Source organism: Limnobacter sp. G6BE5S, assembly GCF_058448965.1.
The window spans coordinates 56,293-113,963 of record NZ_JBZFLM010000003.1 but is presented as its reverse complement, the minus strand read 5'-3'; the positions used below and the strand labels follow the sequence as shown (position 1 = coordinate 113,963).

The following is a 57,671-nucleotide window of genomic DNA, read 5'->3' as shown; positions in this document are numbered from 1 at the left end:
CCGTACCCCTTTGGGGCGGAGACGTGGCCAGCAAAGTGAACTACCTTGAACAAGGTGGTTCCGTGTGGGTATTCAAACTGTTCGACAGCAAGTAATCAGTTTGTGAAGAACATCAAACTGCCCCGTGTGGGGTAGTTTGGTGAGTAGTGAAGTAGTAGAGCGTTTTAGAAGTGTTGTCATTTTCACCCCCAAGTTTTCTGCCTGCTCCGCAGGGAACTTATTGACGCAAACGGTTGAATCGAATTGCTCCTTGGGACCTTCTTCTGGCAATGATTGGGAGTCGGAAGAAGTTGTGGCGGTTTGATAGTCTCCTAAAACGAATGCGTCTTTTCCGCCCGGCCTTGAGCCGGGCATTTTTTCGTCCATCCTCACAGTGAGTGATCCAAAAAACCTGTTTTTTGGTTTTCTCGGTGGCAGATTGATAATCGTGGGTTTTCATCCCTGATGCTCAATTATGTCTGAAGTCATTTCACCCGCAATTCGCCAGAAAGTTCTTCAATCTTCCAATTCCGTCATCGAGCTTCGACCACTGGGTGTGGTGCTGGCCGTTGATGGCAGTGCAGCTGTACTTCGTGAACCTCACGCTGCACCAGTTCAAAACCAATACATCGTGATCGACTTGAAAACCGGTAAGCCTGAAATTTCCGGCAGGGAAGTGTTAGCTGAAGGTGCAATGACGGCGATTAACTGTACAGCGGCGGTGGTTGCAGGCATTGTGACGTTGGGGGGTGGGGCTGTTGCACCTTTTACCGGCGGAAGCAGTGTGGCTGTGTCAGTGGTTGGTGGAGCAGCAACTCTAGCGACAGGCGCAAGCTGCGCAAATTCATTCATGAGAACTCTCAATTCAGTGATTTCTCCAGGGGTAAATCAACGCTTAGACCAAATGCCGGCATACAAAACCACGTTACAAGTTTTAGACGGTGTGTCGCTTTTGGGTGTGGGTGCATCTGCTATCGCCGCTCGGCGAGCAGTCAAGGTTTTGAGTAATGCCGGTGTGAATATTCCTGCTGCTTTAACAGGTAATATCAATAGGCAACAATCAACCCTATTGACCAAGGAGATGATTAAACTTCGCAGGCCAGATGTATCCAATGGCGAACTTAAAAAGCTAATCCGCAGTGGCAAAGAACCTAAGCGTTATTCGAAGCAAGAGATCTCTGCGGGTGCGCTCAGAAGTTTGAAAGATTCGATTGCTGCAGGTTTGTCATTTTTGTCGAGTAGTTTGGACGGGAATGTTAAAGAAATTACCATTTACCTGGTTGATTTGACATCATGAAGCCCGACACGAAAACTTTGTATCAGCTTTCGCTTTATTTCATTAGCAGCGTAATCACCTTAACTTTTTTCTTGGCGGTAGTTGACAATCTCTGGCTTAGTCTTGAATGGTGGGGGATGCAGATTGGTATTTTTGCCCTATCACTTTATTCCTTCCTTACATTGCGACAGCTTTACACGCATGGTCGAACGTGGCCTAGAAGAGCGCTACTGTTCGCCTTCCCATTGTCGTTCTCGCACGTGTTGTTAGACGTGCCCATACCTTATGCAGTGGGGCTCTGTGCCTTTAACCTTCTCTTCTGGTATGTGGCGTTTCGGCTGAGTAATCGCTTGGTCAAGCTGAGTCCTTACGGCGGGCCGTCGGGGTACTTATAAAAAAAAGCCCGGTTTGAATCCGGGCTTTTTGACACATCGAGCTGTTTTTAGAACTTGTATGACACTTGACCGGAAATAATGAATGCATCGCCTTCTGCGGTGCCCAATACACGCGTTTGTTGACCAGCAGCCGGGTTGCCTTCAGTGCTGTCGATTTTTGCCTTGTTGGGCATTACATACTGAAAGGCCACATCGAATGTGGTGGCTTTGTCGAACTTGTACTGCGAACCTACCGCGAAAGTGATGCGATCTTCATCCGGTAGGCGAACTTTGCGGCGCTCATCCGGCACCGGTGTAATGTCGTAAGCCATGCCGGCTTTCAAATTAATGGTGTCGCTGTATTTGTAAATACCACCCACCGCAAAGCGCCAGCTGTTTTTCCATTCATAGTCTTGCACAGTCAATGGCGCAGCACCCGCTGGTGCGTTTTGGCGCTGAAAGTCCAGCTTCTGAATGGTGCTCCATTCAGTCCAGGTGGCGTCGGTCAACAGTTGCCATTTGGGTGTTAATTCAGTTACCGATGAAATAGCCAGCGAGGCAGGCAGGCGGATTTTGGAAGTGAGTTCACTGTTTGCAAAAAGGCCAGCAACGGCCGGTGCAACGTTCTCGAAAGTGACGTTGCCTTCCAGGTCTTGCTCAATCGATGAGCGATAAGCCACGCCCACGCGTGTTGCAGGCGTTACCTGTCCCATCACGCCCAGGTTAAAGCCGTAGCCCCAACCATCACCCGCAATGGTCGTCAAACCTTCGGTGCCGCCAAAAGGCGCGTAGTTGATTTGTGAGCTTAGTTTGGCATCAAGCTTTTGCGCAGAAACACCTGCACCGACGGACCATTGCTCATTCACTTTGTACGAGGCAGACGGGTTGATGTTCACTGATTTGATGTCAGAAGTAACTCCTTGAAAGCGACCATACCAGTTGGGTTGAAAATCTGTTTTCAGGCCAAAGGGTGTGGCCACGGACAAGCCGAAGTTGATTCGATCGTTAAACGGGATGACAAGGTGAAAGTTGGGGATATAGCCTTCATCGCCGAACTCGCCTGTGCTGCTGCCCAGGGGGCGGCCAGGGGCGGCAGTGCTGCCCTCATTGTTGACTTCACCATTCAGGTCAATGTAATGCCCACCCAACACCACTTGGCGTTCTTTCAGGCGGCTCATGCTGGCGGGGTTAAACCAGGCCGCGCTGGCATCTTCACCAATCGCTGCTTTGCCTGCATAGGCCGCACCAGCACCACTGGCATTTTGCTCATTGAGCGCAAAACCGCCAGCTTGCACTGAACCTGTCATGCACAGAGTGGCAATGGCGGTGGAGATGATTTTGAATTGAAACGGGAATTGCTTCATGTCGTCCTCTTGGGTCCGTTTTAAGAATGGAAATTTGCGAGGACATTGTAGGTAAAAATACGAACGATCGTGCTTAATTTTTATAGAGTTATTCTCTATAAAATCTACTTTAAAATAGTATTTTACTGATTTAACGGTACGGCAGCACCGCTTTGCGAGAACTTCCAGGTGGCCACTGTCAACATGGCCACAGTCGCTCCCAGAAGTACCAAGGTGGCGAACATCAATCCAAATTCAGCATGGCTGCTGAAAGCGTGGCGAAGCAGGTCGACACAATAAGAAAAAGGATTGAGCAAGGCCACCCAGCGTGCCAGCGCAGGCATGGGTTCGATGGGGTACAAGGCGCCACTGAAAAAGAACACCGGGAAAATCACGAAGTTCATCATGACTGCAAAGCCATCAATGCTTTTTGCAAAAGTACCGCACAACACACCCAAGGCGGCACAGGTCAATGCAGCCAATGCAGCACCGGGCAGCAGCACATGAAGTTGTGGCCAAAGTGTTCGACCCACCCAGGGCAATACATTCTGCAAATCAAACCCGAGCGGAAACAGCAAGGTATAAAGGCCTTCAAGTGCCAGCAGTAACGTGATCAGCAGGCCCATTTGCACCAGCGCGCCAATGGCTGCGCCCAGGGTTTTCGCGATCAGTATGTGATAGGTTTTTACAGGGGCTGTTACCAACAGGCGCATGGTGCCTGCGTCTTTGTCCAAAGCAATGCTCAAGCCCCCGACCATGCCGCCAAACAGCAGGGTCATGCCCACAATGCCGGGCAACAAACGCGCTGTGTAGTCGCCGCCAGCCAAGGCTTGCATGCCACCACCGATAATCCACAACCAAAGTACAGGGCGCACCATGGCAGCGGCCAGCCGGTCGCGTTGTTTCAATAATTTCTGACTTTCGCGGCGTATGACAGCCCAATAAAAATGCATCAACATGCTCAGTGTGCTCCACCATTCATTTTCCAGACAAACCAGTCGGCCAGTGTGGCGGTGCGCACGCTGGTCACGCTTTGGTCTGGCAGTTCATCCAGCGCTTGTGCGGGGGTGCCCAGCCAGCTCAGTTCGCCCTGGTTCAGAAACCCCACGCGGTCGCAGGTGCTGGCTTCATCCATCAAATGCGTGGCCACGAATATGGTCAGCCCATCGATGGCCTGCAAGGTTTTCAGGGTTTGCCACACCGTATTTTTTGAAGGCACATCGAGTGCGGTGGTGGGTTCATCGAGTATGAGCACGCCGGGTTTGTGAACCATGGCGCGCGCGATGTCTACTAATCTTTTTTGTCCACCTGAAAGGCTTCCCACAGTGCGATTAAGCCAACCTTGAATTGGGAAAACAGTAAATAGATGTGTCAGGTTTGTAACTGCTTGTGCTTTGTTTAAACCTTGCAGGCCTGCGGCAAACAGCAGGTTTTCCTCCACGGTCATGAAGCGGTCCAGTGACACCGATTGAAACACAAAGCCCAGGTTTTTACGTGCCAGGTGGGCGGCCCTGCGGGTGCTGTAGCCCAGCACCGAGAGTTCGCCCTGGTCAGGTGCAATCAAGCCTGCAATCAAACTGATCAGGGTGGTTTTGCCAGCCCCATTGGGGCCCAGCAGGCCAAACATTTCACCCGCGTTTAAATCAAGGCTGACATTGCTTAACGCCTGCCGAGTTCCCCAAGAGAAGGACAAGCCTTGTGCGTGTAGTCGAATGGTGGTGTTGGTTGCGGTGTTGTTGTAGTTCAAGAGCTGTTTTTGCTGAGGTGCAAGCTGTTGTGATCGCTGCGATACCATACCACGGGCACCTCGGCTGTATTGGCCAGATTTTGCTGTTCAGGCTTTTGAACTTTCAGGTAGTCATCGGGATCATCACGCCGCTGTGCGGCGTTCACAAAGGCGACCACCTTTTCATGTTCGGGTGATTTGTGGCACACAGGGTCGGCGTTGGTGGCGTCGCCGGTGATCAAATACGCCTGACACCTGCAGCCGCCGTAGTCTTTGGCTTTGTCGGGGCAGGTGCGGCAGGGGTCTTTCATCCAGGCATCGCCACGGTAGCGCGTGAAGCCATCACTTTTGTACCAAATGTGTTCAACCGTGCTGGTTTTAACGTTCGGGAATTCAAAGCCGGGCAGCATGCGGGCGGCCTGGCAGGGCAGGGCTGTGCCGTCGGGGCTGATGCTGAGAAACACATTGCCCCAGCCGCTCATGCAAGGCTTGGGTGTTTTTTCGAAATAATCGGGCACCACAAACAACAGCTTCATGGTGTTGCCCAGTTTTTCGCGCCATGCTGCAACGCGTTCTTCGGCGTGCTTAAGCTGTTCATGAGTGGGAATGAGCGCTGCCTTGTTCTGGAAGGCCCAGCCGTAGTATTGCGTGTTGGCCAATTCCAGGTATTCCACGCCAAGCTTCACGGCCAGTTCAATGATTGAATCGATGTGATCCAGATTCAAACGGTGCAGCACCACGTTCAACACCATGGGCCAGCCAGCGGCTTTCACGGCGGTGGCAATTTCCAGTTTTTTGGCAAATGTTTTGGTGTCGCTGAGCGCATCATTCGCGGCCTGGGTTGCGTCCTGAAAGCTGACCTGAATGTGGTCAAGGCCTGCCGATTTCAGGGCATCCAGCCGAGCAGGCTTCAAGCCGATTCCGGAGGTGATCAGGTTGGTGTAGTAGCCCAGTTCATGACCGTACGCCACCAGTTCTTCAAGGTCCTCGCGCAGCAAAGGCTCGCCACCCGAAAAGCCCAGTTGCACCGCGCCCAAGGCACGGGCCTGCTTCATGGTTTCTTTCCACTCGCCGGTGGTCAGTTCATTGGTGTTGGTTTTGTAATCAACCGGGTTGTAGCAAAACACACAGTGCAGCGGGCAGCGGTAGGTGAGTTCAGCCAACAGCCACAAAGGGCCGGCCGGGCGCTGGCTTTGTTCGCTTGCGCTGGTCATGCGTCCAACCAGTTTCTGCGTGTTGCTTCTTCCAGCATGCTGCGTACATCGGCTTCCAGTCCGCTCGCGCTGAATTTGCTTTCCAGCGCGTCAACAATTTCACCCACTGTTCGGGAGCCGTCGCACAACAACAAGATTTCGCTGGCGGATTGGTTCAATTTCACCATGCCCTCGGGGTAGAGCAGCACATGTGTTTTTTGCGCCTCCTCGTATTGAAGGCGAAACAGACGATTCAGTTTTGGGTGAAGCGGCAGGGTTGGTGTTGTCTCGGAGCTCATTGTTTCTTCTGTTTTGTTTTGACCGGTTTGTCGGGGTAAGCCAGCGCGACTGCGTCTGACATGCTCCATAACACATCCAGTTTAAATTGAAGAATTTCCAGTGCACGCTCTTGTTGCGCACGGGTCTTGAAATAATTCAGTGTCACTTCCAAACCATGTTCTACATCGCGCTGTGCAAGGCTGATCCGAGACCGGAAATAATTCAAACCTTCCGGCGCAACCCATTTGTAGTCTTTGGGCCAATTGCTTAAGCGTTGTTTGTGAATTTCAGGCGCAAACATTTCAGTCAGCGACGAACACACGGCCTCTTGCCAAGGCGCACGGCGTGCGAAATTGACGTAAGCGTCTACGGCAAAGCGTACACCAGGCAGCACCAGTTGCTGGCTCCACAAGGTGTCTTTTTCTATGCCCACGGCCTCACCCAAACGGCTCCAGGCTTCAATTCCACCCGCATTGCCTTCCCAGCCATCGTGGTCGAGAATACGCTGCACCCAGCGCCGGCGTGTTTCGCGGTCGTCGCAATTGGCCATCACGGCGGCGTCTTTTTGTGGAATGCAAATTTGGTAATAAAAGCGGTTGGCCACCCAGCCGCGTAGTTGCTCGCGGCTTAGTTTGCCCTCACGCATGGCAATGTTGAAAGGGTGGTGAATGTGGTACTTGTCACCTTTGGCACGCAAGCGTTCTTCGAACTCTTTTTTGCTCCAGGCTTTGTTGTTGCTCATGCAAGAATCTCCATGCCGTCATAAGACACTTCAATTCCATTGTCGGCCAGAATGGCGCGCTCGTCGCCATGCTCGTTCAAAATCGGGTTGGTGTTGTTGATGTGGATCAGAATTTTGCGTTGGGTTTCAAACTGCCGAAGCTGGCTGATCATGCCCGAGCCGCGTTGGCCGGGTTTGTCGGTTTGAGGCAGGTGGCCCATGTCGGCCGCCATTTTTTGCGAAAACCCTTGCGTGACCATTTCGTCTTCGGTCCAGAAAGTGCCGTCCACCATCAGTACATCGGCCTCTTGCATGAAGGGCATGATGTTGGGCGTAATTTCACCCAAGCCTGGTGCATAAAACACTTTTTTGCCGGTGTTGGTGTCTTCAATCAACAGACCAATGTTGTCGCCACGGCGCTGTGCATAGCGGCTTGGGGAATAGGGGGGTGCCTTGCTGATCAGCGGGATTGATTTGATCTTGATGTTGTCCAGCGGGCTGATGGAGAAAGGCTCATCGCACTCGGTGCACAGGGGGGTCCATTTCACGCCGCAGTAAAACCCCAGCGTGGGCACCAAAGGCAGGCCGTTGGTGAGGTCTTCCCACACCGCTGGGGTGGTGAACAGGCGCATGGGGGTTTTGCCCTCGCGCATCATCAACAGGCCTGTGGTGTGGTCAATTTGTGCGTCCATCAGGATCACGGCGGAAATGCCTGTGTCGCGTGGGCCGCGGTTGGGCTGTAGTTCCGGGGTGTTTTTGATCTGGGTCAGAATGTCGGGCGAGGCATTGACCAAAATCCAGTTGGCAGACCCATCGGATATGGCGATCGACGACTGGGTGCGCGCGGTGTAGCCGGGCGCTTTGGCCCTCACGGCTTGGCAGTTGTTGCAGTTGCAGTTCCACTGCGGGAACCCTCCGCCTGCTGCGGATCCCAGAACTTTGATTTTCATAATTGCTTTTTTCAGGGGTAAAAAAAACCCCGCCAGCCTGAAAGGCTATCCGGGGCTGTGCGAACCGTCAAATTAACGGTTGGCAATGTACATGGTGATTTCGAAACCGAAACGCATGTCAACGAATGATGGTGTAGTCCACTGCATGAAATATCCTCCTTTTGCTTTATTAAAATGCACCTTGGCACATGGCTTGGGTGAAGAACTTGGCTTGCGCCGTTTTGTTCGTCCTCGAGTTATAAATAGCAATTCCCGTGCCGTACATGCAAGCCGGTCGGTATTTTTACAATGTGGAAAATGAGGCTGCTTTGGTGTTCAACCTGTTGCAGTTTGAAACACAATGCAAAAAGGCGCGAACCTTGTGAGCTCGCGCCTTAGGATAACCGTTAACGGAGGGTGGTTAACGATTAGAAGAACAGGATTGCACCTACAGCGATTGTGTTGGATTCGCCTTTGGCTGAGGGTGCACCCAACTGGTAGGTTTGTTCGTTGCTGATGTATTCACCTGCAATGGTCAGGCTTGGTGTCAAGTTGTGGTAAACGCCAAGAACCATCTGGTTGGTTTCGTCCAGCATAATGCCATTGGCTGCGCGGTCAGCAGCTGTGGCGTCCAGTGTGGACGAGCCGTAATTGATACCAAACTTGGTGTTGCCAACTTTGTATGTAGCTTGTAGCAGGTAACCGTCTGAATCACGCTCGGCGTTGTTTACGTCGCGACCACCGAAGCCGATCAGTGTGGTGCCCAGTCCTTCACCGGTAAAGTAGTTGCCGGTCAGTGACAACGCGCCGAAGTTCAGCGTACCACCGGCTTCGAAGCCGGTCAGGTCTGCGTCAGGAGCTCCTGCAGCGCCAGATTGGGACTGGTTGATCAAAGCAGCCCACAGTTTGCCACTGTCGCCCAAGCTATAACTGGCCATTGCCTGCATGCCTGGGGAATCGCTTTCCGCGCCACCAATTTCTTTGGGCTGGAATACGCCGCCCGACAAGCTTAGGTTGCCGATTGCTGGTGCCGTGTATGTGATTTGGGGCTGAAATTCAGTGTAGATATAACCAGATCCGATTCCACCCAGTGTTGTGTTGAGTGCGCCGTTGTAGCCAGAACCACCACCTACTGCCAACAAAGACATGTCGTTCAGAATGGCGTTTTGGCCAAACAGACCAATGTCACGGCCTGCCTTGATCGTACCCATTGTTTCGTTGCCGAATTGCAGGAATACGCGGCGCTGATCCCCAACCGTTTGGCCCACGCCACCAGAGAATGCAGAGCTGCCTGTGTTGGTTGTACCTGGGTCAATGGAGATCACGGCCTTCAGGTCGTAACCGGCTTGCTTGGTTGATGCTGAGAAAATGATGAAACCAGGTAAAAGACCGTTTTGAATGGTTGTGCGATCTTGGCCAGTTCCTGTGAAACCGCAAAGTGGCAAAGCACCATCGGCCGCTGCGCCGGCATTGTCACAGCTTGTTGTGTTGTAGTAGGCGTTTACAGAGCCAGAAATGTCCATTTCCCAATCACCGGCTTTGAAACCGATTGCGTGTGCCGAAGTCCCCATTGCTGCCAAGATGGAAGCTGCTACTAATTTTTTGCTGATCATGAGATCAACCCTCCAGTTTTAGTTTTTAAAGGTTGTTGCTTGTTTGTTTTCTAAAGCTCGCCAGCACACCGCAGAGTAGAACTGGCTTGAGGGGACTAGGGCAAAAGACATGCCAGTGCATAAGCTATTGATTTTAATAACATAAATTAAAATGTAGGGCTTTTGATGACAAGATGGGGCAGTGCAGTTGGTTTGAGCCAAACGGTGCGCTTTGAAACAGAATTGTGTGCGGCTGGAGCAGGTGAATGACAGTTTTGTTACAACTGTTCAAATGATTTGCGCCAAAAAAAACCACCCTGTATTTGGGTGGTTTTTTCCAGAGATGAAAGATAAGTTGGGTGAAAACAGCTTATTTGGCGTTCAAGCGTCGGTAAATGGTATTTCTGGAAATTCCCAACATTCTTGCAGCAGCGCTCACATTGCCACGACAGGTCTCAAGTGCGTCCTGGATCGCTCGTGATTCAAGGTCATCCAGGTTGATCGGATTCTCTACCTGAGCCCGGGCGGTGGCTTGCCGTGAACCCAAATAACCTTGCGCACGTGCATCATAGGCCTGAGAGTCGTAGCTCTCTTCCTTGAAGCGTGGCGTCTGCTGCAGTGAGCTGATGTGCTCTTCCCTGCTGGCGGGTTTTGAACTGTGTGTCCAGCTGTCAAATCGACCTTCCCTGAACTTGCTGAAGGTGTGATCAAGACCGTTGCTCTTGGCTGAGGGTCCTGACCGATGATGAACCTGCACTTCAAAAGTGCTGGGTTTGCTTTTTGCCGCAAACACGGGTGAGTTGCTTTGAGCGTGAGGCGTTATTTTGGATTGCACTGAGAAATTACTGCGCACACTGAACTGTGGGCGTGTAACTGCTGCTGACGTTGAGGCGCGAGGCACTTGCTGGCGCTCTTCGGTTTCAACAGGCACTTGCTCGGCTTGATTGGCTTTGGCGTCCAGTCGAAGGGCACGCCACTCATCAAGAAAATCATCTGGCAGGTGGTCCCACTCAATGGTTTCGGCTTCGTCAGTCATTACGCTGGCGGTGCGCAAAATATTCGTGAGCTGCCGAATATTGCCCGGCCATGCGTGCGTGGTAAACGCTTTCATTACTTCCGGAGACACGCGAATGCGCGGGTTGTGCGATTCATTTTCCAGAATGCGTTGAATGATTTTCTGTAAGTCGGTGCGCTCGCGCAGTGCGGGAAGACGAACCACCAAACCATGCAGGCGATAGTACAAGTCTTCACGGAAATGGCCCGTTGCAATTTGATCGCGCAGGTTGCGGTGCGTGGCGCAAATAACCTGCAAATTCACCGGAATGCTTTTCTGGCTGCCAAGCGGTGTAACCACGCGTTCCTGCAATACACGCAACAAGCGTGCTTGCAGAGAAATGGGCATGTCACCGATTTCATCAAGGAACAAAGTGCCACCGTTGGCTTGCAAAATACGGCCTTGTGAACCTTTCTTTTTTGCACCGGTGAATGCGCCGTCTTCGTAGCCAAACAACTCGGATTCAATCAGCGTTTCAGGAATCGATGCGCAATTGACTGCGACAAATGGTTTGTCTACCCGGGGCGAATCGTTGTGGATGGCTTGCGCAAGAATTTCTTTGCCTGTGCCCGTTTCACCCAGAATCAAAATGGGGATGTCTTTGTCGATGACCTTGCCCACTTTTTCGATGATTTTTGCCACCTGTGGATCGCCTGTGTTCAGGTACTTCAGGCTGGAAAGGTGATGGCTTTTCTGGCAGGTTGTGTTGGCTTTCTGCGCGGTCGGCGTTGGGTTTTGCAGCACAGCCGCATCACAATTGTTTTTGACCAAACCCACCGAGTCGAAAATACGGCCTCGGCCCACACTGCCCAAACTGGCTCGCGCTGTGACCTGGTTGCCATTGTGCAAACACAGAATCAAGGGGATTGGGTTGCAGGTGCGGTAATGGTCAATCAAGGCTGACAAAGGCATGCCGAAAAGTGAACTGAAGGTGTGGCTTTTCAGGGCATTGGCTGACATGCCGAATTGCACCATGGCTGCCCGGTTGGCGGCAAGAAATTTGCCGGCTGGCGAGAAGGCCGCCGCACCTTCAACCACGGAACCCAGAAACTCGCCGCGCTGGTGAAATTGCACAATGATCGCGTCTTGAAACGAACTGTTGAACAAATGGTTTTCGATCATTTGCGCCGACATGCGTACCAGGCCCATGGTGTGGCGGTGGTAACTGCGGTAATCGCCAGTCACATCGAGCACCCCGATGGCCACGCCATTGGGGTCGAAAATCGGAGCAGCCGAGCAGGTCAAAAAACGGTTAACGTCCAGGAAGTGATCCTGGCCGTGAACCACAGTGGGCAATTCCTCGATCAGAGCCGTACCAATGGCATTGGTGCCCTTGTGTTCTTCGCTCCAGGTTACGCCAGGTGCCAGGGCGACTTTCTGCGCCTTGACCAGAAAATCATCATCGCCCAGTGATTCAATGATCGTACCGCTGGCGTCTGTCAGCAACACCATGCTGTGCGTGTTCACAACCTGTTCGTACAAGGTTTCCATGAATGGCAGGGCGCACGACTTCAGCCGGTTGTTCTTTTCAATCAGCTCTTTTAGTGCGCTGCCGGGTGGCGGGGCAATGTCCACTTTGGACGTGGTGTCCAGCCCTGCGGCCGTGGAACGCTGGTGCGCACGCCGAATGAATTCGAGGTGCCCCTCCGTGCCCGGGTCGATCAGCTCTATCACTTGGGCGTTGGATGCGAGGCTGCCGCCATCCCGCTCGGATAAGAAAGTCATCCATGTCTCCTGCTTCTTGTGGTGCTGCGTTTTATAAGTATGTTTTTGGGTGCAACTTGAAGCGCTGAATGTTTTTGGTTGTATTGATGTTTCAGCTGCTATGTTGCCCAATGCAAGCACTGTGCCAACTCAATCCAATGTGTTTCAGAATGAAACACCTTCTGACAAAAAGTAGCACAGATAAAACGGTGAGGCCATAGGGTTGGCGATTTGTAACAATTGGTAAAACTAATTCACAAATTCAAATGAATAGGGTGGCATGGGGATTGCAGTACCTACCCCGTGTTGAATCATTCTTAGAAATACAGGAGTTGTGATGTTAGTTCGTAAAGCCCTTGTGGCAACAATTTTTTCGATTGCCGCTTCCGTGGCAATGGCCCATGGTGATGTAACACCTCAGGTTGTGGATGTATCTACCTTGAAGCCTTTGGGCGAAGAGATGCTGGACACGAACCCTTACGTCGGTGACAAAGAAGCGATTCGCGTGGGCAGCTCAGCTTACAACCAGAATTGCGCCCGCTGTCACGGTCTGGAGGCCATTAGTGGAGGTATTTCTCCTGATCTGCGCAAAATGAACACCGAGTGTGATTCTTTTGCGGGCAAGAAAGCAAAGCAAGAATGCAAGGCTGAGATGGATGTTTATTTCCGCAATTCAGTGCTGGGTGGCAAGGTACGAGGTGACCGGGTGTATATGCCTGCGTTTGCAGGCATCCTGAGCCAAGAGGCGATTTGGGCCATCAAGGCTTATGTTGAAACTCGTAAATACGAATAACTGGATTTTCAAGGTCGCGTGGAGCGGGTCGCTTGCTTGAATAAGGCGATCCCTCCAATCTGTTCAGTATCCATTCAAAAAAACAAGTGCATCCAAGGCACGGCATCAGGAGACCCTATGAATGCGTTTAAATCAACGTGTGAATTCCCTTTGATCAAATGGTTCGGTGCTGTCGCGCTGGGCTTTTCCATTCAGCTTGGCGTGGCTGCGCAAGAGTTAAGCGACTGGGCCAAAGTGCAGGCTTCGGGCGTGTTGACAGTGGCTGTCTACAATTACTTGGCCCCTTATTCGCATGAAGGGAAAGGCATTGATGTTGATATCGCCAAAGCCCTGGCGGCCAAGCTGGGCCTGGGTTTGCGGGTGCGTGCCTTTACCGAGGATGAAGAGTTTTCGGACGACATTCGAAATATGGTGACGCGTGGGCACTACCTGGCCGGCGCGCCTGCCGATATTTTGATGCATGCGCCGGTGGATGCATACATCATGCAAAAAGAAGATCAGGCCTTGTTTTTCTCACCTTACACACGCGACGACATTTTCGTAGCGCGTAACGTGAAGAAGTTACCAACGCTGGATAGCCTGAAGCCTTTCTCGGAAGCGGGCAATAAAATTGGTGCTGAAGCGGCTGCTTTGCCAAGCATTATGTTGGCGGGCGCCGATGGCGCTGCGTATGCCGACAATTTGGTGAACTTCAAAACCCCTAAAGAAGCAGTGGATGCCATGGTGAACGGTGAGTTGGTGGCCGTGATGGCCACCCGGGCCGAGCTTGAATGGGCTTTGCACCAGCACCCGGACAAGAAGGCTGATTATTACGTGTCCAAGGTGCCGCATAATTCACTGCCACCCAAAGGCTGGGCCGTGGGCATGGCCACTAAAAAAACCAACAAAGAGTTGGCTGAAAAACTGACTGTGGCCATGAATGAGTTAAAGGAGAGTGGCGAGCTTCAGAAAATCTTTGAAAAATACGGCGTGAAGTACATGAGGCCCTGATCAGGCTGAACTCATTTCAGGTCATTCGTTCAAAAAAAGCCTCGCTACGATGCGGGGCTTTTTTATTGCAACAGTTGTACCAATTTGAAACAACTGTGTTGCACCGGGAAAACCCCATGTGCAAAAACTCGGAAAAGTGTTGCCGAGAGCCGTTGAAATTTTGTTTTCAAGTTGGCAGGCTTATTGCATAAGAAGGCATGTACGTAGTGCCCAAAACAAATAACCAAAGAAGCGAGGAACAACGGGATGCAAAAATCTCTTCACATCACGCCTGACAAATGCACGGGCTGCCTTCAGTGTGAAATGGCGTGTAGCTATGAAAACTACCAGGTGTTCAACACCTCACTGTCGCGAATCAAAGTATTCGACTTTCATCACACCGGCAAAAAAGTGCCCTACACCTGTACTCAGTGCGATGAGGCCTGGTGTTTGCACGCCTGCCCGGTTGAGGCCATTACCATGGACAAAACCAATGGGGTGAAAGTGGTGTCGGAAGACACCTGCGTGGGTTGCAAGGTGTGCACGATTGCCTGCCCGTTCGGCACAGTGAATTATGTTCAGGAGACCGGCAAGGTGCAAAAGTGCGACTTGTGCGGCGGCGACCCAGCATGTGCAACTGCCTGCCCAACCGGTGCAATCACGTTTGTGGATTCGAACTGGACTGGTTTGGACAAGATGAAGCAGTGGGCCGAGAAGTTGAGCAACCAGGCTCACGCGTAATTCAGAAGAACAGAGAGAAGGGAGTAATACAAATGGCATGGACCGGTAAAGTACTGCGCGTGAACCTGACAGAAGGCACCTGTACCACTGAAGACTTGAGAATGGATTGGGCGAAAAGCTACCTTGGCCAACGTGGTTTGGCCACCAAGTACTTCGTTGAAGAAGTCAGCGCGAAAGTGGATCCACTTTCGCCCGAGAACAAGATTATTTATGCAACGGGTCCGCTGACCGGGACGATGGCGTCCACCGGTGGTCGTTATTCGGTGATTACCAAAGGCCCGTTGACAGGCGCAATTGCCTGTTCCAATTCGGGCGGCTACTTCGGCAATGAATTGAAGAGTGCAGGTTGGGACATGGTGATCATGGAAGGCAAGTCACCCAAGCCTGTGTACCTGCTGATTGAAAATGAAAAAGCCAAATTGATGGATGCGTCTGACCTGTGGGGCAAGAGCGTGTGGGATACAGAACCCGCCATCAAGACCAAGCACCAGGACCCGCTGATGCGCGTGTGCTCCATCGGCAAGGCCGGTGAAAACCACGTGTTGTACGCAGCCATTGTGAATGACCTGCACCGTGCAGCTGGCCGTTCAGGCGTGGGCGCTGTGATGGGCTCCAAAAATGTGAAAGCGATTGCTGTTCGCGGCACCAAGGGTGTGGGCAATATTTCCAACCCCAAGGAATTCATGAAGGTGACCTACGAGAAGAAAAAAATTCTCGCAGAGAACGCGGTAACCGGCACTGGCCTGCCCACCTATGGCACGCAGGTGTTGATGAACGTGATCAATGAAATGGGTGCCATGCCCACCAACAATCACCGTGATGTGATCTTCGACGGCGCCAAAGACATTTCTGGCGAAAAAATGCACGAGCCACGCAAAACGGACGGCAAGGCCAACCTGGTCACCAACCAGGCTTGTTTTGGTTGCACCATTGCCTGCGGCCGCATTTCAAAAATTGATGAAACCCACTTCACCGTGGAAAACAAACCCCAGTACCACGGTGCTTCCGGTGGTCTGGAATACGAAGCCGCTTGGGCCTTGGGTTCATCGAACGGCGTAAACGATCTGGAAGCGCTGACCTATGTGAACTTCCTGTGCAACGAACACGGCATTGACCCGATTTCATTGGGTGCCACCGTTTCTGCAGTGATGGAACTGTATGAAATGGGCGTGCTGACCGAAGAGCAACTGGGCTGCAAGGCGCCGTTTGGTTCAGCCCAAGCCTTGGTGAAATTAAGTGAAGACACCTGCAATGGTGTAGGCTTCGGTATTGAAATTGGGCAAGGGTCGAAGCGCCTGACTGCCAAGTACGGCCACCCTGAACTGTCGATGAGTGTGAAAGGTCAGGAATTCCCAGCCTACGATTCTCGCGGTATTCAGGGCATGGGCCTGGCCTATGCCACGTCCAACCGTGGTGCCTGCCACTTGCGTGGTTACACCGTGGCGTCTGAAGTACTGGGTATTCCCGTGAAAACAGATCCCTTGGTGACCGATGGCAAGCCAGCGCTTGTGAAGGCTTTCCAGGATGCAACCGCTGTGTTTGATTCAGCCGGCATTTGCGTGTTCACCAGCTTTGCCTGGACACTGGCCGATGTGCAGCCCCAAGTGGCTGCAGCGTGTGGTGATGAATTCGACATGGCCAATCTGGAAACCATGGGTGAACGCATCTGGAACATGGAACGCCAGTTCAACCTGGAAGCCGGTTTCACGAAGGCTGATGATGACCTGCCAGCACGCCTGAAGAAAGACGCTGCCAAGGTGGGCCCAGCGAAAGGCTTGGTCAACGGCATCGACAAAATGCTGCCCGAGTACTTCGAGCTGCGTGGCTGGGACACCGAAGGACGCCCAACTTCCGCAACACTGGAGCGCCTGGGACTATGACAGGAAGCACTCCAACACGGCACGTTATTTTGGGTAACGGGCCTGCGGGGGTGGTCGCTGCTGAGCAAATTCGCAAGCAGCGGCCTCGCGATTCAATCGTGATGGTGGGTGCCGAACCGGAACCACCATACTCCCGCATGGCGATTCCTTATTTGCTGATTGGCAAGGTGGGCGAGAAGGGCACTTACCTTCGCAAAGACCCCGACCATTTCAAGAAGCAAAATATTCAGGAAATTCGTGCACGCGCCACCAAGCTGGACACCGCCGGTAAAAAAGTGGTGCTCGACAATGGCGATGTACTGGAATACGACAAGTTGCTGATTGCAACGGGTGCTCGCCCAATTTCACCACCCATTCCCGGTGTGAATTTGCCCGGCGTACACCCTTGCTGGACTTTGGAAAACGCGCGGCAAATTATCGAGCTGGCCAAGCCCGGTTCACGCGTGTTGCAAATGGGTGCAGGCTTTATTGGTTGCATTATTATGGAAGCACTGGCCTTGCGCGGCGTGAAGCTGACCGTGGTCGAAATGGGCAACCGCATGGTGCCCCGCATGATGACCGAAGGCGCGGGTACGATGATTCGCGACTGGTGTATCAAGGAAGGCGTGGATGTGCATTGCTCCACGAAAGTGGAAGCCATTGAAGTGGGCAGCCAGGCCGAGCAGCAGGGTTTAATCAGCAAGATTGGTTCTGCAATTGGTTTTGGCACCGCTGTGGCGGCAAAAGACGGCGCACCCTTGCGCGCAAAATTGTCCAACGGCAAGGTACTGGAAATTGACTTGGTGATTTCTGCCACGGGTGTAAAGCCCAACCTGGATTTTCTGGAAGGCAGCGGCCTTGAAGTTGATCAGGGCTTGTTGGTAGACGATCACATGCAAACCAATGTTAAAGACGTGTATGCCGCAGGCGACGTGGCCCAGGTTAGGGATTTCTCCACGGGTGAAAAAACCGTGAACATGATCCAACCGGCTGCTGCAGACGATGCACGCATTGCTGCCCAGAACATGATGGGGCAGGGCACGCAAACGCAGGGCAGTTTGGCCATGAACGTATTGGACACCCTTGGCTTGATCGCTGCCTCGTTTGGCCAGTGGTGGGGCGCAGAGGGTGGACAAAGCGTTGAGTTGCAGAACAAGGAAGAATTTTCTTACATGCGTTTGGAGTTTTTAGACGATGTGCTGATTGGTGCAACCAGTTTGGGGCTAACGAACCATGTTGGCGTCATGCGGGGTCTGATTCAGGGCAAAATCCACTTGGGTGAATGGAAAGATCATTTGCTCGAAGATCCAACCCGATTAATGGAGGCCTATTTGGCTTGCGCTCAGTCACAAAGTACATGGAAATTACCTTCAAACTCTTTGCAACACTGACCGACTATTTGCCAGCGAACCGCAGCGACAACGCGGTTCGTTTGCAAGTCAATGTTGGCAGCACCGTGCAGCAAATCATCGATCAATTTCACTTGCCCGAAAAACTGACACACCTGGTGTTGGTCAACGGTGTGTATGTGGACCCGGGTGATCGAGCCACCAAAGTATTGAGTCCTGACGATGTGTTGGCCATTTGGCCACCCATTGCTGGAGGCTAAGCTGTAATGGCAATTTTTAACACTGACAAAGCACTTGATATGTCTTGCACCGAGCGAGAACTGCGCCGGTGGTTGCAGATGATTGCTGCAATTTTTCCGATGACCTCGGAAGAAGATGCACATGCGGATTACACCGTGGAAGGTGGTACCGCGCGTATTGCCTGGAAGGAATTGCCCGACCGTGTGATTGCCTTGGTGCGTTTGAAACGCATGGAAGTCACACTGGCGTTTTCTGAAGGTGTGCCTGCGGATGCAAGGGCACATTTTTCGAAGCAGTTTCAGATGCATACTTTGCGGGGCGGGGGCTGAGGCTGGTGCTCGGCGTTTGGCGTTTGGCGTTTGGCGTTTGGCGTTTGGCGTTTGGCGAGGTTTGGGTGCGGCACCGGCTGGCCTAAGCAATGCTTCTGATCCGGCTTGATGCCTCTGGCTTGGGGCATGCGAAACGCTTAAGCGTCTTCGCATCGACCTTGCAGGTCGCCCCGCGCTGCGAAGCCGCCGGGAAGCCTTGCAAAGCCGGCCATCCGGTGCCGCACCCAAGCCTCACCTTGCGCACCACAACGCCCGCGTGTTGCCAGTGCAGTTGCCAGCGCGCTCAGGCCGCAATGCCCTCGCAGCGCCGATCAAGAAAACCTGCCCGTTTGAATTCACCCGCCACGGCCGGCCAAAGGCCGACACCGAGACTCGGCCATATTTTTTGCCGAGCTCGGTGAGTCAGGGTGAATCTCAAAAAGGGAAATTCAGGTTTTCTGGCGAGAGAGGGTATGCGCCTGAGCAACCCAGGCAACGGGTATGCGTCTGAGCAACCCAGGCAACGGGTATGCGCCTGAGCAAGCCAGGCAACGGGTACGCACCTGAGCAACCCAGGCAACGGGTATGCGCCTGAGCAAGCCAGACAGTAGGCTATCTGCTCACCTTGATGGTAAACGACTCGACGCCTCGATCTTCAAACTTCGCAAAGTCAATGCATTCACCAGCCCGCCGCGTCACCGCATCAAGCGCACAAAGCGTCCAATTGTCGGGAGTCAATTCAGAATTGGCCAAAGAAATTGACGGCACAACCACAGCGGTTTGCGGTTTCCATCGATACCAGCCATCGTCAAGCACAGCATTCGGTGCCGGGTCTATTCCGGCGCCGCTGCCTTTCACAAATGTTTCTTGCAGAACCAGCAATTCATTTTGAGTTTGCCAGTGCTCTACCCATTCGGTTTTTTCGACAGAGTGTGTCCAGCTCAGGGAAAACAGCAGACCTGCCAGGCATGCCACTGATTTCCCTGCGATGAATACACACACACTCATGCAGTTTGCAACTTACCTTTCAGGGCGCGCATGTTGCGCCAGGCCAGGTAGCCGAACACAACTGCCAGTGCAAAGCCGATTTCGTCTGTAGCAGGCAAAGCTGCAATCAGGGTGAAAGCAGCTACCATGCCCAGCACTCGGATCCAGACTGGCAATTTCGCACCCAAGAACCCAATGACTGCCGCGCCCCACAAGCTGATCGCGAGTACGGTTTTAAACACGATGTAGATGACCGCGGGTACATAACCGATTTCACTGGCCAGTTGTCCACCGTCTTGCAACATCAATGAAGGCGTGTAAACCGCCATGAACGGAATGACAAAACCTGCGGCTGCAATTTTGACAGCTTCCATGGAAATGGTCAGTCCACGCTCCTTGGCAATCGGGGCTGCTGCGAAGCAGGCCAGCGCCACAGGTGGTGTCAGGTCAGCCAGAATGCCGAAGTAGAACACGAACATGTGGCTGACAATCAGTGGCACACCCAGTTGCTCAAGCGCTGGGCCGGCAATGCTGGAGGTGATGATGTAGTTTGGAATCGTGGGAATACCCATGCCCAATACAATGCAGGTGATCATGGTCAACACCAGCGACAGGAACAGACTGTTCTCACCCACGCTGACCACAAATTGACCAAAGGTATTGGCTGCACCTGTGAGTGTCATGGTACCAATGATGATACCCACCATTGCGCAGGCCACACCCACAGGCAGGGCTGACTTGGCGCCATCAGCCAAAGAGTCGCGGCAGACCGCCAGTGTTTCACGACCACCCTTCTTGAAGGTGTTGATTGCAATCAATGCCAGAATGGCACTGGCAATTACCCAGATGCCGAATTGCAGGAATGCTGCACACACCACACCCAAGCCAATCCAGAACAGCACGCGAATGGCCATATTGGGCAAGCCGATGGCAATTGACGCGCCAAGAATAAGCACCACGGTGAAGGCCAGGCCAACTGTACCTGCAAACAGTGGTGTGTAACCGCCCACCAGTAGCCACACCAGGGCGATGAGCGGAATTACCAGATACCACTGGTCTTTCACGGCTTTCCAGGGATTAGGCAGATCTTTTTTCTCAAGTCCCTTCAAACCATGCTTGCCCGCTTCCAGGTGCACCATCCAGAACGCGCCAAAGAAGTACAAAATGGCCGGAATGATGGCAGCTTTCACAATTTCGGAATATGCAACACCCAGCGTTTCCGCCATGATGAAGGCCACAGCGCCCATGACGGGGGGCATCAATTGACCACCCATGGACGCGGTTGATTCAACGCCACCTGCGAATGCTGCGCGGTAGCCAAATCGTTTCATCAAGGGAATGGTGAACTGACCCGTGGTCACAACGTTGGCCACACCTGAGCCAGAAATCGTCCCCATAAGTGCCGAAGACACAACAGCCACCTTGGCTGCGCCACCTTGTGCGTGGCCTACCAGGCCCAACGCGAAATCGGTGAATAGTTTGATCATGCCTGCTTTTTCAAGAAAAGCACCGAACAAAATGAACAGGAAAATATAGGATGCCGACACATAAGTCGGGATGCCGTAAATGCCCTCGGTGCCATAGGCCATGTGTTCAATCACCTGGTGAAAGTCGTATCCACGGTGATCAAACGGCGCAGGCAGGTACTGGCCAAGCAGGCAATAGGCGAAAAAAGCGCCGCAAATGATCGGTAGCGCTGGCCCCATCAGCACCCAGGTGGCGATAAACACAGTCGCGATCGCGATGACACCCAGATAGATGTCCAATTCTGTGGGGTCACCGGCGCGCAGCAACAGTTCCGTGTATTCATACCATTGATATGCCGCTACACCCACTGCGGAGAGTGCCAACACCCACCCCAGTGCCTTGACTGCCGTGTGTTTCTGAATGGCAATCAGCGGAAAGGTGAGTAGCAACAAGAAACCCACGTGAAATGCACGCTGCACCTGACTTGGGAAATCGATCAGGTGTGCGGCAGTGGCAATTTGAAAAGCGGAGAACACCACTGCAATCCAGAAAAGCAGTCGCCCTTCCAATGACTGGGTAAAACCAGCGGACGTGGGGTCATGAAAACCAGATGTGTTTTCGGCGGCAGTAGAATCGGGAATATTGGACATAGACAAAAAGCCCAGAAAGGGCCTCTAGAGAACTGAGGTTGTAAGCCACACCCCGGCGGGGTGTGGCAACTTCTTGAATTACTGCATTGGCACCACGATCACTTGATCAGGCCTTTTTCACGATAAAACTTTTCAGCGCCTGGGTGCAATGGCACGGGCATGCCTTGCAACGCGTTTTCAAACTTGATTGCATTGGCTGCCTTGTGGGCAGAGCGCAGTGCCTCGAGGTTTTCCCACAAGAGTTTGGTCATTTGGTAGGCCGTTTCATTGGACACTTCCGAATGTGTAATCAGGAAGTTCACCACAGCTGCGGTGGGTACGTCTTGTGTTTGTCCAACGTAAGTGTTTGCAGGAATAGTGCCCTCAACATAGGGGGCACCCAGCTTTTTCACCACGTCAGCAGGCACGGCCACCATGTTCACTTCCATGGAAGTGGACAGGTCTTTCAATGAGGCTACGCCCAAACCAGCGGATTGAAGGGTTGCGTCCAGTTGACGGTTCTTCATCAATTCAACTGATTCTGCATAGGGCAGGTATTCGGTTTTGCCCAGGTCTTTGTAGCTCATGCCAGCGGCTTCAAGAATTGCGCGTGCGTTCAGTTCTGTACCTGATTTAGGCGCGCCCACTGACAATCCTTTGCCTTTGAGTTGAGCCAGGCTGGTAATGCCCGAAGATTTGGATGCCACGATTTGAACGTAGTTGGGGTAAATGGCTGCGATGCCGCGCAATTTGTTCAGCGGTGCCTTGAAGCCAGCTTCAGCGTTGCCTTCCCAGGCTAGCTTCACTGAGTCGCCCAGCGAAATTCCCAGTTCACCACGGCCTTGCTGCAGCAGGTTCAGGTTTTCTACTGAGGCTTTGGTGGATTGAACCTGCGTGCGTGCACCTGGAATGTTGTCAGCATAAACCTTGGACAAGGCTACCCCGATTGGATAGTAAATGCCTGAAGTGCCGCCAGTCAGAATGTTAATGAATTCGGCCCGGGCGGGGGTTGTTGCAAGCGCCAAACCGGTGATGGCCGTGGCCAGAATTGCAATTTTCGCTTTGCGAAGCATCATGCGTCATTCCTCCTGAGAAAGTGTTGTCGTATTTTGGTTGTGCAATGAATATCCCCGAGAACGTCGCAGGTTGCAAGGCAAACTGGCCAGTTTTTCCGCAAAATACGGGAAAATACGAATGAGGAAAACGTGAGTGTGTTTACTCACCGAAGCCGGGCGGTTTTCTGCCGAAACCTTGACTCCAGGCCCAAAAAGCCAGTTCAAAGTCTGTTTGTACACCCAGCTTTTGACGAATTTGTGACAGGTTGTTGCTCACGGTTTTGCCACTGATTCCCAAGCTGAGCCCCACCTGGTCAATGGTCTTTCCTTCCACCAGCAGTCGCACCACATCGACTTCTCGGGGGGTGAGGCCCCCGGGGGTGGCTCCCGTTGAATCGGTTGTTTCCCCTGCAAGATCCTGGGGGCTATCCTGGCTGTGTTGGGGAAAGTGCGGGGCGATCATGCCCAGGCTTTGAACATCGCTGGACACAAAGGTTTGCTCGCCCAATGCCATGCGAATGCCTTGAATCAGTTCATCAGGTTCGCTGGACTTGGTCACATACGCCCGTGCGCCTTGTTCCAGCGCTTTGGTGGCAACCACCGGGCTGTCGTGCATGGACAGCACCACCAAAGCCAACCGTGGCCATTTCAAACGCACGCGCTTGATCAGTTCAAGTCCGCTTTGCCCGGGCATGCTGATGTCCAGTACCAAGGCGTCGCACGCTTGGGTTTTCAGCAAGGCAAAGGCTTGTTCGGCGTTGTTGGCTTCGCCCACCACTTGTAAATCGTGCTCTGAATCGATGAAGCGTTTGTAGCCTGCGCGCACGGCGGCATGGTCGTCTACCAAAATAATCTTTGACTCAAGCGGCATGATTTTTCTCTGCGACCGGAACATGGCAACGCAACACAAACCTGTCCTCCTCGATGTTCCAGAACACGCGGCCTTGCAGGCTGGCCATTCTTTCGCGAATGCCGGTGAGTCCCAATGAAGGCGTGATCGGACCCTTTGCTGCGAGTCCGTCATTCTCAACAATCAAAATGAATTCCCGGGTTTGATCATCGAAACCCGCCAACACTTTCACTTTCTTGGTGCTGGCGTGGCGGGCGGCGTTGGTGAGCGCTTCCTGCAAGGTGCGGTACACAGCAATCGGTGCTTCTTTGGGCAGTGTGGGCGTATTGGGTGCCCAGGCGAAGTCCACATACCAGCCGTGGCGTTTGGCCCAGTTGTCGAGCAGGTCCAATGCCGCGTCGCGCAAAGAAACCTCCAGAAGCAAGTGCGGTTTCAATTCGCGAAGCGAGCTGCGCAGCCAGCCCATCATTTCCTGTGCTTGATCGTGCACTGCTTTCGCTGCTTCCTGTGTGTGTGCCTGAGTGCTTTTGACCAGAAAAGCAGAATTCACCGAGATCGAGGTTAGCGATTGGCCAAAGTAATCATGCAGGTCCTGGGCAATCGCTTGTCGTTCGCGCTCTTGAAGGTCAACCACGCGATTCAACAGATCACGGCTTTTTTTCTGCTCAGCGTTCAGGGTGTTGATCAGTTGGGACACGCTGTCGTGAATTCGTTTGAATTCCTCAATCCTGAATTCGTCTGAAATCTTCAAGCCCGGCGGCGGCAAGCTCGGGTCGCGTTCAGCTTCCTCATAGTCGCGCAAGCCCTGTACCAATTGCTGCAAAGGTTTGTTCAAGGCGGGTCTTAGGGAATACCAAACCACCACACCGCTGCCCGCAGCCATGAGCAGCAACATGGCGCTAATTAAATAGAGTTCCCGCCGTGTTTCCCTGCGTTCCTGTTCTGCTTTGCGTTCGGCCAGTTGTTGGCGCAGGCGTTGCAGCGCGATATTGCCCAGAGGCTCGGCGCTAGACAGACCCCGGTGCAAGTCGTCGACCAGTGCAGAGGCTGCAGCGTATTCGGTTTTTACATCGAGCCGACCCATGGCGAACACCACCAACACGCAGAACACGGCCCACAGGCCGAGCCAGGTGAGCAATCGTCTAACCAGCAACTCGCTTAAACGCATGGATTGAATACCTTGAATGAATAGCAACAATGTGCACCAGAAATTGCGGGTGTTGAAGGGGGGAAATCCTTTTCGGGAAAACTTCCCTGTTGAAACCTGGAAAATTTCAAGAATATATAGGGAACAAGTCGCGTGGTTGCCTGGCCATTCTCCATGGCGCGCAGAGCAGGTTGACCGCGTGACTTCAAAAAACAATTCCAATTAAAAGGGCTATGCATGTTTGCGCGTCAACATACTTTTGGGTGCCTCGGGGTCGTTGCACTTTCCGGTTTTTCCATGTTCGGTTCTGTCAGTGCCCAGCAACTGCAAGAGGTTGAGGTGATCTCGACCACGCCTTTGCCGGGTTCTTCCATACCCGTTGATCAGGCCCCGTTCAGTGTCAAGAAGGCCGATGACTTTCAACAGAACGCTGACAGGGAGTCGCTGAGCCGAAGCCTGTTTCGCGGTATCAATGGTGTGCAGGTCACAGACAATCAGGGCAATCCTTATCAGTCCGATGTGACGTATCGCGGATTTTCTGTGACCCCCTTGTTGGGCACGCCGCCTGGTTTGTCGGTGTATGTGGACGGTGTACGGCAAAACGAAACATTTGGCGATGTGGTGCGCTTTGATGCCATACCGCAATCGGCCCTGAAAGAGGTGGCCGTGCTGCCGGGCACCATGCCGCAATTCGGTTTGAATTCACTGGGTGGGGCCATTGTGATGCAAACCAAAAGCGGTCGGGATTTTCAGGGTACGCAACTGGATGCAGAGCTGGGTGATTTCGGACGCACCCGCTTTGGTGCGCAGAAGGGCTGGGTGGATGAACCGACACAACGTGACTTCTATGTGAACTTCAATTCATTCAGGGAAGATGGCTGGCGTGTGTTGTCGCCCAGTTCAGTGATGCAGTTGTTCGGCAAAATGGGGGTGCTGTCGGGCGACACACAAACCAATTTCAGCTTGTCGCTTTACGAATCAGACTTGAACGGCAATGGCGTGGTACCGCGCAGTTTTTATGAGCAAAGCCGCGCGCAGTCTTACACCTACTTTGACAACACCCAAAACACTGGCGGTCAGTTTGCAGTGGACTTCACCCGGTATTTGCAAAGCGGTGCGGAGTTGACTGCAAATGCGTATTATCGAAGCTCAAAATCGACCACCTTCAATGGCGATGGCAACGAGAACGAAGATTACCGCTTCGGTGTGGCAGAGTTTGAGCCAGACCGTGCCGAAGTGGAAGGCAATCTGGGCCCAGGCACTTACAACGTTACTTGCAGTGCACCTGCTGCCACCGCTTATGCACCCGGTACGGTTACCTTTGATGAAAACGACCCCGCTGCCATGGATCCCGACAGCGCCGATTGCCCCGGTGCAAACAACCGCGGTGTATTGAATCAGGACGTGGTTGGCTTGGGCCTGCAATACGCACTGGCACCCATGGGCGCACACAAGGTGTTGGTGGGCACGCAGCTTGAATTTGGCAAATCGGATTTTCGGCGCAGCTATGCCTTGGGCGTGTTCAATGCAGATCGCACAGTGCGGGAATTGTACGCGCCGATTGAACAGGTCAATGTGGAGGCCAATAACCGGCAGTTTGGCGTGTATGCGCAAGACGTGTGGACCCTGAATGACAAAACCACCCTGTTACTCGGTGGCCGCTACAACCATGCCTCGGTTAAAACCACGGATCGTTTAAAGCCTGTGTTGATCAACGAAGAGGGCGAGGCCAGCCCGGGCCTGAACAATGACTACACTTACAGGCGATTCAATCCCTCGGTCGGTATTGCCTACCAAACTGCCATACACAGCACCTGGTATGCCAGTGCAGGCACCAGCAACCGCGTGCCAACGCCGGTTGAGCTGGCCTGTTCTGATCCTGAATTCCCTTGCTTGTTGCCCAATGCCATGGCGGCAGACCCGTTTCTTGAGCAGGTTATTACCACCACCGTGGAGGGCGGTTATCGGACGCGCTGGGCAACAGGCAGCACCCAGTATGGTTTTTCCTTCAATGTGTTCAAGGCCGACAACAAAAACGATATTTTGTTTGTGACCGATGGCGCAGGTTCTGGCGGCTTTTTTCAGAACTACGGCAAAACCCGTCGGCAAGGCGTTGAACTGGATTTTGATCTTGACACCCCAGTCTGGAATTTTGGTGCCAGTTACCAGTACCTGGATGCCACATTCCAGAGCGCAGCGCGACTGGCCAGCGAGGGCAATAGCAGTGCGGTGGATTTGAATGGTGACCCGGCGGTTGAAGGTGGATTTATTCAGGTACGGCCTGGTCACAAAATTCCGGGCTTGGCTGAGCACAATGTGAAGTTGTCATTGGGGTACAAGGCCAGCGATACAACTACGCTGTTTGTGGACATGCAGGCACAAAGTGAGCAATTCGCCCGCGGTAACGAGAACAATCAGCACCAGGCAGGTGTGGTGAATATTCCTGGCGAGGGGCCTGTTGAATTTCGGGACAATGGTCGAACTCCGGGTTTTGCCGTGTTCAATTTGGGTTTGAATCACGAGGTGAGCAAAAATCTCACTTTGATTGCCCGGCTGAACAATGTATTCGATCGTGAGTATTTCAACGGCGCAGTGCTGGGTGGCAATGTATTTGACCGCAATGGTGCTTTGGTTGAAGACGAGGGCGATATTACGTATGAAAGCTTTTTGGCGCCCGGAACCCCCCGAAATGCGTGGGTGGGCCTGAGTCTGCGGTTCTAATATTTTGAGGCGACGCCTGAATCGGATATCCTTTCGGGGTTGTGTTGATTCAGGCTTTGCTTTCACATGCGTTTGAACGTTCGAAATTTTATCCTTGTTGTTTCTTTGCTGTTTGCAACGCCGCTGTTGCATGCCCAGCCTGCAAACTGTTGGCAGCAGCACCGCGCCACTGTGTACGAGTGGACTTGCGCAGGCCAAAGCCTGCCTGCAGAAGGACAAGATTTTGCCTTGTCAATTGTGGTGGTTGATTCTCCAAAAGCCTTGATGGTGATTGATTCGGGAGCCACTGCAGCGGTCGGTGAAAGTGCCGCGGCAGCCATTCGTTCCAAATTTGGAACCAAACCGATCTGGATTCTGAATACCCAACCGAAGCCCGAGCATGTGCTGGGCAATGTTGGATTTCGCGCCGCTTTCGCTGCCACATTGAGCGAAGGTGAGTCGTTTGCAAGCCGCTTGGTGGCGGGCAAGCGCACGGCAGACTTGATGCAAGCCCGTTGCCCGGCATGCATCGAGAATTTTTCTGAGCGCATGGGCAGTGGCTCTGTGAAGGGTACAGAATCTTTGGTGCCGGGTCGTATTTTAAGAACAAAAACCGGGCACTTGGGTGTGTTGCACAACGATTGGGTCTCTTGGACATTCCGTTTGTACAAGGATCTTGAAACCGAAGAGGCGTTGGTGTTGCGTAATCGGGAACTCAAACTTTGGTGGGTGGGGTCTGCGGTGCAAAACCGGGACATTCCCGATTTGTACGACGGCAACGTGGTGGAGCGTATCAATTTTCTGGGACGGCTTAAGGCCCTTATGCGATCGGATGAGACCATTTTGACCTCATTTGGCGCTTTGGGCCCCGACTGGATAGAGCGCAATCTGAACTACTTTGTGCGGGTTCAGCAGTCGGTCTTGTACGGTTTGGAGGAAGGGGTCAGCGAGGTGGAGTTGATTCAACAAATCAGCGCAGACATTGGCGAATTCAAGAATCCTGTGTATGTGCAAACCGACCCCAACGTCAATGCCAAGGCACTTGAAACCCATCAACTGAATATCCAGCGAATTTTCCGTCAAACAGAGCCATTTACTTTCTGATCCGACTGGCTGGAATACGGCTTGCTTGTAGTCTCTTGAACTGTTGCAAACTGGGACAGGCGAACAACAACCAAGGGACTATTCGCATTGAACACCAACAAAACACACACCCTGTTTTTGCTGTGGGTGCTGCTGATCAGCCTGACTGCGTTTGGTTTTTACATGACCTGGCACAAGGGCTTGTTCCAATGGATCATTCTGACTGACAACACCCGCATTTGCGTGGTTATTGTGTTGGCCTTCGTAGTGGGTAGCGGCCTGGCCGGTTGGCGCAGCGTTTACTTGAGTCGGCAGTGGCAGTACTTCGAGCAGATCCGTCTCGGCGCAAGCAATTTCAAATTGGGCCAATCCATTTGCCATGACTATTTGACCCATCCCTTGGCGCATCCCAGTGAAGGTCAGTTGATGGCCGAGGTGATGGCCGAACGTGCACGGGGCACTCACCAGGTGGGCTGGTTTGTGACCGGGTTGATGATCAAATTGGGACTGCTGGGCACGGTGGTCGGTTTCATCATGATGCTCAGTAGCCTGGAAGGTTTGGAGCAACTGGACATATCCGACATCAAGTCCCTGATGCAACAAATGACGCAGGGCATGGGCGTGGCGATGAACACCACCTTGGTTGGCTTGATCGGCAGCATTTTGTTGGGCTTGCAGTTTTTGATGCTGGATCGCCATGCCGACAAGCTGATTGCTGCCACTGTGGATTATGCACACCGAAACGTGAAAGCGAGCTGAGCAGCATGCCGCTTTTCAATCACAAACCAGACTTCGAGCTGGACCCGTTCACAGATTTGATCTTCAACGCCTTGTTGATTTTCACCTTTCTGTTCTTGATGGCTTTGTTGCTGCTGAACCCGCCTGCCAAAAGCGGAATCATTGATCCCAAAGCCGAGTTTTTGGTGACGGTGAGTTGGCCGGACAACGACCCCAATGACATTGATGTGTGGGCGGCCGGACCCGCCGGTGCGCAGGTGTGGTTTATGCGGCCACAAGACGGCCTGTTGCACCTGGACCGTGATGACCGTGGCCTGGCCAATGACACTCAGGAAATTGAAGGCAAAACCTTTGTGAATCCATTGAACCAGGAGGTGTTGACCATTCGTGGGCGACCACCCGGTGAATACATTGTCAATTTGCATTATTACAAATCGGAGAACAACCAGCCTGTGCCTGTGAATGTGTATGTGGCAGAGGTGAACCCGAAATTGAAGGTATTGCATTACTCCACCGTGAACCTGCAGCAACAAGGCGATGAGGCCACTGCGGTGCGTTTTACGATTGACACCAGTGGCACTGTGGGCAATATCAACCAACTTGAAAAATCTTTGGTGAAGGCAGACGGAAAATGAATGAAGTGTTAGTGGGTTTGGGCATTGCCTATATTTTTCTGGCGGCACTTTTGCTGTTGGCCCTTGTGTATGGCCGAATACACTGGTCGCTCAAGCTGGTTCTGATTGTGGTGTCGGTGGGTTTTTATTGGGTCAGTTACATCAATTGGCAAAACGCGCAGGGTTGGCCAAGCCAGGCGGAATTGCCCAAGCGATTTCTGTTTTATGCGGTGGTGGTTGAAGAACCCGACAAAACCGAAGGCATCAAAGGGCGCTTGTTCGTGTGGGCCAGCGATCTGGCCAATGACAGACCTTCTGAAACGCCGCGTGCGTATGAGTTGCCCTACGACAAAGAACTGCATGTGAAACTGGACGCAGCACAACGCCAAATGCGCAACGGAAATCTGCAAATTGGGGAAGTGGGGGGCGAGTTGTTTGACCCGACTTCAGCCAGAGACAACAACCGGATTGCAGACAAGAAAATTGATCTGGAATTCACGGATTTGCCCGATCCCCAGTTGCCGGAGAAGTAAGCCATGTTGAAAGTTTTGAGTGTGGTCTTTTTGACGCTTGGTCTGGCATCTTGTTCCAAGGTGGGCGGGGGCGAATACTTTCCGCTGGACGAAGGCATGCAGTGGCATTACCAACTTGATTACGTGATGCCCGACGGCAAGAACAAAAAAGGCCTGACGATTCGCACGGTGGGGCAATCCAGCTTCAAAACCGAAGACGATGAAATCAAGGGCATGGTGCGAAGAACATCCGACGGCACGGATTATTTCATTCAGGAGCGGGCCGATGGTTTTTACCGTGTTGGCAAACGTGTCATTGTGCAGACCAAGCCGCAAGCCGACAAAACCGCTCGTTTGATCTTGCCCAAGGGTCGAAACCTTCGAGTGGGTTACACCTGGACGCAGGACACCAGCCCGTATGTGATGCACTGGATGCCGCCATTTATTGAGGCCAATGCCAGTATCAAGCCTTTTGATTTGGTTTATGAGGTTGCTTCACTCGATGAGACCGTGGAAACACCTGCGGGTGTTTTTGAGAAATGTATTCGCCTGGATGGCACGGGCAAAATGGTGTTCTATGCAGACGCCAGCGCGGGCTATCAGGAAATTCTGATTAACCACAGTGAATGGTATGCGCCCGGTGTCGGGTTGGTGAAGCTGGAGCGTGAAGAGCCCTTGAACACCAGCATCATGAAAGGGGGGAAAGTGACCATGGCGCTAACGCGCTTGCTTCAATAATTCCCCCGGATCTTTTTTATTTGTTGAACAACCCTTCAAGGATCTGATCGCAGAAGCGCTTGCGTTTTTCGCCGTTGCCGGTGACCGAGCAGTGTTCAATCAATACTTGATCACCGACAATGCTGTGCGACTCCACACGGTCGGCGTAGAGCAGTATTTCCTCGGTGTCCAGGCTGAACTTGGAATCCAGGTCCATTTGGTTCAGGTCTGGCCTGCGCCAGTGCACAGTGAACAATGGCTGGTTCTTGAACACTTCGCCTTTCTGGTTTTGCAGTTCGGTGACCGCTTGCACAGCCAGCACAGGGTGGCTGTTGAACTCTTGCGGGTAATACCGCTTCATTTCCCGCATGATGTTGTATGCGTCAGTTGCATACAGGGTCACGATCCGGTTACGCGTGACAAACGTCAGTTGATCTGTATCAAGACCGCGAACTTCCACAATATTGCCGTTGGCCATTTTCTCCATGGAGTCTGGAGCAGGCGGACTGCAGGCTGCAAGCATTGCAGCGCAGATCAGTAAGGTGGCGTGTTTGACGTGGCGCAACATAAGGCGCATGCGTGGTCTCCGGTGTCGTGTTGTTGTGCCAGCAGTATAGGGGGTAAATGTTGTCACCTGGCTTACACCAGGTACTTACTTTCGGCAAAGCTTGCGCAATGCAGACTCCAGTTCGGCGGGTTTGGGTGGTTTGGCCATGATCATGTCCACTTGGGGCACTTCCTCGTTGTTCAGCGACATTTGTTTGCCCCAGCCTGTCAGCATCAATACAGGCGTTGTCGGACTTAGTGATTTGATCATTTCGGCCAGTTCTTTGCCATCCATTTCCGGCATGCCCAGGTCGGTAATCAGTGCGTCGAAATCCTCGCCTTTTCGGGCAGCCTGATTGAACAGTTGCGTAGCCAACGAGCCACTGTTGGCCGATTGAACCAGGTGCCCTGACATTTCCAGAATTGCCGTCATGGCGGCCAGTACGTTGGGATCGTCATCGACAAGCAGCAGGCTCAAGGGGCGAGCGGTGTTTGAATCGGATTCCGAATGGCTCGCTTGAACGGTGTCATTGTGGTCCTTGGCCAGCACAGGGAAGTACAAATGAATTGCGGTGCCTTTGTTGAGCTCACTGCGAATATCCATGAATCCGTCGGCTCTTTGCACAATGCCATACACCATTGACAATCCGAGCCCAGTGCCTCGTTCACCTTTGGTGGTGAAAAACGGCTCAAAGCAACGTGTCTGTTGTTCTTGAGTCATGCCAATGCCGTTGTCCTGAACCACAACTACAATTTGCGGCTTGCCATCGTTTTCTTCAAATGCCGTTTTGAGTTGAATTTGACCCCCTTGCGGTAAGGCATCCACAGCATTCAAAATCAGGTTGGTCAGGATCTCGCGCAACTCGGTTTCAGACACAGCCAACCTTGGCAGGGGATTGGTCAATTCATGGACAATGTTGATGGTAATGCCATTTCGAAGTGCCATGTCTCCCCACCGCGGCCGGGTCAACTCAATGGCCTCCAGGCACATGTCATTGGCATCGCTGCTGCTGGTGGGTTCCTGCTCGTTTTTTGACCGGGCAAAACGCCCCATGCGGTCAACGGTGTTGCTGACATCGTCAATTGCGGTTTGAACAATGCGCAGCTGTTTGAAGCCCTTCTCGCTGATCAGTTTTTCATTCTCCAGCAACGATTCAAGGTAGAGCGTGGCTGGGGAAATGGCGTTGTTGATGTCGTGTGCAATGCCGCTGGCCATCCCCGCCAGCGCGTGCAAGCGTTCTTGTTGTAGCACCATGTTCTGTGTGGACTGCAGTTCCCGGTAGGCTTCTTTCAGTTCATTGAGCAACTCGACCTGTGACAAAGCCACTGCCACGTGTTCGCTCAATTGATCGACGAACTCGATTTCCTCGCCGGAAAATGAAGCGATCTCGATCCGCGAGATCACGAGAATGCCAAGCACCTCGTTGCCTTTCATCAATGGGTTGATAATCAGGCTGTGCAGATTGCCCAAGGTATTCATGGCTGCGCCAATCGGTCCCCGAGACTCACCCATATTGTCGTTGTGAACCCGTTTGCCTTGAAGTGCTGCTTCCAGATGAATGCCATGCCCTTTGATTTGTGCGCCAACAAAAAGCCCCAACTTGTCGGCCAAAGCCTGACTGCGCTCGCCGACGGATCGCACAACCAGGGTGTTGCTTGTGCTGTTGTAGGTGGCCATCAGGCTGAAGTCAGAGGGCAGACGTTCCTCCACATGGTTGACTACCACGTTGTAAATTGAATCCAGGCTTTGACGATGGCTGATTGCCTTCGTGATCTGGTTGAGCAGTTGCATGCGAGCCAGTTGCGCCTGACTTTCCCGTTTGGATTGCACAATGCGACTCATGTCGGTGATGCCGCCCACCATGCGAATGCCTTTGCCCGAGGCGGTGTCGCGAATGACATGACCGCGATGGATTACATCCAGCCAGCGCCCATCTGCATGTCGGAAGCGGTATTCATCTTGCCAAATGTCACTTTGCCCGTCGATCACTTGGCGAACACAGTTCAAAACGCGTTCAAGATCCTCTGGGTGAATGAGCCTTGTCCAGGAGCGCGAGTCTTTTTCAAGCGAGTCTCTTGGATGAGCAAACAGGTTTTGCATGCCTTCGTTCCACCAAAGCTCGTCGGTCTCAAGATCCCAGTCCCACACGCAATCGGTGGTGACACGGGTGAGCGAGCGAAACATCGACAAACTCTCTTGCAAGGCATCCTGACGAAGTTTTTGTTCGGTGATGTCGCGTTGAATGCCGATCCAGTGTGTGCATTTTCCCAGTGAGTCAATCATCGGAACGATCTCGACGTCCACCCACATTTTTTCACCGTCTTTTGTGTAGGTAATCAGTTCTTCCCGCGCAGTTTCTTTGCGGGCCAAGGCCTCGCGAATTCTGGTTTTGGCCTCTGGCTGGGTCTCTGCTCCCTCCAGTACCGCAGGCGATTGTCCGTAAATTTCTTCGCGGGTGTAGCCTGTGCGCTCCAGAAATGCCTGGTTCACGTACTGAATTTTCACTCCGTCTGAATCAATTGATTCTGCGTCAGTCACCAATACCATGTCATTTAGGCGTTCAAGACAGGTTTGCAAGAGACGAAGGCTTTCCATGGTTTTGGCTCGCTCAATGCCATTGACCAGATTGTCCAGTGCCATGGAGCGATTGCGCGACACAGTGTCGAGTACATGAAGCATTTCGCCACTGAAAAAATGGGGTTCATCACTCATGTAGACAAGTCCGGAATGCAGTCGACCGTTCAGGTGCAGCGGGATGATCGCCATGGACTCGAAACCTCGGTCCAGTGCTTCATCCAGCCATTTTTTGGCGATGGGCTCATTGCGCAGATCGTCCACGACAAATACCTGGCCGGTTCGTAGTTTCTGGAGCAGGGGCGAATCAGCTCTCAGTGTGAGTTTGGACATGACCGTGGAAACAAATTCTGTGTCGCGCCCACCTTTGGCGGCCACGGTGAATTCAAGTGTGTCTCGTTTGAACTGCACCACCCACACCAGTGGAATCTTGGCCAGTTTGGGGGCGGCTTCGCAAATTTCCTCGTACATGGCCTGTGCGCTGTCAAATGCAGAGAGTCTTTGATTGATGTGGTTCTGTGCCAGCAGGGCGCCATTGATTCTTTCCATCATCACGTCTTTCTTGCGCTGATCCGTGATGTCTTGAATGCAACCGTGAATTCGGGCGGGTTTGTTGTCCGCATCTTTCATGACCTCGCCCGCAATCCTTGCCCAGATTCGTCGATTCTTGAAAGTGTTCATTTGAACCAGAATATCGAACGCTTCGCCTTTGGTTTTTGCATTGCCGATGGCCTGTGCAATTACTTGTTTGTAGCGACCCACGTACAGGTTCATGCCTTGTTCCAGATTGGGAATCTGATCTGAATCATGCTCAAGCAGCTGAAAGGTTTCTTCAGACCAATACACCGCATCATTGTTGATGAGGTCGATCGCCCAGCCACCCAGTTTGCCAACTTGCCCGCCCAGACGTTGAAGCGCCATGCTGAATTTCAGTGCATCCAGCGCATGTTGCTGTTCCATGAGTTCATCCGTGGAGCCCGCAACATGATTCAGCACATCGACTTTGTGATCGGCTGGATGTGGTGCAGAGCCAATTCCCTGTCGTGGCAAACAAATTCGGAATTCTGCACCCGCCCCCGGATTGCTGTAGGCCTGAATGGAGCCATGGTGGCGTTCAATTATTTTTTTAACATTGGCAAGGCCCATGCCGTGCCCGTGGTAATCATGAAGGCTGTGCAAGCGTTGAAACGGCTTGAACAGATTGCCTGCAAGTTCGGGGTCGAATCCAACGCCGTTGTCTTTGACCGAGAGCGTCAGTAACTCATCGGATTCAAGCACATCCACCTGAATTTCAGGGTGTGTTTTCTTGCTGCTGAATTTCAATGCATTTGAAAACAGATTGAGAAATACCTGTTCAAGCAGCGCCTCATCGCCTTGCACAACAGGCAAGGGCTTGACTCGCCAGTTGGGGCGTGGGCCGTCACTTTCCAGCTCGGACAATATTCTTGCACGCGACACCACATCGGCCAGATTCACGCTTTTAAAGTGCAGTTCAGAATCGCCGAGGCGCGCAAAAGCCAGTAAATCTGAAACCAGTTTGCTGCCCCTGTCGCTGCTTTCCCTGATCCGCTGAATGTGCAGCCAGTCTTGTTGCGTGAAACTGGTACTGGATCGGTTGCTTAAACTTGTTGCATGACCGTGAATCAGGTGCATCACCGAATTCAAGTCGTGAGCAACGCGCGCTGCAAAGCTGTCAAGGTCTGCATTCAGTTCGGTTAAACGTTGATTGGCGGTGGTGACCTTGTTGAGCAGAGCGGCATTTTGTTGTCGCAATCGCCGGTTTTCCAGTGCGCGCTGAATCATGGGTAAAATTTCAGCGAATTTGAATGGTTTGAGAACGTAGTCCAGCACACCGATCTGGATTGCTTCAACCGCAGTTTCCATGCTGCCATGGCCGGTCATTAAAATAGCGCTCAGGTCGGGGATGATTTGTTTGGCCTGGCGAATCAGTTCGGTGCCGCTTAAGCCGGGCAGTTTCAAATCAGTCAGCAGCATTTCGCAAGGCTGTTCGCGCAGTGCATGCAATGCGTCGTTGGCATTCGAGAAGCTCAAGACTTCATAGCCTTCCTGTTGCAGAAGGGTTGTGAGTGCTTCTCTTTGTAGGGTTTCATCGTCAACCACATACAGGCTTGCCGACAGGTTCATGGTGGCTCCTGCACTATTTCTCTAACCTAGTGCATGGTAGCGAATTTAACGATAGTTAACGATAGCCAATTTGGAGCCCCTCAGCTTTGCAGTTCCCGTTCTACGTAATGACCGGCCATGTCGGCCAAACCTTTGGCCAGGTCATCAAAAGAAAACCCCGGGTTGGGGTGGTTCAGGTAGCGGATCATGGTTGCAATGCCGCTGTTGATGAAGATGTACGTCATGGTTTGCAAGTTCTTCAAGCGCAGAATTTCGGGGTGCTTGATCGCATGTTGAACAAACAGATCGGTCAACGCCCTGTAAATAGGGCCGAAAGGCACATGTTTCTCCATCAAGGCCGATTCCCGGGCACAGCGCAAATACAGCTCATCGTCTTTTTTCAGGAAATCGGCGGTCTGCGCAATCAATTCATACACCCCATCGCGTAGCGAAAGCCGAACAACGTTGTTTGTTGCGCCTTGAATAACCCCAACAAGTTCTCTTGAAAAGCGTTCTCCCATGGCGCTGAAAATTGCCTCCTTGTTCTCGAAATACTCATAAATCGAGCCCACACCCACACCGGCATATTCTGCGATTTGCCGCGTGGTTGCCCCTTCTGCGCCATGTTTGGCCAAGGCAATGAAGGCACCCTGAACAATGGTTTCTACCGTGTTCTGGGAGCGAGTCTGTTTGGGTTTTCTGGTCATGGGAAATATCCGAATTGAATCCGAACAAACGTTCGTTTTAATATGACATTGTTCAATGTCACGGTCGCTATGTCAAGCGCAACAGGATTTACACATGTTCGGAAAGAAAATTACCAAGGGCGCCAATGCGGTGGTCACCGGTGCAGGCAGCGGCATAGGCCGCGCGTTTGCACTTGAAATTGTGCGGCGGGGCGGGCGTGTGGTGTGTGCCGACATTAGCCTGGAACGTGCACAGGAAACTGTGGACCTGATTATGGACCTGGTGGCAGGCAAGCTGAAAAACCCCGACCTGGTCTTTGTGCCGCAGGCCTGGGCCGTGAAATGCGATGTCAGCAAATTAAAGGATGTGGAGGCGTTGGCTGAAGAAGCCGAAAGGGTGTTCGGCGGCAGCGATGAGAACACCGCCATTGACCTGGTGGTGAACAACGCAGGTGTTGGCGCCGGTGGCAAGCCGATTGGTGAAACCACAATCGACGACTGGAAGTGGACCATTGGTGTGAACCTGTGGGGTGTCATTCATGGTTGCCATGTGTTTGCCCCGCGTTTGCGCAAAAAGGGTGCGGCGGCCAAGTGCGGCATCATCAATGTGGCTTCCACGGCAAGTTTTGCTGCTGCACCGTTGATGAGTGCCTACAACGTGACCAAAGCGGGCGCGCTTGCACTGAGTGAAACACTGGCAGCCGAGATGGCCGGAACCGGTGTGAATGTCACCGCGCTGTGCCCCACCTTTGTAAAAACCAATATTACAAACGACGGCCGCATTGATGCCGCTTCCAGCAAGCTCGCCAACAAGCTGATGGAGTGGACCGGTGTGTCTGCCGACGGGGTTGTGAAAGAAACACTGAATGCATTGGACAAAGGGCAGTTGTATGTGTTGCCCCAGTTGGATGCCCGCATGATTTGGCGCATGAAGCGCTTGATGCCCCGCAGCTACGCGCGCGGTGCTGGTTTATTGGCCCGTGTGGCCGCCAAAGCTTTTTAAGGAGTACACAAAATGCCTCAACTTGATCTTGAAAAAACACTGCGCCGTATCAAGGAAAATCAATGGGCCTTGGCTGACATTGATTGGGATGCACCTGGTCGCGAAATGATCTCGGATGAACAGTGGCCCAAGCTGAAGGCCTTCATGGCCGACCTGACCTGGATTGAGCACATTGGTGCGCGCGGTTTTGCGGCCATGGCCAAGAAAGCACCGAATGACACCTTGAAGGAAATTTACACCTGGTTCCATGCAGAAGAACAACGCCACGCCAATGCCGAACTGGCTTTGATGCAGCGTTGGGGCATGCTGGAAGAGGGCGAAATTCCTGAGCCCAACATTAACTTGCGTTTGACAATTGACTGGCTGGACAAATACAGCGACGACATGCCACTGAGCGTACTGGGAAGCGTAATTCCCATGCTGGAAGTGACGCTGGATGGCGCGTTGTGCAAGTTTTTGCTGGATGAAGTCAAAGACCCCGTGTGTCATGAAGTGTTCAAGAAAATCAATGCCGACGAGTCGCGCCACCTTGGTGTGGATTTCCATGTGCTTGAAATGATGGGGCACGGTCCGATGTACCGCCTGGCTTTGGAAACAATTGCCACGGCCATCAACCCCAAATTGTTGTTGGGCGTGGCGGTTTACTTCCCCTTGCTGAACCGCATGCGCGACAACATTGTGACCATGGGTTTGAAGGAAGAACGGCTGTATGAAGCCATGGCCAAGTTCGAGAAATACGGTGGTGAAACACCGGAAGGCCGACGCAACCCTTGGTACCAAGTGATGCGCATGCATGGCAACTGGGTGATTAACCGCAAAAACCGTTTGTACCACGTGCCTGTGGATGCCGCTGTGAAAGCGTCGAACTACATCCCGAAAAGCTGGTTGCCACAAGTGCCAAGCTGGGTGAACAAACTGACCTGGCACACCACCGCGTAACTGAACTGGAATTCGCTATGACAACTGAACAACTGAAACCCAACAAGCCGCGTGCGCAAGCGTTGAAAGCCGAGCCGGGTGCAAGAACCACAGCACGAGCCGGTGCGGGCACTCGCCGCAAAACAGCCAGCAATGGCGGCGAGCATGTGTACGACACACTGATTATCGGTGCTGGTTTTGCCGGTTTGGGTACAGCCATCAAACTGCGTGAAGCGGGTGTGCACAATGTGGCCATTCTGGAGCGCGCAGCAGAAGCTGGCGGCACCTGGCGCGACAACCAATATCCGGGTGCTGCCTGTGATATTCCGTCGAATCTGTACAGCTTTTCGTTTGCGCCCAACCCCAATTGGTCACGCAGCTATTCCGGCAGCAAGGAAATTCTGGGGTATGTGCACAGCCTGGTGAATGATTTTGGCCTGGAAAAGCTGATTCAGTACCAGCAGAACGTAACGCGTGTGGAGCTGGACGATACGCAGGGCGTGTGGATGATTCACACCGACAACGGGCGCGCGTGGAAAGGCAAAACCGTGATCATGGCCAGTGGGCCTTTGGCCAATGCCAGCTTTCCGAAAATTCGTGGCATTGAAAATTTCAAAGGCAAGAAAATTCACAGTGCACAGTGGGACCACGACTACGACTTCACCGGCAAGCGGGTGGCTGTGATTGGCACGGGTGCCAGTGCCATTCAAATTATTCCGGAGCTGGTGAAAAAAGTCGACAAGCTCAAGGTGTTTCAGCGCACGCCAGCCTGGGTGATGCCACGCCCGGATTTCTCAACATCGGAGTTGAGCAAGAAGGTTTTTGCCAAGTTGCCGTTTACACAAAAAGCCATACGTGAGGCTTTGTATTGGACACACGAAAGCATGGCCTTGGCGGTGATCTGGAGTTCACCGGTGACCCGGCTTGGCGAGCGTTTGGGACAGGCGTTTTTGAAATCCCAAGTACCCGACCCGTGGATGCGCAGGCAATTGAAGCCCGATTACAAACTGGGTTGCAAGCGTATTTTGGTGAGCAATGATTATTACCCGGCGCTGCAAAAAGAAAACTGTGAACTGATTACCTGGCCAATTGCCAATATCGTGGAGAAGGGCATACGTACCTCTGAAGGCATTGAACACCGAGTGGACTGCATTGTGTTTGCCACCGGGTTTGATGTGCCGAAAAGCGGTACGCCGTACCCTGTGAAGGGTGTGGGCGGGCGTGATCTGGCAGAAGAATGGAAGCGCGGTGCGCAGGCTTACAAAAGCATCAATGTGAGCGGCTACCCGAACCTGTACATCATGTTTGGGCCCAACAGCGGCCCTGGCCACAACTCGGCCTTGGTGTACATGGAGCAACAAATTGCCTATGCGGTGAAAGGCATTCGCACCATTCTGGATACGAACTTGAAAATGCTCGATGTAAAGCCCAATGTGCAGGCCAAACACAATGCCGACATTCAAAAGCGACTGGCCAAAACCAACTGGAATTCGGGTTGTAAAAGCTGGTACTTAACTGAAGATGGTTTTAACGCCACCATGTTCCCCGGTTTTGCCACGCAGTATGCCGCGCAAATGTCCAAGTTTGATGTGAAGGCTTATCGGCAGGTGAAAGCAGATGTGCAGGTTTGAAATGTGATTGATTAAGGTAGTGGGAGTAGTGTGGCCCCCAGTGACTCGTGACGGTCCTGGGGGTTTTTTTAATGCTGGCTGATCCAGTTCATTGAGTGCCGCTTTGTGTTGACCAAGTATGGGATAAGATTAGCCGTCCAATCAATGACCTTGCTGATCAATGTCCACACCTGCTGCTCAAATGACTGATCTTGATCAACCCCCCGCACCTGTTAGCTTGATGCAGGCTTTCTGGTTTTGGCTGAAGCTGGGTTTTATCAGCTTTGGCGGACCTGCCGGGCAAATTGCCATCATGCATGAGGAGTTGGTTGAACGCCGCCGCTGGATTTCCGAGAAGCGCTTTTTACATGCCCTGAATTACTGCATGCTGTTGCCTGGCCCCGAGGCTCAACAGTTGGCCACCTACCTTGGGTGGCTTATGCACCGCACTTGGGGCGGGGTGCTGGCTGGCGCTTTGTTTGTATTGCCCTCCCTGTTTATTTTGATTGTGTTGTCGTGGGTGTATATCGCGTATGGCGATGTGCCGCTTGTAGCTGGCATTTTCTATGGCATCAAGCCAGCGGTTACCGCAATCGTGTTGCATGCAGCACACCGAATTGGTTCGCGTGCCTTGAAGAATAACTGGATGTGGGCAATTGCAGCGGCTTCTTTTGTGGCCATTTTTGCAATGAACGTGCCGTTCCCCATTATCGTGGCCACAGCGGCCATCATCGGCTTTCTGGGCGGAAAGTTTTTCCCTGCCAAGTTCAATGGCAGCGGCACCCATGCAAGCGCTAAAAAATCGTACGGTGCCGCATTAATTGACGACAACACCCCAACACCTGAACATGCCCGTTTCAGCAAAATTCATTTGGCCAAAGTGGTGGCAGTGGGTGCATTGCTGTGGCTGGTCCCCATGGGTTTGCTTACCGCAAGCCTGGGTTGGCAAAACACCTTCACGCAAATGGGCTGGTTTTTCACCAAGGCAGCATTGCTGACCTTTGGCGGTGCGTATGCGGTGCTGCCTTATGTGTACCAAGGCGCAGTAGGTCATTATGGGTGGCTTACCCCCACACAAATGATCGATGGCTTGGCCTTGGGTGAAACCACGCCGGGCCCACTGATTATGGTGGTTGCTTTTGTAGGCTTCGTGGGTGCTTATGTGCAGGCCGCTTTCGGTCCCGACAACGCATTCATCGCCGGTGCGCTGGCTGCGGCCTTGGTGACCTGGTTCACTTTTCTACCTTCGTTTTTGTTTATTCTGGCGGGTGGCCCACTGGTTGAAAGCACGCACGATGATTTGAAATTCACGGCGCCACTGGTGGCCATTACTGCTGCGGTGGTGGGTGTAATTGTTAACCTGGCTGTGTTTTTTGGCTATCACGTGTGGTGGCCGGAAGGTTTGAATGGCCAGTTTGACTGGCGCGCTTTTTCGCTCACCATTGCCGCCTTGCTTGCACTGTTTTATTTCAAACGCTCGGTGATGCAAGTACTGGGTGCGTGTGCACTGATAGGACTTGCACTTTACTGAATAATCAACAACACGGAGACAAAGTTTGATCACCAAAGAAATGATGAACAAGTTCATCAACACGCAATTTCCGCAAAGCAAAATCACAGTTGAACATGTAGACGGAGACTCTGCCACGATTCGCCACAAGATCACGGAGGCGGAATTGCGCCCCGGTGGCACGGTGTCGGGGCCTGTGATGTTTTTGGTGGCTGATTGCGCGCTGTACGTGGGTATTCTGGGGAGAATCGGCATTGTGCCTTTGGCGGTGACCACCAATATGAATATCAACTTTTTAAGAAAACCCTCAGCAGACCGCGACATCATCGGCGTGTGTAAGTTGATCAAGGTTGGCAAAACTTTGGCAATTGGCGAAGTGTCTGTGTACTCTGAGGGCTTGCCCGAACCCGTGGCGCATGCCGTGGGCACCTACGCCATTCCGCCCAAAAAAGACTGATCGCGTCCAATCAAAAGGAGCACAACCATGAGTAACACCATTCGCGTACTGGGTATTTCAGGAAGCCTTCGTGCAAAGTCTTGCAACACGGGTTTGTTGCGCGCGGCAGCGGGGCAGTTGCCCCATGGCATGGAAATGCACTTCGCCAATTTGATCGACCTGCCTTTTTTCAATGCTGACCTTGCGGAAAGACCGGCTGCTGTTCAAACCTTTTTTGACCAGGTGAAACAAGCCGATGCCTTGTTACTGGCCTGCCCTGAGTACAACTATTCAATTGCACCGGCCCTGAAAAATGCGATTGACTGGGCTTCGCGTTACCCGGACAACGCCTTGCTGGCCGGCAAGCCAGTGGCCATTTGTGGCGCAGGCGGCGGCATGGGTACTGCGCGTGCCCAGTACCACTTGCGGCAGGTGTGCGTGTATCTCGATTTGCATCCCTTGAATAAACCCGAGGTGTTTGCCAGCGCATTTTCAGGCGGATTCGATGCAGACGGTAATGTGACCGACGAGAAAATCAAGTCAAACCTGGCTGCCCAGTTATTGGCCTTGAAAACATGGAGTCTTCGCCTGAAAGGGTAGGGGTGAAAAAAAATTTCACTTCAGCCCTAAAGAATCATTTTTTCCAAGCGTTAATGAATCATGAGCAGCGCACGACAGTGCACGACACTGAAGGCGACTAGCTCCTAACTAAATAAATTGCTTGGAGAAATATCATGCTAGGAATCAACACCAACGTAGCCTCACTGACCGCCCAAAAGAACCTGTCTGGTTCAGGCATGGGTTTGAACAACGCGATTGCCCGCCTGTCCTCAGGCCTTCGTGTAAACAGCGCCAAAGACGACGCAGCAGGCCTGGCCATTGCCGAGCGCATGCAAGCCCAAATCAAGGGCTACGATGTGGCCGCCCGCAACGCCAACGACGGTATTTCACTGTTGCAAGTGGCCGACGGCGCCATGGGCAAGATCAGCGACAACCTGCAACGGATGCGTGAACTCGCAGTGCAGGCCAAAAACGGCACCCTGAACGACACCGACCGTGTAAACCTGAACCGCGAATACGCGGAGCTGGCCAACGAAGTGGATCGCATTGTGACCGGTAGCACCTTCAACGGCAACAACATGTTTGATGCCGCCAACAAAACACTGAGCTTCCAGGTGGGCACCGGCAACGCGGTTTCCGACACCTTGGCACTGAATTTGACTGACGATGGTCTGGCTGCAGGCAATGACCTGAGCACCATCATGGCCAACGGCGCTGCAAGCATTCAGGCCAACCTCAATGGTGTGGACACGGTAGCGAACGCCACCACCGCGATCACCACGCTGGACGCCTCGATTGACGCCATCACCGGCATTCGTGCTGTGGTGGGTGCGGGCCAAAGCCGACTGGAGCAGGTGGCCTCGTTTGCCGACTTGTCCAGCACCAACTTGCAAGCCGCACGTGGACGGATCATGGATGCAGACTTTGCCAAGGAAACGGCAGCACTGACCCGCTCACAGATTTTGCAGCAGGCTGGCACCGCCATGCTCGCCCAGGCCAACCAGTTGCCCAACAACGTGCTGAGCCTGTTGCAGTAACCCTGAATTGACCAAGCACTGGCTGATCTGACTAGCATCGGATCAGCTGGTTTCGGCAGGGGACATTCCCGGATTCGGACCATTCGTCCTCTGCCTTTTTTCTCCCCGCTGGTGTTTGTACCAATGACATCACGCACCATTTGGCATTAAACTGCATTTATTCCGTAAAAAATGCATATAAATGCAAGATTTCTCTCAAGCCTTTGTACAAGCCTTTACCCTGATCGGGCAAGCTGACCCCACGTTGATCGACATCATTGCTTTGTCGCTTCAAGTCACGTTCACAGCCGTCTCCATTGCATGTTTGCTTGGTTTTCCAATCGGGGCTGCTTTGGCCATTGGCCGGTTTCCAGGGCGAATGGTGCTGGTGGTGTTTCTGAATTCCCTCATGGGTTTGCCACCGGTGGTGGTGGGTTTGGTCATTTACCTGTTTTTATCAGCGGCAGGGCCCTTGGGGTTTCTCCAATTGCTTTACACCCCCACAGCCATGGTGATTGCGCAGGTTGTGCTGGTAACCCCCATTGTGGCGGCGTTGGCCCGGCAAGTGATCGAAGACCTGTACGGCGAATACGACGAAATGTTGCGCGCCATGAATGCCAGTCGCATTCAGACCATTTGGACCCTGATTGTGGATGCACGCTATTCCTTGCTGACCAGTGCGTTGGCTGGCCTGGGCCGTGCGCTGGCCGAGGTGGGGGCCGTGATTATTGTGGGGGGCAACATTGCCAACGTAACCCGTGTCATGACCACCACCATTGCGCTTGAGACCTCGAAGGGTGAATTGGCCCTGGCGCTTGGTCTGGGCATTATTCTGATTGTGCTGTCCATTCTCATCAATGCCGGCCTGTTTCTTTTAAAGCAGGGCGCACAGAAGAGGGCCTATGCTTAAGATGAACAGCGACCTGGTGTTACTTGCCCCACAGAAACCTTTCTCGGGTTTTTTACCGATCCAGTTCGAGGGGGTGCACCTTTCGTTTGGCAAACACCGCATTTTCAGTGATCTGAACCTGAAAATCGACGGGCCGGGCATCACAACCATCATGGGTCCCAACGGCGCAGGAAAAAGCCTGATTTTGCGACTGCTGGCAGGCCTGATTGAGCCCGGCAAAGGATGTGTTCACTTCAGTGGCTTGAATCAAACACCCCGTGATCAAATCGGTTTTGTATTTCAGCGCCCTGTGCTGTTGCGTCGCAGCGTGGAAGCCAACTTGTGGCATGCATTGGCCATTGCTGGAAGTGATCGAGGCCAGCGCCACCTGCGTGCAAATGCTTTGCTTGAGTTGGGGGGCATGCAGCACCTTGCAAAATCGCCAGCGCGAAAATTGTCTGGTGGTGAACAACAGCGGCTTACTTTGCTGCGTGCCCTGGCTGCCAAGCCCGGGTTGTTGATCCTGGACGAGCCCAGCGCCAGCCTGGATCCCCAAGCCACAGCCTTGATCGAAAACATTGTGCTGCGTGCCAGCCAGTGTGGTGTGAAGGTGATCGTGGTGACGCATGACCAAGGGCAGGCAGCTCGCCTGGCTGACGAAATTGTGTTTGTTCACAAAGGCGAAGTGCACGCCACTCAACAAGCGGATGAATTTTTGAAGAACCCCGCAAGTCGAGAGGCCAAGGCTTACCTTGCTGGCGAATTACTGATTTAAACGAGGAGACCCACGTGCCAAAAAAACTCAGGCTGGCCATTGCAGTGCTGATCAGTGGCCTGTTGGTTCAGGCACACGCCGCCGACAAGTTCATTCTTGTGCAGTCTACAACTTCGACCCAGAACTCGGGTTTGTTTGATCACCTGTTGCCAGTTTTCAAGGCAGAGACAGGCATTGAGGTGCGTGTGGTTGCCGTGGGCACAGGACAGGCTTTGAAAAATGCCCAGAACTGTGACGGTGATGTGGTGCTGGTTCATGCCAAGGCGGCTGAAGAAAAGTTTGTAGCCGACGGTTATGGTGTGAAGCGCACGGATGTGATGTACAACGACTTTGTCGTGGTGGGCCCTGGCAATGACCCGGCTGGTGTGGTGGGCTCCAAGGAGGCCGTGAAATCGTTCAAGGCAATCGCCGAAAAGAAGGCCTTGTTTGCTTCGCGGGGCGATGACAGCGGCACGTACAAAAAAGAAATTGAATTGTGGAAGGCGGCCAATGTGGATGTGAAAGCAGCCAGTGGCAGGTGGTACCGCGAGACCGGCTCGGGCATGGGCGCCACCTTGAATACAGGGGTTGGCATGGGAGCCTATGTATTGGCGGATCGTGCCAGCTGGATCGCGTTTGGCAACAAAAGCAATTTCAGAATCGCAGTAGAAGGAGACCCCACGCTGTTCAATCAATATGGCGTGATCGCGGTGAACCCTGCGAAATGCCCCAATGTGAAAAGCGATTTGGCCAATACCTTTGTGAACTGGATTGTGTCACCGAAAGGGCAGGCTGCAATTGCAGCTTACAAACAGAATGGGCAATCCCTGTTTTTTCCCAATGCACCCAAATAAAGCTTAGGCGTTCCACACCACGGTGCCCAGCGCCGCGGTGTTGTAGCCAGCAAATTCTTGCGCCTTTTTCTGGAACACATCGCTTGCCGTGAATTGCATCAGTGTTTGAAAGGGTGGTTCAAACCAGGCTTTCCGGCACAGAATCAAATCAAAATTTTCTTGCTGCGTTGGAACAAAACCAAGGCCGAATTGCAGCGCCAAGGCTTGCAAGCCGGGTGCAGCATCGGCTTTGCCGCTGGCGACAGCTGCAATGGTGTCATTTTCGGTTCGGCAGGTTTCGGTGATATTCAATTGCGCCATGCTCAAATTCTTGTCGCGCAGCAGGTGTTCAAACAGAATCATTCCGCCTGCGCCAGCCTGTCGTGTTGCTACATTCAGCGAAGGCAGACTGGCAACATTTGTAATTCGTTTCGGATTGCCTTTGGCCACGATCAAACCCTGTTGCCGTGTTGCCCAACGCAGTAACACCACATTGTTTTTCGCGAACCGGGCTTGAACGGCATGGGTGTTCCATGTCTCGTCATCTGGACTCAAAACATGCAGGCCGGTGGCCACGGCACCATTGTTTTCGAATACATCGAGCCCGCCCAAGCTGCCATCAAACTGCGTGGCCAAACCGCATCCCGATTCGCGTATGGCCCATTCCAGAAGTGGGTCATGGCTGCCGGTCACCACCTTGGGTCGCAATGGTGTTGTTGCGTCAGCAGCCTGTAATTCTCCGGTGCGTATCCAGTGCATCAACGCCGCTTTTGGAAACAGCAATTTGCCAGTGGCTTTGACGCAGGGAATTTCTTGTGCGCTGACCAGGTCGTACAACTTGCGTTCCTTGATGCGCAGCAGTTCAGCCACTTCCTTGGTGGTCAAAAACTCGGTGTTGTCCAGACCTGAATTCATGTGGTGCGGGTTTCTTCCAGTTTGGTCAAATCGATTTCATTGGGCTCAAGGCCCGGGCTGGTGCCCAGCAAACGGCGTATATCGTCGACCATCAAATACAGGCAAGGCACTAGCAACAGTGTAATGGCAGTGGCAAACAAAATTCCGTAGCCCAGTGAAATGGCCATTGGGATCATGAACTTTGCCTGGCGCGAGGTCTCAAAAATCATGGGGGCCAGGCCACCAAAGGTTGAAATGGTGGTCAGCATAATCGGTCTGAAGCGCCGCACGCCCGAGGTACAAATGGCATCGTACGGTGTCATGCCCTCACGCACTTTTTCATTGGCGTGGTCTACCATGACCAGCGAGTCGTTCACGACCACGCCCGCCAAAGCAAGAATACCCATCATCGACACAATGCTGATGCTATAGCCCATCATCAAGTGACCCACAATGGCACCAAATATTCCGAATGGAATCGCGAGCATCACCACGAATGGTTGCAGGTAACTTTTAAATGGAATGGCCAGCAATACATAAATGATCAGAAGCGCGACCAAAAAGCCTTTACCCAAACCAGCCAAGGCCTCCGAGAAGTCTTGCTGGCGACCCGCGAAGCTGTAGCTCAAGCCCGGGTAATCGGCCATCAACTTGGGCATCAATTCTTGCACAGTGGCGTTTTGTACTTGCTGCGCCTGGTTGCGCGGATTCACGTTGGCGGTCACCGAGATGGTTCTGCGGCCATCTCGACGGGTGATGTTAGCCACCGCGCGGGTGTCATCAAACACTACCAGCGAATGCAGTGGTACCAGCGTGCCTTGTGGTGTGCGAACCAACAGGTCGCGGACATCGGTTTGTGCCGATCGCTCGGTTTCCGGGCGCATCACCAGCACCTTGACCTCGTTGCGGCCACGTTGCTGGCGCAATGCTTCTGAACCAAAAAACGCAGCGCGCACCTGTCGGCCAATTTCGTTGGAGCTTAGGCCCAAACGGCGCGCTTCTTCCTTCAAGGTGAAGCTGAATTGCTCTTTGCCATTTTGAAAACCATCGTCAATTTCAGACACAATGGGGTAGTTGGCCAGTTCACGCGCGAAGGCCTCGCTGGCTTGGCGCAAGGTGTCGACATTGCGGTGGCTTAACTGCACGGTGAAGGCTGGCCCGCTGCCGGGTCCACCCGAGTCGGCGGCAAAGCGAATGGTTTCCACGCCGGGAATGTTGCCAACATCAAGCCGCCACTGTTCGGTGAATTCCGCTGTGGGCACGGGGCGTACACCCGGCGGTGTCAGGTAGGTTTTAATCGTAATACTGTTTTCATTCACACTGGCGTAAATGCCTGTGCTTTGTCGCTCACCGCCAGTGGCCTCGACGGTTTTCAGGGCGCTGGCCACAATTCGGTCCCGGACCAGATTGACCTGTTCATTGGTGCTGCCCAAGGGCAGTTGTACGCGCACTTCGGATTGATCGGACTCTACCTGGGGAAACAGCTCAAAGCCCATGCGACCGCTGACAGGCCAACTGATGACCAATACCATCAGTGCAATGCCCACGCCCATGGACAGGTATCGATATTCCACACATTTGTGAACAATCGGCGAGTAGCGCAGTTCAATGAACCGGCTGAACCCTTTGGAAAACTTTTGCTGCCAGTTGTGGAATTTGCCCGTACCTTCTTTGCTGTTGGCCAGGTGGGCCGGCAAAATGAAAATGGCTTCAATCAACGACACCACAAACACCGTGCACACCACCAGCGGAATTACACCCCATATTTTTCCCAAAAAACCAGGTACAAACAGCAAGGGGGCAAACGCAGCAACATTGGTCAAAATGCTGAAGGTGACCGGCACGGCCACATCACGTGCCCCTTGAATGGAGGCATCCAGCAGGGTCATGCCTTGTTGCCGGTACTCGTAGATGTTTTCGCCTGCAACAATGGCATCGTCCACCACAATGCCCAAGGCAACAATGAAGGCGAACATGGAAATCATGTTGAAGGTGACGCCGAACAGGGGCAGCAGCAACATGGCGCCCAGGAAGGCGATCGGAATACCCATGGTGATCCAGAAGGCCAGTTTCCAGTCCAGGAAAATGGTGAGCAAGACCATGACCAATATCAATCCCATGATGGCATTTTTGGCCAACAGGTTTTGCCGTTGTTTGTAGGTGTCTGAACGATCGCTGACCACTGAAATTTCCACACTCTCGGGCATCAAGGGGCGAATTCGTTCCAGTGCCTCTTGCGTGGCTTCGGAAATTCCAATGGGGGTTTGTTCACCAATGCGTGACACTGAAATTTCAATGGATGGCTTGCCATTGAAGGTGGCGTATTTGTCCACATCCTGAAAGCCGTCGCGCACATTGGCAATGTCGCCAAGCTTCAAAGGCGTACCACTGACGGGCGACACAATTGGAAGCGCCGCAAACTCTTTGGCAAAATCGCGTCTTTCCGAGACACGCAACAAAATCTCGCCGCTTTGAGTTGAAATACTGCCGCCAGAAACCTCAACCACATTGGCCCGAATGTTGTCGGCGATACCTTGCAGCGTCAAGCCATAGGCGTTGAGTCGGGCTTCGGGTACTTCAACATGAATTTCCTGTTCACGAATTTCGCTGAGGTCAACCTGAGTGATTCCCGGATTTTGCAACAATCCATCGCGCACCTCCTCGGCCAGGTTGCGCAGTGACAATTCATCGGTGTCGCCATGTACCACCAAGGTGACCACGCCACGCTTGCGTGCGGTCAGCGACACATTGGGTACTTCAGCATCGCCGGGGAAGGTGGTGATGCGATCCACCTCTTGCTTGATTCGATCGTACACAGCCTGTGCGTCTTCCGATTCGTCAATCTCGATGAGCACGTTTGCGGCACCTTCATTGGCGGTGGAGTTGACTTCCACAATGCCCTCAATGGCCGATATGGCTTCTTCAACAGCGAGCACAATGCCTTGTTCTACATCTTCAGGGCTGGCGCCTGGGTAGGCCACTGAAACGGTGACCAGGTCGAGTTCAAATTCTGGAAATACTTCCTTGGTCATGTTCATGAAACCAAAGACACCGCCGATCAGGCACACCCACATCAAGATATTGGCGGCCACTGTGTTTTTGGTCATCCAGGCCAGTGGGCCTGAACGGTCTACCCGACGACGACTGGCGGCATTCATTTGGCGGCCTCGTTGGTGCGTTCATTCGTGCTTTCATTCGTTCGAATGGCCATGCGATTCACGGGTGCACCGAGGTTCGATGTGACGATCTCGTCGTCGTTTTTCAAACCTTGATCGATCAAGACATACTCGGCTGAACGGAAGGCAATGTTGACCGGTCGAATGTCGAGTTCGCCGCCGTCGTTTACCCACACCTTGTTGTCATGCACGGAGGACGACTCAATTTTGAACACATTGTTCAGCTCAATGCCATCGAAGCGCACTTTGACATACTGGGACAGTAGCAAGGGCTGCAAGTTTTTTTCGCGCGTGCGTGGTACTTCCACCAGCACCTGCGCTTGTCGCCCACTGTCTTGAACACTGGTTTGCAAGCTAAGCACCTTGCCTTTGTGGCAACCTTGCTCGCTGCTGCTTGCATCGCTGGCACACACGGTGGAGCCGGGCTGTTTGCCTTCAGGAAACTTGATCCATTTCAAATCCGACTGGGGTACTGCCACATTGATCCAGTAGGCCTCACTGCTGGCCAGCACACCAAGTGCGGTGGTGGCGCTGACTTGCGCGCCCACGCTTGCTTCACGACTTACCACAACACCATCGAAGGGGGCACGCAATACAGTGCGTTCCAGGTTGACTTTGGCGCGATCAACGCCAGCTTGAGCCGATTGAACTGTGGCCTTGGCGGCTTCCAGCTGCGGCTTGCGCAATATCAGTGCACGTTCACGTTCATCGACATTCATGCCAAGCAATTCGAAATCGGATTGCGCCACCACCTGGTTACCCTGTTCGGTTGTGAGAGTCGACTGTGCCTGGGCCAGTGCAGCTTGGGCTGTTTGTAATTCAATGCGGTAATCGGTGTTGTCCAGCTGCACCAGCACATCGCCTTTTTTAAATGAAGCGCCTGGAACAAACTTTGGGCCAATGCTTTGCACTGCGCCACTAACCCTGGCTTGCAAAGTAATTTGTTGCTCGGGTTCGACGATGCCGTATCCAAGCAAAGTCACGTTGTAGTCCCCGGCTTTGACAGGTGCGGTGGTCACCAGCCGTGCAGTTTTTTCAGGCGGCTTGCGACTGGCCGTGGGGGCTGTAGCCACCAACATTTCTGATCCAATAACACCCAGTGTCACCACACCGACTGCCAGGCCAATTTGCACCCATTTGCGTTTGAAAAAAGTTTGTTGGCTCATGACTACCCTGCTGCTTTAGTTTGTGGAATGCTGCCCGACAAAGCCCTGTACAAGGCAATGCGAAAGCCCACCAATTGTTGTTGTGCATTCACCAGATTCCGCCTTAGCTGACTGGTGCTTTGTTGTGCATCCAGAATGGCCAGGTAATCGACTGTGCCGTTGCGGTAGCCTGCAAACAAGCGGTTCAAGCTGAGTTCAGCCAACTCAAGCTGGCGTTGAAAACTTTCCATTGCGTCGCGTTGTCGGGTTTCCTGAATCAGTGCATTGTCCACGTCGGCCAGCGCATTGATGGCCGCTTCCTGATATTGGGCAACAGCCTGATCCAGCAAGGCCTTTTGGCGCGCTACCTCGGCCGAGCGTGCGCCCCCGTCGAACAGGGGGGCAACCAGGTTGACACTCAAGTTGCGCACCCAGTTGTCGAACAACAAATCGGAATCCCGGGTTTGGTCGCTAAAGCTGGCACGCAGGCTGAGTTGTGGAAACCGGTTTGCAATGGCGGCCGCCACGTTTCGATCGGTGGATAAAACTGTAGACCATGCCTGTTGAACATCCGGACGGCGGTTAAGCAATTCAGCCGGAAAGCCGGTTGCTGGCAATGGGGGCAGGGTGGGCAGATTCTCGCGGTTCAGGCTGATTTTGTTGGGCGGCTGCCCAAGCAACAGTGACAGGCTGTTAAGCAACACGTCGCGATTGGACTGGGCCTGAGCCAGGTTGCCTTGTGCTGACTCGACCAGTTGCCTTTGTTGCAACACATCGGAGGCAAGCGCGCTACCCTGGCGAAAACGCAATTCCACCAGTTTCAGGTTGGTCTTGAAACTGGCCAGTTCTTGCTCAAACAGGCGCACGGTTTGGTCTGCAGCAACCCATTGAGACCAGGTGGTGGCCAGTTGGCCTGCGATGGTTATTCTGGCGGCGTCGAGTTCGTATTGTGTGGCTTGCAGTTGCAACTGAGCAGCCTGGGCGGTGTTACGCACACGCGACCACAGATCAATTTCATAACTGGCCACAAAAGAGGCCGATGTAAACAGCCCGCGGTTGTTGGTGGCTTGCCCCTGAATGCTGGTGCCTTTCACTGTGTTTTCTTGCCGACCGGCATTCAGGGTGAGAGAAGGAAAGAAGCTGGCCTGTGCGGCATCCAGGCTGGCTTGCGCTGCGCGCAGCCTTGCGGCGGTGGCTTCAAGGCTCAGGTTGTCGGCTTGCGCCTGTTTCATCAGTGTGTTGAGTTGTTCGCTGGAAAAACCTGCCCACCAATCTGCCGGGGCTTGCACCGCATTTGGGTTGACCAAGGGTTTGAAAGTGGCGTTCTCAAATCGAGAGTCAATTTCTGGCTTCTTGGACTCAACGGTGGCACAAGCGCTTAGCAGCAGTGCCAATGCAAGGGGCAGCAGGGGTTTGAGGTGGTGCTTCATGGTGTCGTTTTTCTTGTTGAGTGCCCATCAGACCACAGTCTGGGGCTGTTTGTTCAGCTGTTAACTGATCTTTACAAAATTGAACCGGAAATCACCATGCCCCCGCTTTACTTACTTGGACGCGAGGTGCCGCAAGGCGTACACATACCCTTGCCAGCCCAGCCCGCAGATCACGCCTTCAGCCAAGTCTGAGAAATAACTGTTGTGGCGGAAACTCTCACGTTTGTAAATGTTCGACAGGTGCACTTCAATGAACGGAATGGCAACGCCTGCCAGGGCGTCGCGCAGGGCCACGCTGGTGTGTGTGTAACCGGCCGGGTTGATGACGATGCCTGAGATGTCTTCTGTTTTGGCTTTGTGAACGCGCTCAATCAGGGCGCCCTCGTGATTGCTTTGAAAGGTCATCAATTCGAAGCCATCGGTGAAAGCGATATTCTTCAGGGCCTTTTCAATGTCAGCCAAAGTCATGTGTCCATAAATACCGGGCTCGCGCGTGCCCAACAGGTTCAGGTTGGGACCGTTGATCAGCAGCAGTTTTTTCAAGTTTCTTCTCCGGTGCAGGTGTGTTTGAAAAAATAGTAACAAGCAATGCGGCGGGCTAGGGGGTTTCGTCTACACTGCGGACACGTTCGCGCACAAAATAACGACAAATTTCGAACAATTCCAAGACAGAGGCACTCTATGAACACCAATATCGACGCAATTTTTAACTTGTTGGCTGGCACAGCGCGTGGCTGGCGCGGCACGGGGATCACGGCCCGTGCCCGCAAAGCACCAGAAAAAACATTGAAACTGTATGACATCGAGATCAGCCCTTACTGCCGACTGGTGCGTGAGGCTTTGAGCGAGATGGATCTGGATGTGATGATTTTGCCATGCCCTGCAGGTGGCAAGCGGTTTCGCGGCGAGGCGCGCGAGACGCTGCCTGGTACCAAGTTTCCAATGCTGGTGGATGAGAACACGGGCGTGGTAATGAACGAGTCCGCCAATATCATTGATTACCTAGCCAAAACTTACCAGAGCAAGCTGAAAAGCCAGCAAGGCTTTGGGCGCAAAGTGGCAGTGGGCTCATCGATGCTGGCCAGTTCATTTCAGTACCGCATTGGTGGTTTTCAGGGCATGAAAGCCCGTCCTTCCAAAGCGCCAGTTGAGCCTTTGGTGCTTTACAGTTTTGAGTCCAGCCCCTATTCCAAGCCTGTTCGTGCCCGTTTGTGCGAACTGGAAATTCCGTATCTGTTGAAGAATGCGCCCAAGGGTGCAATGACCGATATGGGGCCTCCCGTATTCCGCGACAAGCTGTTCAAAGGCCCCAAAGGCACCACGCGCAACCGGACTTGGTTGGCAGAAAACACTGGCAAGGTGCAGGTGCCTTATTTGATCGACCCGAATACGGGTGTGGCGATGTACGAGTCCAACGACATTTTGCGGTACCTGGATAAGACATACGGCGCGTGAACAGTTTGTTACGCTGGCGAGGGTCTACTTGCAGTCGCTAAGCTAGCCCAAGCGCATGCCCTCTCTCGCCAGAAAACCTGTATTTCCCTTTTTGAGATTCACCCTGACTCACCTCGCTCGGCAAAAGGGCGAGCCGAGTCTCGGTGCCGGCCTTTGGCCGACCGTGGCGGTTGAATTCAAACGGGCAGGTTTTCTTGATCGGCGCTGCGAGGGCATTGCAACCTGAGCTAGCTTAGCAAATAGGCAGGTGACTTGCGGCGCGTACAAGGCTGGCGTAAAGCAAGGTTTGGGTGCTTCACCGCCTTGCCGGCTTTGCAAGGCTTCCCGGCGGCTTCGCAGCGAGGGGCGATCCGCAGGATCGATGCGAAGACGCTTAAGCGTTTCGCATGCCCCAAGCCAGAGGCATCGAGCCGGATCAGAAGCATTGCTGAGGCAAGGTGATGTGGCACCCACACCGAAGCTTGGTCACGCACGCGCATCAAAGCATTCAGCGTTCAGGTCTTGCGAACCACCACGCTGCCAATTGAATAACCTGCCCCGAACGAGCAGATCACGCCGACGTCACCACCGGTCAAGTCATTTTTGTGGCGGTGGAATGCGATCACTGAACCTGCAGACGCGGTGTTGGCAAATTCGTCGAGAATCACTGGTGCCTTGTCGGCGGTGAATTCGCTGCTGCCCAACAGTTTTTTGGCGATCAACTGGTTCATGGCCAGGTTGGCCTGATGCAGCCAATAGCGGCGTACATCGGTGGCCGAGCTCAAGCCCAGGCTTTGCAAATGTGTGCTCATGTGTTCGGCGGCCATGGGGCACACTTCCTTGAACACCTTTCGGCCTTCTTGCATAAACAGCTTGTCGCGTGCGTTTGGATCCGCATCTTCCGAGCGGTTCAGGAAACCAAAGTTGTTGCGAATGTTGTTGGAATACTTGGTGGCCAGTTTGGTGCCCAGTACTTCCCAGCTGCCTGGCTTGGCGTCTTCAAGGCGTTGCACAATGACCGCGGTGCACACGTCGCCAAAAATAAAGTGGCAATCGCGGTCCAGCCAAGCCTGGTGGCCCGATGTAATTTCGGGGTTCACCATCAACACAGCGCGCGCGGTGCCGCTGCGCACGGCGTTTACAGCCTGTTCAATACCAAAGGTGGCCGATGAACAGGCCACATTCATGTCGTATCCAAACCCTTCAATGCCCAAGGCTTCCTGAATTTCAATCGCCATGGCCGGGTAGGCGCGCTGCATATTGGATGCGGAACAAATTACCGCGTCAATGTCGGCAGCCGTAAGCCCTGCGTCTTCCATCGCTTTGCGGCCAGCGTCCACTGCAATTTCAGCCATCATGGACAATTCAGAATTCGGGCGCTCCTTGAAATAGGGGTGAAGGCGGTCCGGGTTCAAAACCCCTTCCTTTTCCATCACATAGCGTTGCTTGATACCCGATGCGCTTTCAATGAAGGCCGAGTTGGAGGGCTGCAGGGGTTGAAGCTCGCCGCTGGCAATCTCAGAAGCGTGTTCTTCATTGAATTTCGCCACGTAGGCGTTGAACGACTCCACCAATTCATCGTTGGTGATGGTTTGGCTGGGTACGAAAAGCCCTGTGCCGCTGATGGCTACCTTGATCATTGCGCTCGTCCTGGGTGGATGATTGTTTGTTTTGTCTCTTGCGCAATGATAAAGGCAAAGGCGTTAAATTTTAAGACGCCAAGCGCATTTGCTCCACGGGCATACCCTGATCGGCAGGTTCGGCCCTGCGCCCAACACCTTCGTAAATCAGGCCGTAGTCGGCCAGCAGCGCGGGGTCGTACAGGTTTCGGCCATCGAATACGGCTTTCTGGCGCAGGGTGCGGCTCAACATCAAAAAGTCGGGGCTTTTGAACATGCGCCATTCGGTACACACAATCAAGGCGTCGGCATTGAACAGGGTTTCTTCCTGGGTTTTGGCGATTTCAAATTCACCCAGCAAGGGGCCGTCTTGCCTGAATGTGGCCAGGTCTTCTTCCATGGCGCGGCGGGCGGTTTCATTGGCCACGGGGTCAAAGGCCTGCACTTTCGCACCGCGAAGCACCAGTTCGGCAGCAATGGTGCGGCTGCTGGCCTCGCGCATGTCGTCGGTTTCGGGTTTGAAAGCCAGCCCCCACATGGCAAAGGTCATGTTGCTAAGGTCTTCACCAAAGCGCTGGATGATCTTCTCGACCAGCACACGCTTTTGGCGCTGATTGCTGTGGTTCACCGCCCGCAAAATCGACAGGTTTTCGCCCGCTTCTTCGCCGGTCTGAATCAGGGCACGAACGTCTTTGGGAAAGCAGGAGCCACCAAAGCCACAGCCTGCATACAAAAAAGAAAAGCCGATTCGGGGGTCTGAGCCAATGCCCGCACGCACCTGTTCAATGTCGGCGCCAATTTTTTCAGCCAGGTTGGCCAGTTCATTCATGAAGCTGATTCGGGTGGCCAGCATGGCGTTGGCGGCGTACTTCGTTAGTTCGGCTGAACGCACATCCATGCACATCAAACGTTCATGGTGGCGCTGGAATGGCGCGTACAGCGACTTCATCATGCGCAGGGCGCGCTGGCCGGTGGGTGTGCTGTCGGTGCCCAGCACAATTCGGTCGGGGCGCAGAAAGTCGTCAATCGCTGCCCCTTCTTTCAGAAACTCGGGGTTGGACACCACTGTGAATGCATGCAGGGCATTGCGCTGCACCAGCACGCGGCGCACTTCGTCGGTTACACGTTCACCCGTACCCACGGGCACTGTCGACTTGTTGATGACAACCTTGAAGCCATTCATGTGCATGGCAATTTGCTGTGCCACTTTGACCACGTGGCGCAGGTCGGCACTGCCGTCTTCGCGGGGTGGGGTGCCCACGCAGATGAAAATCAGTTCAGCGTGGTTAACGGCATCTGCAATCTGGGTGGTGAACTCCAGGCGTTGCTCACGAATATTGCGCTCGAGCAGTTCATCCAGGCCAGGTTCGTAAATCGGGCTTTGACCGTTTGTAAGTTGGACAATCTTGGCTTCGTCAATGTCGCAACACAAAACTTTGTTGCCGACTTCGGCCAAACAGGCGGCCGTAACAAGGCCTACATATCCACTGCCAATAATAGAAACGCGCATGTGCTTTGCTTTGATGAGTGATCAATGCGAGCAGTGTGTTGTGGCAGTGTTGCCTGCGTTTGACAGATTTAAGA

Annotated in this window: 51 protein-coding genes (1 of these 51 running past the window's edge); 26 read left to right on the top strand and 25 right to left on the bottom strand. The window is 53.2% G+C overall.

Features of this window, described 5'->3' with window-relative positions; translation table 11 throughout:
- Both ACVL1J_RS06265 and ACVL1J_RS06260 read left to right on the top strand, forming a co-directional pair.
- On the top strand, nucleotides 1-95 hold the final stretch of the coding sequence (locus ACVL1J_RS06265) for a PQQ-dependent methanol/ethanol family dehydrogenase (RefSeq protein WP_491665197.1). Its footprint begins 1,657 nt before the window's first position; 95 of the gene's 1,752 nt are visible here — the last part of the coding sequence; its start codon lies beyond the left edge, outside the window; its stop codon occupies nucleotides 93-95.
- A gap of 359 nt (nucleotides 96-454) precedes the next feature.
- Complete coding sequence (locus ACVL1J_RS06260) at nucleotides 455-1,276, top strand: hypothetical protein (RefSeq protein ID WP_491665196.1); 822 nt, start codon at nucleotides 455-457, stop codon at nucleotides 1,274-1,276.
- 421 nt (nucleotides 1,277-1,697) lie between these two features.
- Here the strand turns inward: ACVL1J_RS06260 and ACVL1J_RS06255 are convergent, their stop codons facing one another.
- The 10 genes from ACVL1J_RS06255 to ACVL1J_RS06210 form a co-directional block, all read right to left on the bottom strand.
- On the bottom strand, nucleotides 1,698-2,993 hold the full coding sequence (locus ACVL1J_RS06255; protein ID WP_491665195.1) for an OmpP1/FadL family transporter: 1,296 nt from the start codon (nucleotides 2,991-2,993) through the stop codon (nucleotides 1,698-1,700).
- A gap of 122 nt (nucleotides 2,994-3,115) precedes the next feature.
- Entirely contained in the window at nucleotides 3,116-3,931 is an 816-nt protein-coding gene (locus tag ACVL1J_RS06250) for an ABC transporter permease (protein WP_491665194.1), read from the bottom strand.
- 2 nt (nucleotides 3,932-3,933) lie between these two features.
- On the bottom strand, nucleotides 3,934-4,719 hold the full coding sequence (locus ACVL1J_RS06245) for an ABC transporter ATP-binding protein (RefSeq protein ID WP_491665193.1): 786 nt from the start codon (nucleotides 4,717-4,719) through the stop codon (nucleotides 3,934-3,936).
- Nucleotides 4,716-5,912, bottom strand: coding sequence for a pyrroloquinoline quinone biosynthesis protein PqqE (gene pqqE, locus ACVL1J_RS06240; RefSeq protein WP_394672731.1), 1,197 nt, complete (start codon nucleotides 5,910-5,912; stop codon nucleotides 4,716-4,718). Before pqqE ends, ACVL1J_RS06245 begins: the two co-directional genes overlap by 4 nt.
- Nucleotides 5,909-6,190, bottom strand: coding sequence for a pyrroloquinoline quinone biosynthesis peptide chaperone PqqD (gene pqqD, locus ACVL1J_RS06235; RefSeq protein WP_394672730.1), 282 nt, complete (start codon nucleotides 6,188-6,190; stop codon nucleotides 5,909-5,911). Before pqqD ends, pqqE begins: the two co-directional genes overlap by 4 nt.
- The gene (gene pqqC, locus ACVL1J_RS06230) at nucleotides 6,187-6,912 is read right to left on the bottom strand and encodes a pyrroloquinoline-quinone synthase PqqC (RefSeq protein WP_491665192.1); all 726 of its coding nucleotides are present in this window, start codon (nucleotides 6,910-6,912) and stop codon (nucleotides 6,187-6,189) included. The genes pqqD and pqqC overlap by 4 nt, the downstream gene beginning before the upstream one ends.
- A complete protein-coding gene (gene pqqB / locus ACVL1J_RS06225) occupies nucleotides 6,909-7,841 on the bottom strand; it encodes a pyrroloquinoline quinone biosynthesis protein PqqB (RefSeq protein ID WP_341238270.1) in 933 nt (310 codons plus the stop codon). The genes pqqC and pqqB overlap by 4 nt, the downstream gene beginning before the upstream one ends.
- A 72-nt stretch (nucleotides 7,842-7,913) precedes the next feature.
- Nucleotides 7,914-7,988 carry a pyrroloquinoline quinone precursor peptide PqqA gene (gene pqqA / locus ACVL1J_RS06220; RefSeq protein ID WP_083797182.1) on the bottom strand — a complete coding sequence of 25 codons (75 nt, stop codon included), beginning with the start codon at nucleotides 7,986-7,988 and terminating at the stop codon, nucleotides 7,914-7,916.
- Nucleotides 7,989-8,248: 260 nt separating this feature from the next.
- The gene (locus tag ACVL1J_RS06215) at nucleotides 8,249-9,433 is read right to left on the bottom strand and encodes a porin (protein WP_491665191.1); all 1,185 of its coding nucleotides are present in this window, start codon (nucleotides 9,431-9,433) and stop codon (nucleotides 8,249-8,251) included.
- Between the two features lie 349 nt (nucleotides 9,434-9,782).
- Nucleotides 9,783-12,191: a sigma-54-dependent Fis family transcriptional regulator gene (locus ACVL1J_RS06210; RefSeq protein WP_491665190.1), complete on the bottom strand. Its 2,409-nt coding sequence runs from the start codon at nucleotides 12,189-12,191 to the stop codon at nucleotides 9,783-9,785.
- Nucleotides 12,192-12,507: 316 nt separating this feature from the next.
- On the opposite strand from ACVL1J_RS06210, the gene pedF reads away from it, so the two are divergent.
- The 7 genes from pedF (at nucleotide 12,508) to ACVL1J_RS06175 (ending at nucleotide 18,450) form a co-directional block, all read left to right on the top strand.
- On the top strand, nucleotides 12,508-12,963 hold the full coding sequence (gene pedF, locus ACVL1J_RS06205; RefSeq protein ID WP_341238291.1) for a cytochrome c-550 PedF: 456 nt from the start codon (nucleotides 12,508-12,510) through the stop codon (nucleotides 12,961-12,963).
- A 117-nt stretch (nucleotides 12,964-13,080) separates the two neighbouring features.
- Nucleotides 13,081-13,953 (top strand): substrate-binding periplasmic protein, encoded by an 873-nt coding sequence (locus ACVL1J_RS06200; protein WP_341238292.1) that lies wholly within the window; start codon nucleotides 13,081-13,083, stop codon nucleotides 13,951-13,953.
- A gap of 246 nt (nucleotides 13,954-14,199) precedes the next feature.
- On the top strand, nucleotides 14,200-14,673 hold the full coding sequence (locus ACVL1J_RS06195) for a 4Fe-4S dicluster domain-containing protein (RefSeq protein WP_008251418.1): 474 nt from the start codon (nucleotides 14,200-14,202) through the stop codon (nucleotides 14,671-14,673).
- A gap of 32 nt (nucleotides 14,674-14,705) precedes the next feature.
- Nucleotides 14,706-16,553, top strand: coding sequence for an aldehyde ferredoxin oxidoreductase family protein (locus ACVL1J_RS06190; protein WP_491665189.1), 1,848 nt, complete (start codon nucleotides 14,706-14,708; stop codon nucleotides 16,551-16,553).
- Complete coding sequence (locus tag ACVL1J_RS06185) at nucleotides 16,550-17,923, top strand: NAD(P)/FAD-dependent oxidoreductase (protein WP_341238280.1); 1,374 nt, start codon at nucleotides 16,550-16,552, stop codon at nucleotides 17,921-17,923. Before ACVL1J_RS06190 ends, ACVL1J_RS06185 begins: the two co-directional genes overlap by 4 nt.
- On the top strand, nucleotides 17,890-18,141 hold the full coding sequence (locus ACVL1J_RS06180; protein ID WP_341238282.1) for a MoaD/ThiS family protein: 252 nt from the start codon (nucleotides 17,890-17,892) through the stop codon (nucleotides 18,139-18,141). The genes ACVL1J_RS06185 and ACVL1J_RS06180 overlap by 34 nt, the downstream gene beginning before the upstream one ends.
- A 6-nt stretch (nucleotides 18,142-18,147) precedes the next feature.
- Nucleotides 18,148-18,450 (top strand): hypothetical protein, encoded by a 303-nt coding sequence (locus tag ACVL1J_RS06175; RefSeq protein ID WP_159572379.1) that lies wholly within the window; start codon nucleotides 18,148-18,150, stop codon nucleotides 18,448-18,450.
- A 591-nt stretch (nucleotides 18,451-19,041) separates the two neighbouring features.
- Here ACVL1J_RS06175 and ACVL1J_RS06170 read toward each other — a convergent pair.
- The 5 genes from ACVL1J_RS06170 to ACVL1J_RS06150 all read right to left on the bottom strand — a co-directional run bounded on the left by ACVL1J_RS06170 (nucleotide 19,042) and on the right by ACVL1J_RS06150 (nucleotide 24,612).
- A complete protein-coding gene (locus ACVL1J_RS06170) occupies nucleotides 19,042-19,437 on the bottom strand; it encodes a DUF1850 domain-containing protein (protein WP_491665188.1) in 396 nt (131 codons plus the stop codon).
- Nucleotides 19,434-21,533 carry a TRAP transporter permease gene (locus tag ACVL1J_RS06165; RefSeq protein WP_394672721.1) on the bottom strand — a complete coding sequence of 700 codons (2,100 nt, stop codon included), beginning with the start codon at nucleotides 21,531-21,533 and terminating at the stop codon, nucleotides 19,434-19,436. The genes ACVL1J_RS06170 and ACVL1J_RS06165 overlap by 4 nt, the downstream gene beginning before the upstream one ends.
- A gap of 98 nt (nucleotides 21,534-21,631) precedes the next feature.
- Entirely contained in the window at nucleotides 21,632-22,588 is a 957-nt protein-coding gene (locus ACVL1J_RS06160; RefSeq protein WP_341237463.1) for a TAXI family TRAP transporter solute-binding subunit, read from the bottom strand.
- A 139-nt stretch (nucleotides 22,589-22,727) separates the two neighbouring features.
- The gene (locus tag ACVL1J_RS06155; protein ID WP_491665187.1) at nucleotides 22,728-23,462 is read right to left on the bottom strand and encodes a response regulator transcription factor; all 735 of its coding nucleotides are present in this window, start codon (nucleotides 23,460-23,462) and stop codon (nucleotides 22,728-22,730) included.
- The gene (locus tag ACVL1J_RS06150) at nucleotides 23,428-24,612 is read right to left on the bottom strand and encodes a sensor histidine kinase (RefSeq protein WP_341237461.1); all 1,185 of its coding nucleotides are present in this window, start codon (nucleotides 24,610-24,612) and stop codon (nucleotides 23,428-23,430) included. The genes ACVL1J_RS06155 and ACVL1J_RS06150 overlap by 35 nt, the downstream gene beginning before the upstream one ends.
- A 249-nt stretch (nucleotides 24,613-24,861) precedes the next feature.
- On the opposite strand from ACVL1J_RS06150, the gene ACVL1J_RS06145 reads away from it, so the two are divergent.
- The 6 genes from ACVL1J_RS06145 to ACVL1J_RS06120 all read left to right on the top strand — a co-directional run bounded on the left by ACVL1J_RS06145 (nucleotide 24,862) and on the right by ACVL1J_RS06120 (nucleotide 30,949).
- Nucleotides 24,862-27,285 (top strand): TonB-dependent receptor, encoded by a 2,424-nt coding sequence (locus tag ACVL1J_RS06145; protein WP_491665186.1) that lies wholly within the window; start codon nucleotides 24,862-24,864, stop codon nucleotides 27,283-27,285.
- Nucleotides 27,286-27,351: 66 nt separating this feature from the next.
- On the top strand, nucleotides 27,352-28,368 hold the full coding sequence (locus tag ACVL1J_RS06140) for an MBL fold metallo-hydrolase (RefSeq protein WP_491665185.1): 1,017 nt from the start codon (nucleotides 27,352-27,354) through the stop codon (nucleotides 28,366-28,368).
- 87 nt (nucleotides 28,369-28,455) lie between these two features.
- Nucleotides 28,456-29,106: a MotA/TolQ/ExbB proton channel family protein gene (locus ACVL1J_RS06135; RefSeq protein ID WP_341237458.1), complete on the top strand. Its 651-nt coding sequence runs from the start codon at nucleotides 28,456-28,458 to the stop codon at nucleotides 29,104-29,106.
- Nucleotides 29,107-29,111: 5 nt separating this feature from the next.
- On the top strand, nucleotides 29,112-29,720 hold the full coding sequence (locus tag ACVL1J_RS06130; protein ID WP_159572397.1) for a hypothetical protein: 609 nt from the start codon (nucleotides 29,112-29,114) through the stop codon (nucleotides 29,718-29,720).
- Complete coding sequence (locus ACVL1J_RS06125) at nucleotides 29,717-30,232, top strand: hypothetical protein (protein ID WP_159572399.1); 516 nt, start codon at nucleotides 29,717-29,719, stop codon at nucleotides 30,230-30,232. Before ACVL1J_RS06130 ends, ACVL1J_RS06125 begins: the two co-directional genes overlap by 4 nt.
- A gap of 3 nt (nucleotides 30,233-30,235) precedes the next feature.
- Nucleotides 30,236-30,949: a hypothetical protein gene (locus ACVL1J_RS06120; protein WP_159572401.1), complete on the top strand. Its 714-nt coding sequence runs from the start codon at nucleotides 30,236-30,238 to the stop codon at nucleotides 30,947-30,949.
- A 16-nt stretch (nucleotides 30,950-30,965) separates the two neighbouring features.
- Here ACVL1J_RS06120 and ACVL1J_RS06115 read toward each other — a convergent pair whose 3' ends face one another.
- The 3 genes from ACVL1J_RS06115 to ACVL1J_RS06105 form a co-directional block, all read right to left on the bottom strand.
- The gene (locus ACVL1J_RS06115) at nucleotides 30,966-31,505 is read right to left on the bottom strand and encodes a hypothetical protein (protein ID WP_159572403.1); all 540 of its coding nucleotides are present in this window, start codon (nucleotides 31,503-31,505) and stop codon (nucleotides 30,966-30,968) included.
- Nucleotides 31,506-31,580: 75 nt separating this feature from the next.
- Nucleotides 31,581-36,194 (bottom strand): ATP-binding protein, encoded by a 4,614-nt coding sequence (locus ACVL1J_RS06110; protein WP_341237457.1) that lies wholly within the window; start codon nucleotides 36,192-36,194, stop codon nucleotides 31,581-31,583.
- Nucleotides 36,195-36,274: 80 nt separating this feature from the next.
- Nucleotides 36,275-36,880, bottom strand: a complete 606-nt coding sequence (locus tag ACVL1J_RS06105; RefSeq protein WP_159572407.1) for a TetR/AcrR family transcriptional regulator — start codon at nucleotides 36,878-36,880, stop codon at nucleotides 36,275-36,277.
- A 94-nt stretch (nucleotides 36,881-36,974) separates the two neighbouring features.
- Here ACVL1J_RS06105 and ACVL1J_RS06100 point away from each other — a divergent pair, with 94 nt between their 5' ends.
- From ACVL1J_RS06100 to ACVL1J_RS06055, 10 genes are all read left to right on the top strand, one after another.
- A complete protein-coding gene (locus ACVL1J_RS06100; protein ID WP_341237456.1) occupies nucleotides 36,975-37,862 on the top strand; it encodes an SDR family NAD(P)-dependent oxidoreductase in 888 nt (295 codons plus the stop codon).
- 12 nt (nucleotides 37,863-37,874) lie between these two features.
- Complete coding sequence (locus ACVL1J_RS06095) at nucleotides 37,875-38,801, top strand: ferritin-like domain-containing protein (RefSeq protein ID WP_159572411.1); 927 nt, start codon at nucleotides 37,875-37,877, stop codon at nucleotides 38,799-38,801.
- 17 nt (nucleotides 38,802-38,818) lie between these two features.
- Nucleotides 38,819-40,411 carry a flavin-containing monooxygenase gene (locus ACVL1J_RS06090; protein WP_341237455.1) on the top strand — a complete coding sequence of 531 codons (1,593 nt, stop codon included), beginning with the start codon at nucleotides 38,819-38,821 and terminating at the stop codon, nucleotides 40,409-40,411.
- 160 nt (nucleotides 40,412-40,571) lie between these two features.
- Nucleotides 40,572-41,921 carry a chromate efflux transporter gene (gene chrA / locus ACVL1J_RS06085; RefSeq protein WP_341237454.1) on the top strand — a complete coding sequence of 450 codons (1,350 nt, stop codon included), beginning with the start codon at nucleotides 40,572-40,574 and terminating at the stop codon, nucleotides 41,919-41,921.
- A gap of 25 nt (nucleotides 41,922-41,946) precedes the next feature.
- Nucleotides 41,947-42,357, top strand: coding sequence for a PaaI family thioesterase (locus tag ACVL1J_RS06080; RefSeq protein ID WP_159572417.1), 411 nt, complete (start codon nucleotides 41,947-41,949; stop codon nucleotides 42,355-42,357).
- A gap of 27 nt (nucleotides 42,358-42,384) precedes the next feature.
- Nucleotides 42,385-42,936, top strand: a complete 552-nt coding sequence (locus tag ACVL1J_RS06075) for an NADPH-dependent FMN reductase (RefSeq protein ID WP_341237453.1) — start codon at nucleotides 42,385-42,387, stop codon at nucleotides 42,934-42,936.
- Between the two features lie 134 nt (nucleotides 42,937-43,070).
- A complete protein-coding gene (locus ACVL1J_RS06070; RefSeq protein ID WP_394672674.1) occupies nucleotides 43,071-43,934 on the top strand; it encodes a flagellin N-terminal helical domain-containing protein in 864 nt (287 codons plus the stop codon).
- A 181-nt stretch (nucleotides 43,935-44,115) separates the two neighbouring features.
- Nucleotides 44,116-44,823 (top strand): ABC transporter permease, encoded by a 708-nt coding sequence (locus ACVL1J_RS06065; protein ID WP_159569750.1) that lies wholly within the window; start codon nucleotides 44,116-44,118, stop codon nucleotides 44,821-44,823.
- Nucleotides 44,816-45,577, top strand: coding sequence for an ATP-binding cassette domain-containing protein (locus tag ACVL1J_RS06060; RefSeq protein ID WP_341237452.1), 762 nt, complete (start codon nucleotides 44,816-44,818; stop codon nucleotides 45,575-45,577). The genes ACVL1J_RS06065 and ACVL1J_RS06060 overlap by 8 nt, the downstream gene beginning before the upstream one ends.
- A 14-nt stretch (nucleotides 45,578-45,591) precedes the next feature.
- Complete coding sequence (locus tag ACVL1J_RS06055; protein WP_341237451.1) at nucleotides 45,592-46,410, top strand: ABC transporter substrate-binding protein; 819 nt, start codon at nucleotides 45,592-45,594, stop codon at nucleotides 46,408-46,410.
- Nucleotides 46,411-46,413: 3 nt separating this feature from the next.
- Here the strand turns inward: ACVL1J_RS06055 and ACVL1J_RS06050 are convergent, their stop codons facing one another.
- The 5 genes from ACVL1J_RS06050 to aroQ all read right to left on the bottom strand — a co-directional run bounded on the left by ACVL1J_RS06050 (nucleotide 46,414) and on the right by aroQ (nucleotide 53,577).
- Nucleotides 46,414-47,304, bottom strand: coding sequence for a substrate-binding domain-containing protein (locus ACVL1J_RS06050; RefSeq protein WP_491665184.1), 891 nt, complete (start codon nucleotides 47,302-47,304; stop codon nucleotides 46,414-46,416).
- Complete coding sequence (locus ACVL1J_RS06045; protein ID WP_341237449.1) at nucleotides 47,301-50,441, bottom strand: efflux RND transporter permease subunit; 3,141 nt, start codon at nucleotides 50,439-50,441, stop codon at nucleotides 47,301-47,303. Before ACVL1J_RS06045 ends, ACVL1J_RS06050 begins: the two co-directional genes overlap by 4 nt.
- Complete coding sequence (locus tag ACVL1J_RS06040; RefSeq protein ID WP_341237448.1) at nucleotides 50,438-51,625, bottom strand: efflux RND transporter periplasmic adaptor subunit; 1,188 nt, start codon at nucleotides 51,623-51,625, stop codon at nucleotides 50,438-50,440. Before ACVL1J_RS06040 ends, ACVL1J_RS06045 begins: the two co-directional genes overlap by 4 nt.
- A 2-nt stretch (nucleotides 51,626-51,627) precedes the next feature.
- The gene (locus tag ACVL1J_RS06035) at nucleotides 51,628-53,034 is read right to left on the bottom strand and encodes an efflux transporter outer membrane subunit (protein WP_341237447.1); all 1,407 of its coding nucleotides are present in this window, start codon (nucleotides 53,032-53,034) and stop codon (nucleotides 51,628-51,630) included.
- Between the two features lie 111 nt (nucleotides 53,035-53,145).
- Nucleotides 53,146-53,577, bottom strand: coding sequence for a type II 3-dehydroquinate dehydratase (gene aroQ / locus ACVL1J_RS06030; RefSeq protein WP_159569762.1), 432 nt, complete (start codon nucleotides 53,575-53,577; stop codon nucleotides 53,146-53,148).
- A gap of 138 nt (nucleotides 53,578-53,715) precedes the next feature.
- Here aroQ and ACVL1J_RS06025 point away from each other — a divergent pair, with 138 nt between their 5' ends.
- Nucleotides 53,716-54,489, top strand: a complete 774-nt coding sequence (locus ACVL1J_RS06025; RefSeq protein ID WP_159569764.1) for a glutathione S-transferase N-terminal domain-containing protein — start codon at nucleotides 53,716-53,718, stop codon at nucleotides 54,487-54,489.
- Nucleotides 54,490-54,983: 494 nt separating this feature from the next.
- On the opposite strand, the gene ACVL1J_RS06020 is transcribed toward ACVL1J_RS06025, so the two are convergent.
- Together ACVL1J_RS06020 and ACVL1J_RS06015 are read right to left on the bottom strand one after the other, a co-directional pair.
- Nucleotides 54,984-56,108 carry a beta-ketoacyl-ACP synthase III gene (locus ACVL1J_RS06020; RefSeq protein WP_341237446.1) on the bottom strand — a complete coding sequence of 375 codons (1,125 nt, stop codon included), beginning with the start codon at nucleotides 56,106-56,108 and terminating at the stop codon, nucleotides 54,984-54,986.
- A gap of 70 nt (nucleotides 56,109-56,178) precedes the next feature.
- Nucleotides 56,179-57,597, bottom strand: a complete 1,419-nt coding sequence (locus tag ACVL1J_RS06015; protein ID WP_491665183.1) for a UDP-glucose dehydrogenase family protein — start codon at nucleotides 57,595-57,597, stop codon at nucleotides 56,179-56,181.
- Between the last annotated feature and the right edge of the window lie 74 nt (nucleotides 57,598-57,671).

Coding starts and splice junctions, on each gene's coding strand:
- ACVL1J_RS06260 (WP_491665196.1), top strand. CDS start 455: ATGTCTGAAGTCATTTCACCCGCAATTCGCCAGAAAGTTCTTCAATCT.
- ACVL1J_RS06255 (WP_491665195.1), bottom strand. CDS start 2,993: ATGAAGCAATTCCCGTTTCAATTCAAAATCATCTCCACCGCCATTGCC.
- ACVL1J_RS06250 (WP_491665194.1), bottom strand. CDS start 3,931: ATGTTGATGCATTTTTATTGGGCTGTCATACGCCGCGAAAGTCAGAAA.
- pqqE (WP_394672731.1), bottom strand. CDS start 5,912: ATGACCAGCGCAAGCGAACAAAGCCAGCGCCCGGCCGGCCCTTTGTGG.
- pqqD (WP_394672730.1), bottom strand. CDS start 6,190: ATGAGCTCCGAGACAACACCAACCCTGCCGCTTCACCCAAAACTGAAT.
- pqqC (WP_491665192.1), bottom strand. CDS start 6,912: ATGAGCAACAACAAAGCCTGGAGCAAAAAAGAGTTCGAAGAACGCTTG.
- pqqB (WP_341238270.1), bottom strand. CDS start 7,841: ATGAAAATCAAAGTTCTGGGATCCGCAGCAGGCGGAGGGTTCCCGCAG.
- ACVL1J_RS06215 (WP_491665191.1), bottom strand. CDS start 9,433: ATGATCAGCAAAAAATTAGTAGCAGCTTCCATCTTGGCAGCAATGGGG.
- ACVL1J_RS06210 (WP_491665190.1), bottom strand. CDS start 12,191: ATGACTTTCTTATCCGAGCGGGATGGCGGCAGCCTCGCATCCAACGCC.
- pedF (WP_341238291.1), top strand. CDS start 12,508: ATGTTAGTTCGTAAAGCCCTTGTGGCAACAATTTTTTCGATTGCCGCT.
- ACVL1J_RS06200 (WP_341238292.1), top strand. CDS start 13,081: ATGAATGCGTTTAAATCAACGTGTGAATTCCCTTTGATCAAATGGTTC.
- ACVL1J_RS06195 (WP_008251418.1), top strand. CDS start 14,200: ATGCAAAAATCTCTTCACATCACGCCTGACAAATGCACGGGCTGCCTT.
- ACVL1J_RS06190 (WP_491665189.1), top strand. CDS start 14,706: ATGGCATGGACCGGTAAAGTACTGCGCGTGAACCTGACAGAAGGCACC.
- ACVL1J_RS06185 (WP_341238280.1), top strand. CDS start 16,550: ATGACAGGAAGCACTCCAACACGGCACGTTATTTTGGGTAACGGGCCT.
- ACVL1J_RS06180 (WP_341238282.1), top strand. CDS start 17,890: ATGGAAATTACCTTCAAACTCTTTGCAACACTGACCGACTATTTGCCA.
- ACVL1J_RS06175 (WP_159572379.1), top strand. CDS start 18,148: ATGGCAATTTTTAACACTGACAAAGCACTTGATATGTCTTGCACCGAG.
- ACVL1J_RS06170 (WP_491665188.1), bottom strand. CDS start 19,437: ATGAGTGTGTGTGTATTCATCGCAGGGAAATCAGTGGCATGCCTGGCA.
- ACVL1J_RS06165 (WP_394672721.1), bottom strand. CDS start 21,533: ATGTCCAATATTCCCGATTCTACTGCCGCCGAAAACACATCTGGTTTT.
- ACVL1J_RS06160 (WP_341237463.1), bottom strand. CDS start 22,588: ATGATGCTTCGCAAAGCGAAAATTGCAATTCTGGCCACGGCCATCACC.
- ACVL1J_RS06155 (WP_491665187.1), bottom strand. CDS start 23,462: ATGTTCCGGTCGCAGAGAAAAATCATGCCGCTTGAGTCAAAGATTATT.
- ACVL1J_RS06145 (WP_491665186.1), top strand. CDS start 24,862: ATGTTCGGTTCTGTCAGTGCCCAGCAACTGCAAGAGGTTGAGGTGATC.
- ACVL1J_RS06140 (WP_491665185.1), top strand. CDS start 27,352: ATGCGTTTGAACGTTCGAAATTTTATCCTTGTTGTTTCTTTGCTGTTT.
- ACVL1J_RS06130 (WP_159572397.1), top strand. CDS start 29,112: ATGCCGCTTTTCAATCACAAACCAGACTTCGAGCTGGACCCGTTCACA.
- ACVL1J_RS06125 (WP_159572399.1), top strand. CDS start 29,717: ATGAATGAAGTGTTAGTGGGTTTGGGCATTGCCTATATTTTTCTGGCG.
- ACVL1J_RS06120 (WP_159572401.1), top strand. CDS start 30,236: ATGTTGAAAGTTTTGAGTGTGGTCTTTTTGACGCTTGGTCTGGCATCT.
- ACVL1J_RS06115 (WP_159572403.1), bottom strand. CDS start 31,505: ATGCGCCTTATGTTGCGCCACGTCAAACACGCCACCTTACTGATCTGC.
- ACVL1J_RS06110 (WP_341237457.1), bottom strand. CDS start 36,194: ATGAACCTGTCGGCAAGCCTGTATGTGGTTGACGATGAAACCCTACAA.
- ACVL1J_RS06105 (WP_159572407.1), bottom strand. CDS start 36,880: ATGACCAGAAAACCCAAACAGACTCGCTCCCAGAACACGGTAGAAACC.
- ACVL1J_RS06100 (WP_341237456.1), top strand. CDS start 36,975: ATGTTCGGAAAGAAAATTACCAAGGGCGCCAATGCGGTGGTCACCGGT.
- ACVL1J_RS06095 (WP_159572411.1), top strand. CDS start 37,875: ATGCCTCAACTTGATCTTGAAAAAACACTGCGCCGTATCAAGGAAAAT.
- ACVL1J_RS06090 (WP_341237455.1), top strand. CDS start 38,819: ATGACAACTGAACAACTGAAACCCAACAAGCCGCGTGCGCAAGCGTTG.
- chrA (WP_341237454.1), top strand. CDS start 40,572: ATGTCCACACCTGCTGCTCAAATGACTGATCTTGATCAACCCCCCGCA.
- ACVL1J_RS06075 (WP_341237453.1), top strand. CDS start 42,385: ATGAGTAACACCATTCGCGTACTGGGTATTTCAGGAAGCCTTCGTGCA.
- ACVL1J_RS06070 (WP_394672674.1), top strand. CDS start 43,071: ATGCTAGGAATCAACACCAACGTAGCCTCACTGACCGCCCAAAAGAAC.
- ACVL1J_RS06065 (WP_159569750.1), top strand. CDS start 44,116: ATGCAAGATTTCTCTCAAGCCTTTGTACAAGCCTTTACCCTGATCGGG.
- ACVL1J_RS06060 (WP_341237452.1), top strand. CDS start 44,816: ATGCTTAAGATGAACAGCGACCTGGTGTTACTTGCCCCACAGAAACCT.
- ACVL1J_RS06050 (WP_491665184.1), bottom strand. CDS start 47,304: ATGAATTCAGGTCTGGACAACACCGAGTTTTTGACCACCAAGGAAGTG.
- ACVL1J_RS06045 (WP_341237449.1), bottom strand. CDS start 50,441: ATGAATGCCGCCAGTCGTCGTCGGGTAGACCGTTCAGGCCCACTGGCC.
- ACVL1J_RS06040 (WP_341237448.1), bottom strand. CDS start 51,625: ATGAGCCAACAAACTTTTTTCAAACGCAAATGGGTGCAAATTGGCCTG.
- ACVL1J_RS06035 (WP_341237447.1), bottom strand. CDS start 53,034: ATGAAGCACCACCTCAAACCCCTGCTGCCCCTTGCATTGGCACTGCTG.
- ACVL1J_RS06025 (WP_159569764.1), top strand. CDS start 53,716: ATGAACACCAATATCGACGCAATTTTTAACTTGTTGGCTGGCACAGCG.
- ACVL1J_RS06020 (WP_341237446.1), bottom strand. CDS start 56,108: ATGATCAAGGTAGCCATCAGCGGCACAGGGCTTTTCGTACCCAGCCAA.
- ACVL1J_RS06015 (WP_491665183.1), bottom strand. CDS start 57,597: ATGCGCGTTTCTATTATTGGCAGTGGATATGTAGGCCTTGTTACGGCC.